The organism is Kitasatospora sp. NPDC088346, assembly GCF_044740765.1.
Taxonomy (GTDB): Bacteria; Actinomycetota; Actinomycetes; order Streptomycetales; family Streptomycetaceae; genus Kitasatospora.
The window spans coordinates 1-42,246 of sequence record NZ_JBIURH010000055.1; the positions used below are offsets into that span (position 1 = coordinate 1).

Below are 42,246 nucleotides of genomic sequence, written 5' to 3' on the forward strand. Positions count from 1 at the left end.
CATCCGCATACCTCACACACCACCGGATACAACCACCGCAGCGAGCCCGTCAGGCAATTCGGGACAGTTCACCCTGACGAGCCGAAGTCAGTAACGCGCCCACCGGGCAGGAGACCAGGCTCACCCGGGACGCCGGTGAGGAGGCGCTCGGAGCGGCGCGTGAATAGGCCGGGCTGCACCGTCCAGGTCTCGCGGTCACCACGCAGCTGGTGGACGACCATGCGCGCGATGCCCTGCTCGCGGTGTCGGAGGTGGCGGGCCTGCCCGTACTCGGGGCGCGCGGCTCGGGCGGATTCTCGCGTCTGCTGGTCGGCTCGACGAACCTGTATGTCTCCTCTCACGCCCTGTGCCCAGTCGTCGTGGTTCACTCCGCCGACGTCCGGTCGACGGCTGGCGGCGTGCTGGTGGGAGTGGACGGGGAGAACGGCAGCGACGGCGCGTTGACCTTCGCCTTCGAGACCGCAAGCAGGAGGAAGCTGCCGCTGCAGGCCGTCCACGCCTGGAGCTATCCCCTGTCAGTGGGCCGGGTCACGCGTTCGCAGCCGTGTACGAGGAGGAGCACATTGCCACCGAGCGGGAACGGTTGCTGACCGAGGCACTTGCCGGCAAGCGCCACCAGTAACCCGATGTCGAGGCGACCGAAGTCGCGCTGCGCTCCGGCGCGGCACGGCTGCTGGTGACTCTCTCCGAAGCCCATCAGCTAGTGGTGGTCGGGCGCCACGGCGCGGTACGCGGGCCCATGCGGCGGCTCGGCTCGGTGAGCCAGGCCGTTGTGCAGCACGCGCACTGCCCGGTCGCGGTGGTACCGGTGGGATGAGTCGGCCGCCGGTCGGGACCGACGACGCGGGGCCTGGCGGCCGGGAAGGAGTGGAAAGCGAGCCGGGCGCCTTCAGCCGGTGCCGCAGCCACCCCCGCCGGGGGTCTCGATCACCAGCACGTCTCCTGCCTTGAGGTCGGCGCGGTCGCAGCCGTCCAGGCGCAGGATGCTGCCGTCTGTGCGCTCCACGCGGTTGACGCCCAGGGCGCCGGGCGATCCGCCTGCCAGGCCGTATGGGGCTACCCGCCGGTGTCCGGACAGGATGCTCACCGTCATCGGCTCGCGGAACCGGATCCGGCGGATCGCTCCGTCGCCTCCGTGCCACCGCCCCGACCCTCCGCTGCCGTGCCGGATGGCGAACTCCTCCAGCAGGACGGGCAGGCGCCATTCGAGCACCTCAGGGTCGGTCAGCCGGGAGTTGGTCATGTGCGTCTGCACCACCGAGGCGCCGTCGAAGCCGTCACCCGCTCCGGAGCCGGAGGCGACCGTCTCGTAGTACTGGTGGTGCTCGTTGCCGAAGCTGACGTTGTTCATCGTGCCGGACCCCTCGGCCTGGGATCCCAGCGCTGCGTAGAGCGCGCCGGTGATCGCCTGTGAGGTCTCGACGTTCCCGGCGACCACGGCGGCCGGGTAGCCGGGTGCGAGCATCGAGCCGGGCGGGATGACGATGTGCAGCGGGCGCAGGCAGCCGTCGTTGAGGGGGATGTCGTCGGCGACGAGGGTACGGAAGACGTAGAGCACGGCTGCGGTGACCACGGAGGACGGTGCGTTGAGATTGGTGCCGAGCTGCGGCGAGGTGCCGGTGAAGTCAACGGTGGCGCGCCGCCGTTCACGGTCGACGGAGATCCGTACCGCGATCACCGCCCCGGAATCCGTCTCGTAGCGGTAGGCGCCGTCGGCGAGGGAGTCGATGACGCGGCGGACCGCTTCCTCCGCGTTGTCCTGCACGTGCCGCATGTAGGCCTGCACGACGTCCAGGCCGAAGTGGTCGATCATCCTGGTGACCTCGTCGACTCCCTTCCGGTTGGCGGCGATCTGCGCCCTCAGGTCGGCGAGGTTGGTCGCCGGGTCCCTGGAGGGGTACGGCGCCTCGGTGAGCAGCCGTAGCGTCTCGGCCTCGCGTAGTGCGCCGTTCTCGACCAGCAGCCAGGTGTCGAAGAGGACGCCTTCCTCGTGGATCTCGCGGCTGTTGGCCGGCATCGAGCCCGGGGTGAGGCCGCCGATCTCGGCGTGGTGGCCGCGGGAGGCGACAAAGAAGAGGATCTGCCGGTCATCTGCGTCGAACACCGGTGTCACCACGGTGATGTCGGGCAGGTGGGTGCCTCCGTGGTAGGGGTCGTTGACCGCGTAGGCGTCGCCAGGATTCAGCGCTCCGGCGCGGCGGCGGATCACCTCCTTGACGGTGGCGCCCATGGACCCCAGGTGCACAGGGATGTGAGGGGCGTTGGCAATGAGGTTCCCGTCCGGGTCGAAGAGCGCGCACGAGAAGTCCAGCCGCTCCTTGATGTTGACCGACTGCGCCGTCGACTCCAGCCGTGCGCCCATCTGTTGGGCGATGGCCATGAAGAGATTGTTGAAGATCTCCAAGAGCACGGGGTCGACCTCGGTCCCGACGCCGGCCTCAGCGCGTGCGGTCACCCGCTCCGCCAGCAGGTGGCCGACGGGTGTCATCGTTGCCTGCCACCCCTCGTCCACCACCGTGGTCGCGCCGGCCTCGGCGATGATCGCGGGGCCGGTCACCGTGTCACCGGGCCGCATGGCCGCCCGCTCCAGCAGCGGGGCCTCGCGCCAGGTCCCGCGCGTATACAGCCGTACGGCCCCTGCTTCGCTGCTGAAGCCCGGTCCGCCGAGGTGGCCAAGGTCGGGTTGTTTGGTGAGCCCGGTCGCCTCGACGGAGAGGGCCTCGATGACGATCGGACGATCCATCAGGAACGAGTAGGTGGCGCGGTGGCTCGTCTCGAAGGCGGCTGTCATGGCATCCGGCTCCGCCAGTTCGACCGCGACGGTGGTGTCGGTACCGTCGTAGCGCAGCTGCGCGCGGCGGCTCACCCGGATCCGCTCGGGTGGCGTCCCTTCGTCGAGCAGCTCCGCGCGCGCCGTCGATTCGAGGTCGTCCGCGACGGCCTGGACCCGCGGCATTGAGGCCGGTTCGAGCGGGCTCTCCACGGACTTCTCGCGCATGACCGTGGTGTCGGCGAGGCCGATGCCGAGTGCGGAGAGCACCCCGGCCATGGGGGGCACGAGTACGCTGCGGATGCCCAGCGAGTCGGCCACCGCGCAGGCGTGCTGGCCGCCCGCACCGCCGAACGTGGTCAGCACGTAGCGGGTGACATCACGGCCCTGCTGCACGGAGATCCGCTTGACTGCGTTGGCGATGTTCACCACCGCGATCTGGAGGTAGCCCTCGGCGACCTGCTCGGGCGAGCGCCGGTCACCGGTGCTCGCCCGGATCTCGGCGGCGAGCTCGGTGAACCGCCGGCGCACCAGGTCACCGTCTAGCGGCTGGTCGCCGGATGCTCCGAACACGTGCGGGAAGTGCGCGGGCTGGATGCGGCCGAGCATCACGTTGGCATCGGTGATGGTCAGCGGGCCACCGGCACGGTAGGATGCCGGGCCCGGGTCCGCGCCCGCCGAGTCGGGCCCGACCCGCAGCCGGCTGCCGTCGAAGTGCAGGACGGAACCGCCGCCGGCGGCCACGGTGTGGATGGCCAGCATCGGTGCGCGCAGCCGCACCCCGGCCACCTGGCTGGTGGACGACACCCGCTCGTACGCTCCGGCGAAGTGGGACACATCGGTGGAGGTGCCGCCCATATCGAAGCCGATCACCCGGTCGAAGCCGGCGAGTTGCGACATCCGCACCATGCCGACGATGCCGCCGGCCGGGCCCGAGAGGATCGCGTCCTTGCCGCGGAAGTGGCCCGCCTCCGCGAGGCCGCCGTTGGACTGCATGAACATCAAGCGCACGCCCCGCAGTTCCTCGGCGACCTGCGTGACGTAGCGGCGCAGCACCGGAGACAGGTAGGCGTCGACCACGGCTGTGTCGCCGCGCGGAACCAGCTTCATCAGCGGGCTAGCCTCGCTGGAGAGCGACACCTGCGGGAAGCCGAGCTGCTCGGCGAGGCGGCCGATGGCCTGTTCGTGCGCGGGGTGGAGGTAACTGTGCAGGCAGACCACCGCCACTGAGCGGATGCCGTCCTCGTGGACGCGCCGCAGGTCTTCGCGCAGCCGGTCGAGATCCGGTGCGCGCAGCACGGTGCCCTCGGCCGTGATCCGCTCGTCGACCTCGATGACCCGCTCGTAGAGTGGCTCGGGCAGGGTGATCCGGCGGCCGAAGATGCGTGGCCGGTTCTGGTAGCCGATGCGCAGCGCGTCGCCGAAGCCGCGGGTGATCACCAGGGCGGTTCGCTCGCCCGTGCGCTCCAGCAGGGCGTTGGTGGCCACCGTCGTGCCCATCCGTACCACGTCGATCCGGGCTTCGGCCAGTGGCCGGTCCGGGGGCAGGCCGAGCAGTGCGCGGATCCCTGCCACCGCGGGATCACGGGTGGGACCGCCGCTCCCGGCCGAGCCCGGGGGGCGCCTCGGGGTGTGCGACAGCAGCTTGTGCGTCATCAGCCGGCCGTCCGGGCTCAGCGCGACGACGTCGGTGAAGGTCCCGCCGCGGTCGACCCAGAACTGCCAGCCCTTGTGTTCCACGCCCGGCTCCCTCCGCCGCCCGGCGCGATGGCCGTTTCCGCAGCGTGTCGTGGTCGAGTATCCGACCGGGCGATCGAGCAAGGCAAACGCGACATACTGGAACGTGTCGGCTTCCTCCGGACGGAGGTGACGGGTCATGGTGGCCACCACGGTCGGCGTCTACCGGGAAACGGCGCCGGGTGAGCGGCGGGTCGCGCTCGTCCCCGATCTCGTCAGCACCGTCAGAGCCCTCGGCCTGGACGTCATGGTGGAGAGCGGAGCCGGCGCGGCGGCCTGGTTCGCCGACGACGACTACACCAGGGCCGGCGCCGACATCGTCCCGCGCGGCGAGCTGTTCCGCCGTGCGGATGTCCTCGTCGGGGTCCAGGCCCCCAACGTCGAGTTCCCCGACCCGTTCCGGAGCGGGCAGACGCTGGTGGCGCTCCTGCGGCCGACTCGGATCCCCTTCCTGATCCGCCGCTGGGCGGACGAGGGCGTCACCGCGATCAGCCTCGACCTGGTCCCGCACGCGCTGAGCGCCGCGTACCCGGTGGACGCCGGCTCGTCCCAGGCCAGGATCGCCGGTTACCGGTCAGTCCTTCTCGCGGCCGGCGTCCTGAGCCGCTGCCTGTCGCCGTGGGGCTCGGCTGCGGCGGTCTTCGCACCCGTACGGGTGCTGGTCGTGGGTGCCGGGGCCGCCGGGCTGCAGGCGATCGACACAGCCCGCCGCCTCGGCGCGGTCGTCCATGCTCACGACCTACGTCGCCGTTCACGGGAGGAGATCACCGCGCTGGGCGGCACCTTCCTCGACCTACCCGATCTCTGGCCGGCCGCCGACGACGCGGAATTCGTCCGGGCGCTCGACACCGGGCAGGCCGCGCTGCACCGGGGCCTGGCCGCGGTGCTCCCCCTCTTCGACATCGTCATCGCGGCGGTCGAGCCCCCCGGCCTGCCCGCGCCGACCCTGATCACCACCCGGGCGATCCGGGCCATGCGCCCCGGCTCGGTCGTCGTCGACGTGACGGCCGGACCGCTGGGCGGGAACGTCGAGTCGGCTGAGCCGGACACCACAACCCAGGTCGGTGACCAGGTCACGGTGATCGGCGCGGGCAACCTTGCGGCACAGGTTCCGACGACTGCGTCGACTGCCTATGCTCACAACGTCGCCGCGCTGCTCGAACGCCTGGCGCACGGGGGATCCCTGACGATTGAACCGGCTGACCCTCTGCAGGCCGCGATCGTGGTGACACACGACGGCAGCGTCCTGCACGCTCCCACCTGGCAGATGATCCTCGACACGATCGCCGTGGCCGGTCTGCCCTGAACGGACCATGCTCTCCGGCCCGGTCCGGCGACCATCCTGATCGTTCGGCCGACGCCTGGGACCGTCAGGCTACGGGCCCGACTGTCGTTCAGCCAGCCAGATTGGAGTCGGCGAAGAAGGCCGCGTGGCGGGCCATGGACACGGCGTGGCTCGCGCATCGCTCGTAGTAACAGCTCAGCAAGGTCGCATCGGCGATGTCGCCGAGCTCGGCCTGGTCGGCTTCGGAGAGCATCTGCCGATACAGTAGCTGCTGGCGCTGGGCGATCTCGTGCATGCCTCCGAGAAGGTCGGTGACGGTCTCGGATTCTGTGGACTCCAGCACGTCACCCGCCATGGCGACCATGGTCAGGGCGAGGTTGCCCATGCCTCGCAAGGGGAGCCGCAGCCGTGCCGGCAAGGGCTGCCCCGACTGCCGCGCCCAGGCGAGCGCGACCAGCTGTCGGGCGAGAGCCGCCAGGCATTCCACATCGGTGCCGACGTGGACGCCGACGACGATCGCGCGCAGGTCAGCCGTCGGCGAACCGTCCGGCAGCACGGCAGAAGCGTCGTCCTCGATTTCCTCGCGGAGCTCGTGCAGCGCCTTCTCGGCGGCCGTCGCGTTCTCAGTGGCCGTGTCGGCCGTGTCGAGCAAGGCAGCAGTGGCTTCGCCCAGCGCCTTGTGTGCGAGCCGGATCATCGCGGCCAGGTCTCCCAGCAGCCGACCCGACTGGCACTGGCCGGTCTCAGACATCAGCCACCACCTCCTGCTCCGGGACACCAGCCCCCTCACCGACCGCATCTGCGCGGTTGGATCTCTGCCGGCCGGTACGGAGGCGACCGCCTGAGCGTGCGCCGTGTCCCATGCCTCCCTTCAAGTCTCACACCGCTCCTGCGGACGGCAAGGTGCAAGGTGCCGATCGGTCCGGACCGGGAAGAGCCGACCAGGTAGAAGCGGGAAGGGAGGCCGCGTCGACTGCAATCGGTCGGTCCCGCGCCACGGACGGCTCTGCGGATCGGGCTTCCCATGCCTCATCTCCCCAGGACTGGGCCCCGCCGACGGTAGCGGCAGGGCCGACCGGCCCCGGGAACAGGGCGCGCGGCCCTGGCGCCGATGCGTTGCACGGGCCCAGGCTGGACCTGTCGGCAGTACCGACCGGCAGCCGCACCCGGCACCCACAGGAGGGCGCCATGAAGCAGCAGAAGATCCTCGTGGCCTACGGCAGCAAGCACGGCGCCACCACCGGCATTGCCCGGGAGATCGGTCGTACGTTGGAGCAGGACGGGTTCGACACGGACGTCGTCCCCGCCTCCGACGTCCAGGACGTGACGCAGTTCGACGCAGTCATCCTCGGCAGCTCGCTCTACGCAGGTCACTGGCAGCGCGATGCCTTGAGCTGCGCCGATCGCAATGCCGAGGCGCTGGCCCACCGCCCGGTCTGGCTGTTCAGCAGCGGCCCGGTGGACAGCTCAGCCGAGCAGCAAGAGATCCCGCCGGTGCCCGGCGCGGCAAAGGCGATGGAGTACCTGCAAGCCCGCGGGCATGTCACCTTCGGCGGCAGCCTCACCTCCGAAACCCCTGGCTGGATCGCCCGCACCCTGGTCAAGCACGGCAAGGGCGGCGACTTCCGAAACCCGGAGCACATCCGGACCTGGGCCCACGAGATCGGGAACCAGCTGCGCTCCCAGAACTCGGCGTGACACAGAGGAGGGAAGGAGCGCGTTCATGCCCGCCTCGGAGCCGGCGATCGAGATCACCTCGCTGACCATGCGCTACGGGCGGACGGGCAGCGTCGAGCAGCTCGACCTCACCGTGGCCGCCGGCGAGGTCCTCGGCTCCCTCGGGCCGAACGGTGCCGGCGAGACCACCACGCTGCGCTGCCTGATCGGCCTCCTGGGGCCCACCGAGGGGCAGGTCTGAGCACTGGGCCTGGACCCCGTCACGGACCACCGCCGACTCGCCCCCGCCCTCGGCTATCTGCCCGGCGAGCTGCGCCTCTACCCCGAACTGACCGGACACCAGCAGACCTCCAGTTGCTCGCCGATCTGCAGGGTGCTCCCATGCCCCGCCGGTCCTGGGCGTGGTCGTCTTCGAGGCCCTCGTCTTGGTCGACGGAGGCCGGCCGCGACTCCAGGTACTCGAGGTAGATGGCGGCCATCCCGGACCTCGCCGCCACCTGCTCACGGGTGAGGCCCAGCTGCTCACGGCGGTGTGCGACGCGGTGGCCGACGGGCCCCTTGTCCGGCTGACAGCCACGGCTTCCGCCTCCTCACGCTCATCGTTCGCTCGGCCGGGCACCTGGGACCAGGGCCATTCGGGACCGAAGACATCGCAAGGCGCCCCGACACAGGTGTCCCCGGCTCATCGGCGGGCCGACCGGCCCTGGCGTGGTGCCTTGGTGCGGGCGGACGCTGGAGTTGACCCGCCACCGGGTGACTGCCGTGCCCGGACCGAGGGAGCCGACAGATGTCCACCGCCCAGCGCTTGCCGTCCGCCGCCGAGGCCCTGCTGGCCGACGGCACCACCGCGATCATCCGGCCGCTCGGACCGGAGGACCATGCTGCCGCGCTCGACCTGCACGCTGTGCGCATGTCCGAGGCGAGCCGCCGGATGCGCTTCCTCGGCGTCAGCCGCCTGGCACCGCAGCTCGCTGCCGACCGGCTGTGCGGGCCGCCCCGGCCCGGCTTCCTCGCGCTGGGCGCCTGGGCCGGCGACGAGCTGGTCGGAGAGGCCGACTACGAGGCCGAGGCGGGCCGCACGCACACCGCGGAGCTGGCCCTGTCCGTGGCGGACGCCTGGCAGCACCGAGGCGTGGGGACCCTCCTGATCGAGCACCTGGTCCACGCGGCCCGCGAGCGCGGCATCCACGCCATCGAGGCCGACACCCTCGCCGGCAACAGGGCCGTCCACAAGGTCTTCTCCGACCTCGGGCTGCCCGTCCACCGCCACCTCTCGCAGGGCGAGATCCGGGTGCGCGTCCCGCTCGACGAGTCCGACGAGCACTATCGCGCCGCCGTGGACGAGCGTGGGCGCGCCGCCGACGTGGCCAGCCTCGCCGCGCTGCTACGGCCCGCATCGGTCGCGGTGGTCGGAGCCTCCCGGCGGCCCGGGTCGGTCGGCCACGCGGTCCTGCTCAAGATCCGCCAGGGCGGATTCACCGGCACGCTGTGGGCCGTCAACCCGCATGCCGAGACGGTCGCGGGCGAGCCGGCCCATCCGTCGGTCGCCGCCCTCCCGGAGGTGCCCGACCTCGCCGTGCTGGCCGTCCCGCCCGCCGCGGTGGCGGGCGTGGCACAGGAGTGCGGCCTGGCCGGTGTCCGGGCCCTGGTGGTCCTCACCTCCGGCCTGGACGCCGCCACCGCCCGGCAGCTGATGCGGGCCTGTCGGCGTCACAGTATGCGCCTGGTCGGACCGAACAGCCTCGGCATCGCGCAGACCGACCCGCAGGTCCGCCTGGACGCCGAGTTCGGCGGCATGTTCCCGCTGCCGGGCACCGCCGGGGTGGCCGCGCAGTCGGGCGGCGTAGGGATCGCCCTGGTGCAGCGGCTCGCCTGGCTGGGTATCGGCGTCTCCAGCTTCGTCTCGCTCGGGGACAAGTACGACGTCAGCGGCAACGACCTGCTCCAGTGGTGGGAGAGCGACGGTACGACCGACCTGGCCCTGCTCCACCTCGAATCGTTCGGCAGCCCCCGCGCCTTCGCCCGCACGGCCCGACGGGTCACGCGCAGACTCCCGGTGCTCACCGTGGACGCCGGGCGGTCCGCCGCCGGACGCCGCGGCGCCGCCTCGCACACGGCCGCCGCCGCCACCCCGACCGTCACCCGGGAGGCCCTCTTCCGCCAGGCCGGCATCACCGCCGCCCGCAGCATCGCCGAACTGGTCGAGACCGCAGCCCTCCTGCACAGCCAGCCACTGCCCGGCACCCGCGGCACCATCGCCGTGGTGTCCAACGCCGGCGGCATCGGCATCCTGGCCGCCGACGCCTGCGCCGAGGCGGGCCTGAGCCTGCCGACGCTGCCCGCCGACCTTGCGGCCGAGCTGCTCGGCCTGCTCCCCGCCGGCGCGAGCGCCACCAACCCCGTGGACACCACCGCGGCCGCCGACCCAGCCGAACTGCGCCGGTGCGTGGACGTACTGGTGCGCGGCCGTGCCGTGGACGCCCTGCTGGTCTGTCTGGTGCCGACCGCCCTTGCCGTGAACGCCGATCAGGACCCGGTCCGCGCGCTGCTGGACGCACCCGCCCGGAGGAAGATCCCGATGGCCGCCGTCCGGGTCAGCCAGGAGGTGCCGATCCGGTACCTCACGTGCGCGGACGGCGGGCAGCTCCCGGTCTACGCCGACTCCGGTGCCGCCGCCCGGGCCTTCGCCCACGCGCGTGACCGGGCGCGATGGCTGGCCGAACCGGCCGGCCCCGAGGCCAAGGCCAGCGGTACCGACCCCGAGGCGGCCCGGCGGCTCGCCGAAGGCCTCCTCGCGGCCCGGCCCGAAGGCGGCTGGCTCGACCCCGCCGCAACCGCCCAGCTCCTCGAGTACTACGGGCTCCCGCTCACCACGTCCCTCTGGGCCCCCGATGAACATGCCGCCGTCGTCGCCGCGCAGTCCCTGCGTCCGGCCGGCCACGACGGCAAGGTCGCGCTCAAGGCCTACTGGCCGGAGCAGGTCCACAAGAGTGCGGTCGGCGCGGTCCGTACCGGCCTGGAGCTGGACAGCGAAGTCCGCACGGCCTACCGCGAGTTCAGCGAGCGCTTCGGTGACCGGATCGCCGGAGTCGTCGTGCAGCCGATGGCCGGGCCCGGTCTCGAACTGCTCGCCGGCATCACGAAGGACCACGTCTTCGGCCCCCTGGTCGTCCTCGGCCTGGGAGGCACCGCCACCGACGTCCTCGACGACCGCTCCACCCGGCTCGCACCACTGACCGAACGCGACCTCACCACGATGGTCACCGAACTGCGCAGCGCCCCGGTGCTCCTGGGCCGCCCGGGCGCGCCACCGGTCGACCTGGCAGCCGTGCAGCGGGTGCTCGCCGCACTGTCCCGCCTGGCCACCGACCTCCCGCAAGTCGCCGAGGCCGACCTCAACCCCCTGATCGCCGGGCCCGACGGACTCGTCTGCGTCGATGCCCGAATCCGCCTGGAGCCTCTGCCCGACTTCGACCCGTACCTGCGCCGACTGCGCCGGCCGCCGGGCGAGGGCGCCCCGGAGGAACGATGAACCACAGCATGCTCGACGGCACGCCCAGCGAGTCCTTCGCCGACCCCGGCACCGCGCGGGCCATCGGCAGCGCCCCGGTCCGCGACCGGATGACCCGGCCCGCCATCACCGTCGTCCCGACCTCCGACTTCGCCACCATGGTCACAGCGATCACCGCGTCCCGGCGCGATGTGCTGCCCGTGGTCTCGCCCGAAGGAGCGCCGATCGGCGTGGTCTCGGCCTCGGACCTGCTCGCCGCCTACGCGGGCGACGAGACCGGGCGCGACCGACGGGCCGAGCTCACCGCAGGCGACCTGATGACCTCCCCGGCCGTCACCGTGGCGCAGGACCGGTCCGTCGGTGAAGCCGTCCGCCTCGCCCGCCAGGCGTGCGTGCACCACCTCCCGGTCGTGGACGGCGACGGCCGGCTGATCGGGATGCTCTCACCGCACGACCTGCTGGACTCGCTGCGGACGGACGACGAGGCGATTCGCACCGAGGCACTCGCCCTGGCCCTCACCCCCGGATCCGGAGTGGTGCCCGGATCGCTGCGTGTCCGGTGCGAGCGCGGCCACGTCGTCCTGGCGGGGCGCACCCGCTCGCGTGCCGACGCCGCCGCCCTGTGCCTGCGGGTCGCTGCCGTCGCCGGCCTCACCGACCACCTCGGATGGGACGTCGACGACGTCACGGCCGACACCACCTGAGCGGGCCCGCCCCGGCGGGCCCGCTCAGCGTACGAGCACGCGCTCACCGGGGCGGGGGACCACCGCGGTCCAGCCGAGCTCCCGGTCGATCCGGTCACGCAGCGCCCGCGAGCCCTCCGGTTCGCCGTGCACCAGGTAGGTGGCGCTCGGGGGCGGGGCGGCCCGCAGCCAGTCGATCACCTCGGAGGCGTCGGCGTGGGCCGAGAAGGCGGGCACGTTCACGATCTCGGCGCGGACCGGCACGTAGGTGCCGTACATCTTGAGCACCTTGGCGCCGTCGAGCAGGTTGCGGGCCCGGGTGCCGGCCGCCGCGTAGCCGACGATGACCACGGTGTTGCGGGGGTCGGGCAGCAGCCGGCGCAGGTGGTGGACGACCCGGCCGCCGGTGGCCATACCGGAGGCGGAGACCAGGACCGACGGCATGCTGGAACGCTCCAGGGCGAGCGATTCCTGCAGTGAGCGGATCAGTGAGAACGGTTCCGGATCGAGGGCGGCCTCACCGTCGTCTAATACGTCGGGGCGCAGTTCGGGGGACCGGGTGGCGAAGGCGTCGCGGTAGATCTGCAGGGCGGCGAGTGCCATCGGGCTGTCCACGTAGACCGGGGCTCCCGCCGGCAGGCGCCCGGAACGTCGCAGTTCGGCGAGCTGGTGCAGGACGACCTCGGTGCGGTCGACGGCGAACGACGGGATCACGACGGTGCCGCCCCGCGCCACGGTGCGCTCGATCGCACCGGCGAACCACTCGCGGGCGGCGGTCTCCTCGTGGTGGCGGTTGCCGTAAGTGGACTCCATCAGCAGCACGTCGGCGCCGCCGTACGGCTCCGGCGGGCGCAGCAGAGGATGCACGGGCCGGCCGAGATCGCCGCTGGCGGCCAGGGTGTGCCCGTCCTCCAGGGTCAGGTGGGCCCATGCGGAGCCGAGGATGTGCCCGGCGTGGTGCAGCCGCAGCACGGTGCCCCCGGTGACCTCGATGTCGGCGTCCAGCGGGACGGGGTCGAACATCTCCAGGGTGCGTTCGACGTCGTCCTCGTCGTACAGCGGCTCGGCCGGCCGGTGCTTCGACCAGCCGTGCTTGTTGGCGTGGTCGGCGTCCTCGCGGAGCAGGTGCGCGCTGTCGCGCAGGATGACCTCTGCCAGGCGGGCGGTGTTCGAGGTGGTCAGCACCGGACCGCGGAAGCCGCCGCGGACCAGACGCGGCAGATAGCCGCAGTGGTCCAGGTGCGCGTGGGTGAGGACCACCGCCTGGATGTCCGCCGGGTCGAGCGGCAGCGGGCGCCAGTTGCGGCGGCGAAGCTCGGCAAGGCCCTGGAACAGGCCGCAGTCGACCATGATCCGGGCGTGGTCGGTCTCCACCAGGAACTTGCTGCCCGTCACGGTGCCGACCCCGCCGAGGAAGGTCAGCAGGCCGGGGCGGGGCTCGGGGTGAGGGGTTCTGACGACTGCCGTCATGGCGACCTCCCTGTGGCGTGGCCCGGATTCCCATCGTGACACCGCGTCTGCCCGGTGTCCCGGGCCGCCCCGGCCGGGGTTGCTGGACCGAACGGCCCTGTGCCGGGTGGGTACCGGGGCGGAGAGTGGGGGTACGGCATGACCTGCGAAGGGGTGAGGACCATGCAGCACCGCAGCGTCCAGGACGTGATGACCCAGGAGGTCGTCACCGCCGGGCCCGGTACGGCGTTCAAGGAGATCGCCGCGCTCTTCCACCGCAACGACATCACCGCGATTCCGGTGGTCGACGAGCACCGGCGGCCGATCGGCATGGTCTCGGAGGCCGACCTGATCCGTAAGGAGGCCGTCCTGCCGGACCCCGAGGGGGCCGCTCCCGGCCGCTGGCTGGATGCGCACGACCGTGCCCGGGCGGAGGCGGAGACCGCCGGCGGGCTGATGACCAGCCCGGCCGTCACCGCCCGTCCGGGCTGGACGATCCCCGAGGCGGCCCGTGCGATGGACCGGCACAAGGTGAAGCGGCTGCCGGTGGTCGACGAGGTGGGCCGGTTGGTCGGCATCGTCAGCCGCCGCGACCTGCTCCAGGTCTTCCTGCGCCATGACGCCGCCATCCGGGAGGAGATCGGTCACGACGTGTTCGGCCAGACCCTCTGGCTGGCCCCCGGTGAGGTCCAGGTGACGGTGCAGGACGGGGTGGTGACGCTCGGCGGGCGGTTGCCGCGGCGGAGCCTGATCCCGATCGCGGAGCAATTGTGCCGGGCGGTCGACGGCGTGGTCGCCGTGCACCAGACGCTCGACTGGACCGAGGACGACACCGACGTCCCGGTGGAGCACCCCCACGCCTACCACGCGGGACGGTGACTTCGAGACGGACGAGGACCGTGAACCCGGAGCGACGACCGGCGCCGGAGAACGCCTGCACGAGGCGCGCGGGTCCGGTCACCGGGGATTGCCTTCCGCCGCCGCGACGTGGTGCTTGACGGCGGCGAAGCTGTCCGGTGTCACCGAGACGGAGTCGATACCGGCGTCGACCAGGAATCCCGTGAAGTCCGGGTCATTGCTGGGGCGTTGTCCGCAGAGGCCGACGGTGCGGCTGGCCGCGTGGGCAATCGCGATCAGGCTCTGGATGCTGCGGGTGACAGCCGGATTCCGCTCGTCGAAGAGGTGCGACAGCAGTTCGGAGTCGCGGTCGATGCCCAGGGTGAGCTGGGTGAGGTCGTTGCTGCCGATCGAGAAGCCGTCGAACCGCTCCGCGAACTGCTCGGCCAGCAGGATGTTGGCCGGGATCTCCGCCATCACGTTGACCCGCAGTCCGTTCCTGCCACGGGCCAACCCGTCATCGGCCATCACGGCGAGCACGCGGTCGGCCTCCTGCGGAGTCCGGCAGAACGGGATCATCACCACGACGTTGGTGAGCCCCATCCCGTCCCGGACCTTGCGCAGCGCCCGGCATTCGAGGGCGAATCCCTCCCGGTAGCGCTCGTCGTAGTAGCGGCTCGCACCACGCCACCCGATCATCGGGTTGGCCTCGACCGGCTCGAACGGCCCGCCCCCGATGAGACGGGCGTACTCGTTGGACTTGAAGTCGCTGGTCCGCACCACCACCGGGTCCGGCCAGCGGGCGGCGGCGATCCGGGCGACGCCTTGCGCCAGCCGGTCGACGAAGTACTCCGAACGGTCGCGGTACCCGCTGCTGAGTTCGTCGACCAGGCGGCGGTCCTCGGGGGAGAGTCGCTCGGGGTGCACCAGGGCCATCGGGTGCACCCGCACCTGGTGGGCGACCATGAACTCCATCCGGGCCAGTCCGACGCCGTCGGCCGGCAGGCGCCACCACCGGAACGCGGCGGCGGGATCGGCCAGGTTCAGCATCACCTTCGTCCGGGTCCGCGGCAGCGAGCCCAGATCGATTTCCGACTCCTCGTAGTCGACCCGCCCGGCGTAGACGTGTCCTTCGGCGCCCTCGGCGCAGGAGACCGTGACCTCCTGACGGCCCGCCAGGACGGTGGTGGCCCGGCCGGTGCCCACCAGCGCGGGCACGCCGAGTTCCCGGCTGACGATCGCCGCGTGCGAGGTGCGGCCGCCGTGGTCGGTCACGATGGCGGCCGCCCGCTTCATCAGAGGCTCCCAGTCCGGATCGGTGATCGCCGTGACCAGGACCGAGCCGGCGGGGAACCGAGCGAGGTCCACCGGACTGTCCAGGCCGCACACCGGACCCACGCCCACCGCCTCACCGACGGCGATCCCGTCGATCAGCCGCTTGCCGCCGCCCGTCAGCCGGAAGCGGCGCAACACGGCACCGTGCTGCCGGGACTGAACGGTCTCCGGCCTGGCCTGCACGATGAACAGCTGTCCGGTCCGGCCGTCCTTGGCCCACTCCAGGTCCATCCCGCACCCGTAGTGCCGCTCCACCGCCACCGCCCACCCGGCCAGCCTGCGGACCTCGGCGTCGTCGAGCACCCGGCCGGCCCGCTCCTCGGGTGACGTCTCCACGGTGCGGGTCAGACCCTCGTCGGCGTACACCGCCTTGCTGCGCTTGGCACCCAGGGCGGCCTGGAGGACCGGGTTCAGCGCGTCGTCCTCCAGGAACGGCTTGAACACCGTGTACTCGTCGGGCTCGACCTGCCCGCTGACCACCGTCTCCCCGAGCCCCCAGGCCGCGCTCACCACCACCACGTCCGGGAAGCCGGTCTCGGGATCCAGCGTGAACATCACCCCGGCCCCGCCCAGATCCGATCGGACCATCAGCTGGACCCCCACCGACAGGGCGACCGACAGGTGGTCGAAACCGAGACGCTCCCGGTAGTCGATCGCCCGGTCGGTGAACAGTGAGGCGAAGCAGCGCCGACAGGCGTCCAGCAGCGCGTCACGGCCCCGGACGTTCAGAAACGTCTCCTGCTGCCCGGCGAAGCTCGCCTCGGGAAGGTCCTCCGCAGTCGCACTGCTGCGCACCGCCACATCGGGCTCGGTCCGTCCCGCCCCGCGCGCCAGTTGTTCGTAGCAGGCGGTCAACTCCCGCTCCAACCCGGCCGGCAGACCGGTGGCCAGCACGGCAGCGCGCACCGTAGCTCCGACCTCGGCGAGGTCCGCACCCACGTGCAACCGTTCGAGGTGCGCACGGATCCGTCCGCCCAGGCCGCCGGTGTCCAGGAACTCCCGGTAGGCATCGGCGGTGGTGGCGAACCCGTCGGGCACCCGGACGCCCGCCGGCGCCAGATGCCCGATCAGCTCGCCCAGCGAGGAGTTCTTTCCCCCGACCACGCCGACGTCCTCGCGCCGGAGGTCGGCGAACCAGATCACACGGCGCATCGCTGCTCCCAGGGTTCGGAACGGAGACGGACAGCCGGACCGGAACACGACCTGACGCCGGTCCGTGACGGCATCGTCGAGACCTCGGAGCCCTGACACGGCGCATCGCCCGCCGGCTCCAGCACATCACCGGTGCGGCCCACCCACCAGGGCCGACCGGCCCACCTGCCCGGTACCGGCCAGCCCTGGCCCTGACCCGGTGCCGGAGGTTCTCCTGGAGACCGAGCCTGCCGCCCGAGTGCGCCGAGGCACTGCACGGTCCTCACGACCACCGGCACCCGCCCGAGATCCCGATCACCCTGGAGCACGAGCGATGCGAGTCGCCGACCTGATGATCACTCCACCGATTGCCGTGCGGCCGTCCGCGACCGTGCGGCAGGCAGCCCGCCGCATGGAGGAGGAGGCGGTCGGCTGCGTGCTCGTCGCCGATCACGCCACCCTCCAGGGCATCCTCACCGACCGTGACCTGGTCGTCCGGGCGCTGGCCCCGGGCGCCGACATGGAGACACCGGTGTCCGACTTCATGTCCGCCCCCGCCGTCACGGTGGCCGCGACCGACGACCTGGAGACCGCCTACCGGGCCTTCCGCCGGACCGGGGTGCGCCGACTTCCGGTGCTGGACGGGCCCCGGCTGGTGGGGCTCCTCGCCGTCGACGACCTCTTCCTGGACGTCCTGCAACGCCTCTCCGACCTACTGGGACCGGTCTCCTTCAGCGCTCTCCGGGAAGGAAGCGCCGGCCCCGGCCCCGCAGTACACCCCCCGATCCCCTCAGGAGCACGCCATGACACGCCAGTGGAGCACCGTCGGTGAGGTGATGACGCACGCCGTCGTCGCCGTGGGCCGCGACGCGACCTTCCGGGAAGTCCTGGACACGCTCCAGCAGTGGAAGGTCAGCGCGGTGCCCGTCCTCGCCGGTGACGGCCGGGTGATCGGCGTCGTCTCCGAGACCGATCTGCTGACGACCCGGGACCGGGAACCCGGACGCGTCGAGGCGTTCACCGCCGGCCAGATGATGTCGGAGCCGGCCGTCACCGTGCACACGCAGAGCCCGACGGCGGAGGCCGGCCGGGCTATGGCCCGCGGCCATCTCAAACGGCTCCCCGTAGTTGACGAGGAAGGCTTCCTGGTCGGCATCGTCAGCCGGGGTGACCTGCTCAAGATCCACCTTCGGACCGACGAGGATCTCGCCGGCCACGTGAGAGTCGAACTCCTCGCAGCGCTCCACCCCACGCAGGCGGCGGCAGTCGACGTCCGGGCGGAGGAGGGAAGGCTCATTCTGACCGGCACCCTGCCCGACCCGTCGACTCTGCCCGTCCTGGAACGTCTGGTCCGGTCCGTCCCCGGCGTGGTGGACGTCGATGTCAGGGCTGTCGCCCCTGCGTGACGTCCTGGGCGTCCGGCGTGATCCGCCCCTGCCGCGGTCACCGTGCCGGGCCGATGCGTGCGCGAAGGTTGTGGAACTGCTTGGTCTGCACGGCGAGATGGGCGGGTTCCCAGAACAGCAGGTCCAGCGGGCCGGTGAGCAGGCGCGGACGGCTTCGCCCCCGGGCGCGGACGACCAGGCAGGTGCTGCCGCCACCGACCGGTTCGAGGTGGAAGCTCCAGATCGAGGAGACGAACGCGCGGGGTGCCGGACCCCCGGCCGGATCGAACGGGAGGCCGGAGGCAGTCGCAGGTCGGCACGCAGTACCAGCGTCCGTTCCGGTACGAGCTCCGCGACCGTGAACCAGCTACGGCCGCCGGACGTCGAGCTCAGCCGCTGCCCCACGGCCAGGTGCTGCCGCCGTGGGACGATGCGGTCCGCACTGGGCCGTCCGCCGTTGTCCAGCCGGTTCCAGCTGTACCAGCCCGCGCGGTCGCAGCCCATCTGCGCCAACCACGGCCACACCTCAGCCCGTGGCGCGGGAAGGGTTGCGGCCATCGTCGACGTGCTGTTCGCGTCCGGGACCAGCTCGTCCCCGGGGTACGCGCGTTCGGCCTCGTCGTGCGTCACTCCCCAGGCCAGCAGGTGAGGCCGGAAGAGGAGGCCGTGGACGGCGAGGACGACCACCGATCCGAGGGCGACCCGTCCGACCGCGGTCCGGTGTCCGCTCACACTCCGAGCGTTGCGCCTCCGGCGCACAGCCGCCAGTGACACGGCTACCGGGCGTCGCCCGGTTGGGCGACCAGCTGACACTCAGCACGACCGGCCGCCTGGCTCGAAAGGGCGTTCGCCCTCTCCGCGGTGCGCCGTGCGTGCGTCGGTCGGCCAGGGTCCATCGGGCCACCTCGGCGATCACCCGGGTTGGTACGTTCCCGTCGGCTGCTGCGGCCGGGCCGCGCCCCGGGGACAATCGAGGCAGGTGTCCGCCGTCCGGTTCAGGAGACGATCGATGGACGAGACCGAGGCCGGCGCGTCCCGGCAGCCCCTGCGGGTGTTCCTGCTGGACGACCACGAGGTGGTCCGGTGCGGGGTGCGGGACCTGCTGGAGGCCGAACCCGACATCGAGGTCGTCGGTGAGGGCGGTACCTGCGCACAGGCGCTGGCCCGGGTGCCCGCCCTGCGGCCCCGGGTCGCCGTGCTGGACGTAGGGCTGCCCGACGGCAACGGGGTGACCGTCTGCCGCGAGCTGCGCGACCGGGTGCCCGCGCTGGTGTGCCTGAGCTGACCTCGTTCGACGACGACGAAGCACTGCTGGACGCGATCATGGCCGGTCCCAAGGCGGGCTCTCCCGGCGGGGTGCACCGTGGGGAGTGAGGCAACAGCCTCGCCCGCACGATTGGGAGCCCGCGATGAGGTACTGGAACGACCACGACATGGGAGGCTGGGGCTTCGGCCTCATGATCATCAGTGTCCTGCTGCTCCTGGGGCTGCTGGTCGTCGTCGCCATCGCCGTCACCCGTCACCCGTCACCCGTCACCCGTCACCCGTCACCCGTCACCCGTCACCTCGGTCACCTGCCCCGGCAAGGCCCGCCCAACCCCCAGGCGGCTCCGCCGCCGTCGCCGGAACGGCTGCTCGCGGAACGCTTCGCCCGGGGCGAGATCGACGCCGACGAGTACCGCCACCGCCTGGACACCCTGAGATCCGGCTCCGCCGGGCCGGTATCCGGCTGATCTCCGCCGCGGCCCTCCAGGGTGCCACCCGCTTCATCGAGCACCCTGAGGCGTCGGAGCGGGTACTGGGGGCCATCGACGACCTCGACGACCTTGACGAAACGGTGCGGACGATCCGCTCCAGCATCTTCGGACTGCGGGCCGGAGACCGTGGAGCGGCCGCTCAGGGGCTGCGCGAGGGTGGTCGCCACGGTCGTCCGAGCAGCCGCCGGACTCGGCTTCGCCCCGACCTGAGGATGGACGGCCTGCTGGACCTCCGAGTGCCCCCGCCGGTCGCCGACGCGCTCGTCGCCGTCCTGGGGTGCGGGCGCGGAGCCTCGACGGGAGCTTCCGGGCCGGTGGGGGACCCGGCGGTGGGACCCGGCTGGTGTGGCGGGTCCCGCTTCCCGCCCCGGAACGGCGGTCGTGAGCCGGTCGGATCCGCACGTGGACCCCTCCGACACGAACTGGCGCGGAGTCAGCCCGTGACCAGGACGGCGACCCCGGTGGCCCGGTCGGCCGCCAGGTCCGCCAGTGCTTGGTCGGCCCGGTCCACGGCGTACCGACGGACATGGACGACCGGACGGTGGAGCGCCGCCTCGGTCAGGTAGGCGCGGCCGTCCGCTCGGGGGTTGGCGGTCACGCTGCGAAGGTTCTCGCTCCTGGAAGAGGTGCCGCTGATAGTCGAACACGGGGATGTCGGATCGTGCGGGTAGGGCCGCCATCGGACGTCGACCTCGCCCGCTCCTTCCCCGTGTTCCCTCAGGGGCCGGAGCTCCCTCGGGGTGGTCGTCGCGGCCGGGGGCACCCACTTCATCGTCCACCACTCCCGGCACCACCGGATCAGGGCCGGAAGGCCCACGATCGGGCCTGGAGGACCCACGCTTCGGTCCGGCGCCGCGAGGCAGGATGAGATCGTCCGGGCAGGGCAGGTCCGCCCGGCTGCCTGCACACAAGGGAGGTCAGAACCGAAATGAAAGCAGCAGTGGGGGACCGGCTGATCATCGAGAGCCCGGTCCTGGGAACTCCCAGCCGGGACGGTGAGGTCATCGCCCTGCACCACGCGGACGGCACCCCGCCCTACGACGTCCGCTGGGCGGACACTGGGCGGGTCACCGTGGTCTTCCCTGGGCCGGGCGCCCATCTCCACCACTTCGGGCACACCCGGCATCCCCGGCCGGGATCCACCACCGCAACCGGTCAGGCCGAGCGGGCGGCCGACAGCTGACGGTGCCGGTTGCCGGTGCGAGATCGCCGTCCGCGGATCGACAGTAGGGCAGCGCTCCCGGTTCCGAGGGGCGTTCCGACTTGCTGGCGCCTCGCCTGCACGGAGCGAAGGAGCATGTCATGGCACATCCAGTGATCGTCGGGGTCGACTATCCCGAGAGCGCGGGCGCGGCCGTCGACTGGGCCGCGGACGAAGCCCGGTCCCGGGGGATGCGCCTGCACCTCGTCCACGCGTGGCTGTGGGAGCCGGATCAGGCCCCGGAGTCGCTGGACGCCGAGGCGGCCCGGCGTACGGGCGAGGACGCACTGCGGGTGGTTGCCGAGCGGGCTGTGGCCCGGCACCCGGACATCGACGTCAGCAGCGGATTCGTGGACACGAGCCCGCGCGAGGCGCTCGTCGCGCTCAGCGCCGAGGCCGGCGTGCTGGTGCTGGGCTCACGGGGGCCGACGGCTTCCAAGGGCTGCTCGTCGGGTCCACCAGTCTGCACGTCGCTGCGCACGCCGCCTGCCCTGCCGTCGTCGTCCGGCCACCCGGTGCCGAGGCGACAGAGGGCATCGCGGTCGGGGTGGAGGGACGCGAAACGCCCGATGATCTCCTCGAGTTCGCGTTCGACAGTGCCCGCAGGCACGGCCTGCCGCTGCGGGCGATCCATGCCTGGAGCTACCCGCTGATCCTCGGCCCGGGTCACGCGCTCCCGCCCGTGTACGAGTCCGGCCACGTGGTAGCCGAGGAGCAGCGGCTCCTCGCCGAGGTCATGGCCGGTTGGCAGGAGAAGTATCCCGATGTGCCGGTTGTGGAGGATGCCGTACGGGCCGGGCCCGCCCGACACCTGGTGGCCCTGTCGAAGACGCACCGGCTGGTCGTGGTGGGCCGCCACGGCACCCCGGAGGGTCCGTTCGGCCGCCTCGGTTCGGTCAGCCAGGCCGTCGTCCACCACGCCCACTGTCCGGTTGCCGTCGTACCCCCGCCGGGTCCCCGGCCCCAGAACGTGCACTTTGGACCCGCGGACGGCACGTGTGCGTCGAACCCGGGGTGGGCCCGGCCCTGGTGGCCCCGGTCCCCGGACCGACCGGCCCTACGGCGTGGTGCCGGAGGTCGCGCACCATCGGAGGTGAGAGCCACCTTCGATGACGCGGAGAGTGATCGGGCATGAAGGCACTCACTTATCACGGCCCCGGCCGTCGCACCTGGGACGCGGTACCCGACCCGGCCGTCGTCGACCCGGAGGACGCCGTGGTACGAGTGGACGCGGTGACCATCTGTGGCACCGATCTGCACATCCTCAAGGGTGACGTCCCCGAGGTCACCGACGGGCGCGTCCTCGGCCACGAGGCCGTCGGTACCGTCGCCGAGACCGGACCGGGCGTCAGGACGGTTGCGCCCGGTGACCGCGTCCTGGTCTCCTGCATCGCCGCCTGCGGACGCTGCGCATACTGCCGGACGGGGACCTACGGCCAGTGCACCGGTGGCGGTGGCTGGATCCTCGGCCACCTCGTCGACGGCACCCAGGCCGAGTACGTCCGCACCCCCTTCGCGGACAACTCCCTCCACAAGCTGCCCGCCGGGGTCACGGACGAGACGGCACTCCTGCTCGCCGACATCCTGCCCACCTCCTACGAGGTCGGCGTCCGCAAGGGCGAGGTCGGCCCCGGAGACACCGTCGTGGTCGTCGGCGCGGGTCCGATAGGGCTGGCCGCGATCACGACCGCCAGGCTCCTCAGCCCCGCCCGAATCATTGCCGTGGACCTCTCCACCGGCAGACTCGAGGCCGCGGAACGAGCCGGCGCGGACGACACACTCAGGGTCGCGGACGACACCGACACGGCGATCCGCGCTCTGAGCCCGGACGCCCTCGGCGCCGACGTGGCCGTCGAAGCCGTCGGCGTCCCCGAGTCCTTCGAGCTCTGCACCCGTGTCGTCCGCCCAGGCGGACGGGTCGCCAACGTCGGCGTCCACGGCAGACCCGCCACACTCCACCTCGAAACCCTGTGGATCAAGAACATCACCATCACTACGGGCCTGGTCGACACCAGCAGCACGCCGCTGCTCCTGCGCATGGTCGCCGACGGGCAGCTTGACGTCTCCGCCCTGGTGACCCACAGGTTCGGCCTGGACGAGATGCAGGACGCCTACGACGTGTTCGCCGACGCGGGCGGGAACAACGCCCTCAAGGTGGCCCTGTTCAGGACCTGACCGGCGGTGGACGGCCTGCCGCATCCGGTAGCGGTTCCGGTGCACCCGCCGGACCGGAACGGAGCCGCCTTCGTCAGCCGCAGCGGCGGGCGCCACGTATGGGGGCGAGTAGGGCCGGTCGGCGCACCTTGCAGCCCGACGGACCCCCGCGCCGGGCGCCAGGTACACGGCACGCTGGCCGGTAGGTGGCGAGCTTCGGCCCGTTGAACTCACCGAAGGAGACCGGCTTGATGTGCACGAAGTCCTATGGCGACCCGTCCTGTGACCCCGTCGAGGCCTGCCGCTGCGGCCCCGCCCGTCGGAGGTAGCCCGATGGCTCGCGATGACACCCCGCTGCACGGCGATTCCGCTGACGAGCGTACCGGGGACCGCCCCGGTACCGAGGAATGCAGGCGGGAGGAGAGCCTGGACCTGCTCCGGCAGACGGCGATCGGGCGTCTCATCCACACCTATGACGCGATGCCGGCTGTGACTCCCTCCTGCTTCACCCTGGACGGCCGTGGCGAGGTGGTCGTTCCCTTGCCGGCGAGCTGGCGGGAGGACCTGATGGACGGGGAGGTGGTCGGCTTCCAGACGGACCGCTTCGACCAGCGGACGCTCCGAGGATGGACCGTACTCATCGTCGGTAGGTCCCACCAGGTGACCGACCCCGCCGCGGTCGAGGACCTGCACCACCGGGGCCCCCGTCAGTGGGGGCACCAGCCGGCCAGGGGCTATCTGACCGTCCACCCGGAGTTCGTCATCGGCCGGCGGTTCGGATCATGATCCGACCAGCACACCTCGGGCTTCCGCCCGCCCCGGCCGCCGAGCAGCGGAAGCCCGTCATCCCCGGAACGTCGCCGGAGAGGAGACAGCCATGGCACCCGGAGCGCCCAGGACCACGGGCGACGCCCTCAGGAGCCCTCTGCGACGGCACATCCGGAGAGCGGCAGGCCGGGAGACGAATCCTCTGAGCCGCCGCAGTGACGTTCAACGCAGCCGTATCGCCATCGCCCTGACGCTCGCCCTGGCCGTCTCCCTCGCCCTCGCGATGCTGACGGCCCTCGACGTCCTACGGATCGACCAGCGACAGGCACGGTACGAGGGACAGCACCGGCACCGGACCATGGCGACCACCGTCGCAGCACCAGTGCCGGACGTGCCCGGCACGCGCACCGGGACGGGGGGCTTCCACGCGCAGGCGGTGTGGCAATTCCCGCTGGCCACGTACGGCAGCGGTCCGGTCGAGGTCGCTCCGACCGCCGGCGCGGGAACCGAGGTCGCCGTCTGGGTCGACGACCACGGACGGGCTGTATCAGCACCGCTGCCGGGAACGGAGGCCGTCACAAGGGCCGTCCTGGCCGGGGCCGGAGCCATGGTCGCGCTGTCCGGCGTGGCGCTCACGGGCTACCTGCTCGGGCGCCGTGTGATCGACCGGACGGTGTCGGCGGCCTGGGAGACGGAGTGGGAGGGTGTGGAGCCCCGGTGGTCCGGCCGTCCGCGGCACCACCCGGAGGTCGGCGACCAGTGATTGACCGGCGACCAGTGATCGACCGCGCCGCACGGTCCGTGGCCTGGAGAAACCGGCAACGCCGTCCCGCGCCACCGGTGGCATGCTCGATCGCAGGAGGAAGACCGTCATGAACGAGAGAAGTGCCCAGCGCGAGACATCGGGCGGAAGCCCCATCGATCCCGCGGACATCGCCCGGCGCATCGCGCTGCGCGCCCGGCAGCTCGGCCTCACCCGTGAGGAGCTGGTGACCCGGGCCGGAATGTCCCTCCGGTATCTCCAGCACTTGGAGGAGCTGGGCGAGGGTTTCGACCAGGGCTCCGTTCTGCGGCTGGCCGCAGCGCTGCAGATGCCCTACGGCGAGCTCCTGGAGGGGCGGACCGATCTCCCGCCGGGGCAGCCCCCACCTGGACCGCACCCCACACTGATGAAGCTCACCCTGGAGGAGTGCTGGGACCGGCTGTCCGACCACGGCATCGGGCGCGTGGCCATGTCATCGCAGTCCGGCCCCGCCATCCTCCCCGTCAACTACCTCGTCGATGCGCACTCGATCGTCTACCGGACCTCCCGAACGGGGGCCGCCGCGGCTGTCGAGGGAACGGAGGTCGCCTTCGAGGTGGACCACGTGGACGAAGCCGACAGTGAAGGCTGGAGCGTGCTCGTGGTCGGCACGGTCGAACGGATCGACGACAACTCCGCGACGCGGCTCGCGGCTCAGCCCGGAGCGGAGCCCTGGGCAGCCGGCATTCGCGATCTCTGGGTACGGATCGTGCCGACCCGGGTGACCGGTCGGCTGATCAGTACATCGTGACCGGGCCTCGTCACCCAGAGGGAACCGACAGGGCGCCTCGACGGAACGTCAGCCTGATCCGAGCGTGGACAGGGCGGCCCGACCGAGACGGATCTCGGCGCGGAGAAGGCCAGGCGTGCCGCGTTCCTCGGGCGGTGCCGTCTCAGGCCGTGCCGGCCGGCGACTCCAGAGGGAGGGCCACGGTGAAAGCGGTATGACCGGGGCGGCTGGAGAGCGTCACCGTGCCGCTGTGAGCGGCCACGACGGCATGCACGATCGCGAGCCCCAGCCCGGTGCTCCCGTGCGTTCTCGATCGGGCCCGGTCGCCCCGCACGAAGCGTTCGAAGATCCGGGGCGCGATCTCGGCGTCGATCCCGGGGCCGGTGTCGGTGACGGTGAGCAGCGCCTGGCCGCCGCCGCGTCCGAGCGCCAGCGTCACCTCGGTGCCGTCAGGGGTGTGGGTGCGGGCGTTGGCGAGCAAATTGGCCACCACCTGCCGGAGCCGGTCACCGTCCCCCGGTACCACGACCGGCTCTTCGGACAGTTCGAGCCGCCAGTGGTGGCGCGGTCCGGCGGCGCGGGCGTCATCAGCGCCGTCCAGAGCCAATCGGGTCAGGTCGACGCTGCCGAGGGCGAGTGGCCGCCCAGCGTCGAGCCGGGCCAGCAGGAGCAGGTCCTCGACAATGGCACCCATCCGCCGGGACTCGGAGTCGATGCGGGCGAGCGAGTGGCGTACGGGCTCGGCGATCGGGCCGGGGTGCCGCAGGGCCAGTTCTGCGTGGCCCCGGACGGTGGCCACCGGGGTGCGCAGTTCGTGGCTGGCGTCCGCGGCGAACGCCCGCAGCCGCTCCTCGACAGCCTGGCGCTGGGCGAGGGCGTCCTCGACGTGGCCGAGCATCCGATTGACGGCCGCGCCGACCCTGCCGACCTCGGTCCGGATGTCGTCCTCCCGCACGCGGATGGTGAGTTCGACCTCCCCGCTGGCCAGCGGCAGGCATCCGACGCGTTCGGCCGCTGCCACGACGCGGTCGAGCGGGCGCAGCGAGAGACGGATCCAGAACGCGCCGACCGCCGTGGCAGTTGCCAGCGCGATGGCGAACACCACCATCTCCACGGTGACGAGTTGATGGGTCGTCGCCTCCAGCGGGCGCAGCGGCAGCCCGGTGACCAGGACATCGCCGTCCTGGCCGGTGAAGGCGCGCACCCGGTAGCCCCCGAGCCCGGACAGGCGGATGCTTCGTGCCGCGCCGCCGACCGGCAGCGCGGCCAGTGCCCGCTGGTCGGCGGCGGTCAGCTGTACCTGGTCGTCGGTGTCGGCCGGGGTGTCTCCGGCGGCGACCCCGGCATCGTCGGCGTCGCCGTCGACCACACCGGCGTTGGTCACCCTGCCGTTGAGCAGCCGGGCGCCGAGGGTACCGGGTGCCTGCGCGCGGGTGTCGCTTCGGCTGCCTGTTGTTCCCGGGACCCGGGTGTCCCGGTGTTCCAGACTGGCTGCATAGCGGCCGGAGGTGTCGGAGAGTTGCTGGTCGAGGCGGTCGACCAGGAAGTGACGGAGCGCCTCGGTGGTGGCGAGGGCGACCCCGCCGCAGGTCAGCAGGAGCAGGGCGAGCAGGCCGGTGACCAGACGGGCCCGCAGGGTGCGCGGCACGGGCAGGCGCGCGGTGGCGCGGCGCGCCGCCGGGCCGATCACTGCGGCACCTTGATCAGGTAGCCGGCCCCGCGAACGGTGTGGATCATCGCTGGCCGACCGGCGTCGATCTTCTTGCGGAGATAACTGATGTAGAGCTCGACCACATGGGCCTGGCCGCCGAAGTCGTACGACCAGACCGCATCCAGGATCTGCGCCTTGCTCAGCACCTGGCGTGGGTGGCTCATCAGGAGGCGGAGCAGTGCGAACTCGGTGGGGCTCAGGTCGACGGTGTCACCGGCGCGGGTGACTTCCCGGGCCTGCTCGTCCAGCACCAGGTCCCCCAGGACCAAGGCGTGCGCCGGGGGCACGAGGCGCTCCGGTCCCGACGGGGTGGCCCGCCGCAGCAGACCGCGAAGGCGTACCACCACTTCGGCGAGGCTGAACGGCTTGGTGACGTAGTCGTCCCCGCCGGCCGCCAGCGCGGCGATCCGGTCCTCCACGGCGTCCTTGGCGGTGAGGAACAGCACGCGTATCTCCGGACCGGTGGCGTGGATCCGTTCCAGGACCTGCATGCCATCGAGGCTGGGAAGCATCATGTCCAGCACCACGGCATGCGGGTGCCACTCGGCGGCGATCGCCACGGCACTCGGGCCGTCCTCCGCACCGCGCGTCTGCCAGCCCTCGTACCTGAGCGCGCCGCAGACCACCTCGACCAGGTCAGGTTCGTCGTCCACGACCAGGATCCGCCAGGGTGACGGCCGGGCGGGGGAGGGGGCGTCCATGCGGGTCCAAGGGGCTCGGGGTGGTGGCTGGATCCATTGTCACCCTCCAGATGAGAAGGCTATGAGATCCACTTCTGCCGTTCGTCGCGGCCGAACGTCATTGACCTGCGAGAACGCGCTGACCGATCGGGATCGGAGACATCGCGTTCAGAGGGAACTGAGAGCTTACGGTGCCAGGGTTTCGGGCAGCGACAGCAGCAGTGAGTGGAGAGGAGGCCGGGATGGACGCACCGACACGCACACGCGGTATCCGACCGGCGGGTACGGCCGGCCCCGGCCGGGGCGGGCGTACCCTTCCACCCGGAACAGTGGCGCGCGTTGCGCAGGTACTGATCGCGGTGGGAGCCGCCGGAGTTCTGGCCATCTGGTGGCAGGGCACGGCCGGAGTGAGCAGCGCCGAGGACTGGATCACCGGTGCAGGCCGGATCACCGGTCTGCTGGCCGGGTACACCGCGCCGGTGCTGCTGCTCCTGATGGCCCGGATCCCCCTGCTGGAGCGTGAGGTCGGCGCGGACCGCCTGGCGCGCTGGCACGCGGGCGGAGGACGCTGGCTGGTCGGCCTGGTCGCCGCGCACGTCCTGACCATCACCTGGGGCTACGCGCTGACCGACGGGCGCGGGTTGGTCGGCGAGGGGGTGCGGCTGGTGTTCCACTACCCCGAGATGATCAAAGCGGCGCTGGCCACTCTGATCATGTTCGGGACGGGTGCGGTGAGCGCGCGCGTGGCACGCCGCCGGATGAGCTACGAGCTCTGGAATTATCTGCATCTGGCGACGTACCTGGCCGTCGCGCTCGGCTTCGGCCATCAGCTGGCCGACGGCGCGGACCTCGGCGGCGGTCCCGAACGCGCCGTCTGGTACGCGCTGTATCTCGGCACCGCCGCCCTGCTCGGTTGGTACCGTCTCGCCGTACCCTCTTGGCGCGACCGCCGCCACCGGATGCGAGTGGCCGAAGTCCGGGCGGAGGGCCCGGGCGTGGTCTCGCTGTTCGTCACCGGCGAGCGCCTGGACCGACTCGGATCCGAGGCAGGTCAGTTCTTCCGTCTCCAATTCCAGACACCCGGACTGCGCTGGACCGCCAACCCGTACTCAATCTCCGCCCCGCCCCATCCGCACTTCCTTCGCTTCACCGTGAAGGACCTCGGCGGCCACAGCGCCGCCGTCGCCCGACTCGAGCCCGGTACACGCCTACGAGCCGAGGGCCCGTACGGGGCGTTCACCGCCGGGCGCCGCAGGGAGCACAAGGTGCTGCTGCTCGGCGCCGGAGTCGGGATCACCCCGCTTCGCGCGCTGTTCGAGACCCTGCCGGGCGACCTGACCCTCGTCCAGCGCGCCCGCCGGCCGCAGGACATCCTCTTCCGGGGCGAACTGGCGACCGTCGCGACCGCCCGTGGCGCCCAGGTGCACGAGCTACTAGGCACCCGTGCCCAGATCGGCGATCTCGGTGCCGCGCTCCGGGGGCTCGTCCCGGACCTCGCCGCGCACGAGGTGTACCTGTGCGGACCGCCGGCCTTCGCAGGCGAGGCCGTACGAGGCCTGCGGGCCGCCGGGGTCCGGCGCTCGCGCATCCACTGCGAATCCTTCGAGCTCTGACTCGTCGACCGTCCCCGACCACCCGACAGTTGAGGAGAACTCCCTTGCGCAGAGCCGTCATCACCAGTACCGCCACCGTGGCAGGGGTGATCCTGCTGCTCTCGCTCAAACCGCACGACGTGGCCACGGGCGGTGGCGTCATTACCTCCGGTGAATCCGAGGCGCCGGCCCCGACGGCCACCTCCACGGCCGCAGTCGCCGTCCCGGCCCCGTCGGCGACGTCCGCCGGCGGGCCCTCCCGATCGGTGACCGGTGACGCGGCCAACACCCGTTACGGGGCCGTCCAGGTCAGAGTCACCCTGGACGGCGGGAGGATCGCAAAGATCGAGGTGATCCGCTACCCCAGTCACGACCGCCGTGACCAGGAGATCAACAGCTTTGCCCTGCCACAGCTCAACCAGGAGGCGATCGCCGCCCAGAGTGCGCACATCGATGCCGTGTCCGGGGCAACGTACACCAGTGACGGCTACACCCGCTCACTGCAGAGCGCCCTCGACCAGGCGGGGCTGTAGCGGTGGCCGCCGGCCCTCCGGCCCAGCAGGCCGCCCTGCGGCACGCCGAACATGTCATGGGTACGGTGTTCTCCTTCACCGTCCGCGATTCCACCGCCGCGACGGACCGCGCACTGCGCCGGATCGTCCAACGGCTGCACCGGATCGACGAGGTGTTCTCCACCTACCGGCCCACGTCCGACATCAGCAGGCTCGGACGCGGCGAACTGACGCTCGCCCAATGTGATCCGGACGTCGCCGAGGTGCTGGAACGCTGCCGTGAGGTTGCCGTCGAAACCGACGGCTGGTTCACCGACCACCCCGGAGGCCGGCTCGACCCGAGCGGCTGGGTGAAGGGCTGGGCCGTGGAGGAGGCATCCCGGTACCTGCGGGCTGCCGGGTCCACCCGGCACAGTGTGGGTGGCGGCGGTGACGTCCAGACCTGCGGCGGCCCGTGGCGGATCGGTATCGCCGACCCGGTGCGCCCGGGCGGCCTCGCCGTCGTCGTCAGCGGTCATGACCTCGCCGTCGCCACCTCCGGTGTCGCGGAACGCGGAGCCCACATCTGGGACCCGCACACCGATCGCCCGGCCGGCGGCATGCTCTCCGTCACCCTGATCGGTCGGTGGCTGGCCCGCACGGACGCCTGGGCCACCGCGGCCTTCGCGATGGGTTCCGCACGCGCGCTCGACCGGGTCGAGCGGCTCCCCGCGACCGAAGCTTTTGCCGTCCTGGAGGACGGCACCCGGTGTTGGACCTCAGGCTTTCCACAGCGCCTCGCCCCTGCGCCGCCGCCGGCCATCGGACCGGCACAATGGGGTCCTCCGGGCATCGGCCGGCTGTCCGCCCGGAAGAACTGAACCGGTGCTGGCAGCGGCCAACAGCAGGCCGAGCCGGAAGGCGCGGGACCGGATCGAACGCCAGACCTGACCTCCTTGACCGTCCGCAGGATCTGCCGACCGATGACCCAGCAGCTCGCCCCGCTCCTGGTGAGGGACCCGCAGCGCCGCCGCGCGGCGGACCTGTCGAGCCGGCGGTGGGGCTGCGGAGGCAGCCAGGTCCTAGCGTCGGTGAGGGGTGCGTGTGTCAGGTGATGGTCCACAACTGCGCCGGGTTGCCCGCAATGGCGGCGGTGACCACGACCGTCGCGCTGCGGTCGCCCCAGGGGGACAGCATCACCGGCTGCGCGTACCGGCCCTCGCCGACCAGCGGCGGTGCTCCGGTCCGGTGCGGGCCCGTCCACAGGGTGCGCGGAGGTCTGATCCGGACGGTCACCGCCGCCGTTCGTCCCAGCGTGATCCGCAGGTCGGCCGGTCGGGCCGGACCGCACCGAGCCCGTGATCGGGACGTTGCCCAGGTTGTCGACGGCGAGGACCCGCCTGCGCAGATCATGAGTGCGGGCATGCCCCTGACGCGCCGGCGGAATGGGGCTAACATGAGGCTCCCTCATGTACTTCGCTCGCCGATCCGCCGCCGCCTTGACCAAGGAGTCAGCTGTGCCGAACCGTCTCGACCTGCCCGGAGGCTTCCGTTGGGGTGTCTCGACCGCGGCCTACCAGATCGAGGGGGCGGTGGCGGAGGACGGGCGCGGCCCGTCGGTATGGGACGTCTTCGCGGCACGCCCCGGCGCGGTCCGAGACGGGCATACCAGTGCCGTCGCCTGCGACCACTACCACCGGTATCCCGAGGACGTTGCTCTGATGAAGGGGCTCGGGCTCGATGGCTACCGCTTCTCCATCGCATGGTCGCGTGTCCAGCCCAGCGGTGCGGGTCCGGTCAACCCGGCCGGCCTCGACTTCTACGACCGCCTCGTCGACCGCCTGCTGGGAGCCGGGATCACCCCGCTGCCCACCCTCTTCCACTGGGACCTCCCACAGGCGCGGGAGGACGGCGGCGGCTGGCTGAACCGCGACACCGCGTACCGCTTCGCCGAGTACACCACTGTCGTCGCCGACCGCCTCGGCGACCGCGTCCCTGCCTGGATCACCCTCAACGAGCCCTTCGTGCACATGGTCTACGGCTACGCACTCGGCATCCACGCACCCGGCCGCGCCCTGATGCTCGACGCCCTTCCCACGGCGCACCACCAACTCCTCGCCCACGGCCTCGCCGCCTCCGTGCTCGGCGAGCGCAACCTTGAGGTGATGATCGCCAACAACCTCACCCCGGTGCGCGCCGCGAGCTCCGACCAGGGCGACCTGGCGGCCGCTGCCGCGTACGACGCCCTGCACAACCGGCTGTTCACCGACCCGCTGCTGCTCGGGTGCTACCCCGACCTGTCCGCCTTCGGCGTCGGCCCGGACCTCGGCGGCAGCGTCCGCGACGGGGACCTGAAGCTGATCGCCGGCACGGCGCTCGACGGCCTCGGCGTCAACTACTACAACCCCACCCGGATCGCAGCCCCCACCGAACCCGGCCTCCCCTTCGCCGAGGCCCCGATCGAGGACGTCCCCCGCACCGCGTTCGGCTGGCCCGTCGTCCCCGAGGGCCTGCGCGAACTCCTCGTCGGCCTCCGCGACCGCTACGGCACCGCCCTCCCGCCCGTCACCATCACCGAGAACGGCTGCTCGGTGGCCGACGAGGTGGCTGCCGACGGCACCGTCGACGACCGGCCTCGCATCGACTACCTGGCCGGTCATCTCGACGCCCTCGCCGCCGCCATTGCCGAGGGTGTCGACGTCCGGGGCTACTTCACCTGGTCCCTCCTCGACAACTTCGAGTGGGCGGAGGGGTTCCACCAGCGCTTCGGCCTCGTGCACGTGGACTTCGAGACGCAGCGGCGCACGCCGAAGGCGTCGTACGCGTGGTACCGCGAGCTGATCGCCGCCCATCGGAAGCGGCTCACGGGTTAGGCGGGCTACCTGGACCTTGCAACTCCCACGCAGCGTGGTGTGTCCAGCTCGATCTCCCGGCAGTCCAGGCCCTTCACGGCGGTGGCCCAGATCTGGGCCGCGGTGCCCATCTCGCCAGGAGGGACAATGTCGACCACGGCCGCGCCTCGACAGCCCACCCTTCCTCGGCCCCCAGGCGGCCGGACACTGAAGGGCGCTGTCGGACCGGGGACTCCGGCGGCGCGGCCTCGGGCGCCGACGTGCAGGTGGGCGGCCCATGGCGACGGTGTGGCGCGGAAGGTGTGCCGTTCGGTGCGGACGGCGTGGTGCAGGGCGTGGGCCGCTCGGCGGGTGTCGGGGCCCGAGCCGATAGTCAGGGCATCGTAGAGGGTGTCGGCGATCCGGACGGCGCAGGAGCCGGCGATGGCCCACAGGGTGCCGATAACGTGGGGGAATCCGGCGAGCCGGTCGGCCTCCGCGCGCGCGTTGTCCAGGGGGCGTTGGCCGCCGGGTGTGGTGGGCATCGCCACGACCAAGGCTTTCCCGGCGGCGGGGCTGGCCGAATGGGGTCCCTGCGGGCGTGCCGGAGGGCGCCGATGGTCGGCGTGTGGGAGGACACCACTCGGTCCGGCACGGCCCGGGCGGCAGGATCGGACGGGTCGCCGTGGTAGCCGGCGGCGTGGAAGGGCAGCAGGCCCAGCACCCCACCGGGCACCCACCACCCCCCGGCCAGTCCGGACCAGGGGCGGGGGCACCGGTGTGGCCGAGCGCGTCGAGCACCGGGCGCGCGGCGAACTCCCAGAGCCACTCCAGCGGCAGGGACAGAAACTCCTGTGCGGCGATGCGTTCCGATCGGGTGCGGCCCCGCGCCGCGTCTCTCAGCGCCAGATGGAAGCCCATGGCCATGCCGCGCAGCACGGTGATGTCCAGTCGCGGCAGCGGGAGGCAGGAGATGCCGTCGGCGGTGAGCAGCAGGGCGTCGCTGCGGTACTGGCTCATGTCGAACACCACCCCACTGGCCCCTCGGCGGCCTGGGCCAGGAGATCCTCGGCGGCTGGTGGCTCGGCGAAGGTCGTGAACCGGTCCTGCTCGCGGATCTCCGTGAGCAGGGCGGCCCACGCGGTGGCGAGCCGCCGTCGTCGCGTAGGGCGATTTCGGCGGAGGCGCCGGTGACGGCCGTCTCCCCGCCGCCGGCGAGGTCGGTGGCCGGCTGGTCGAGCTGGTTGCACAGGTCGACGAATCGGGCGGCCGGCGCGGGGTGGCACCGGGTCAGCTCGGCGAGATCGCTGCGGGTCTCCAGGGACCGGCCCGGCAGTACCGCCCGGCCAGTCTCCAGAAGTCTCAGCGCCAAGGCGGGCCGCTCGTTCTCGGGGGTGGCCGGATCGTTGAGCGCGAGCGCTGCGGCGTCGGCCGTGAGGCCGGCGAAGCCGCCTCCCGCGAACTGCTGCTCGGTCCGCGCCAACTGACGCGGCGCTACCTGGGGCAGCAGTCGCACCGCCTGCTCCAACAGCGCCGCCGGGCGGTTCGGCTCGGTGTCCGCGGCGAGCTCGCCCGCCGAACGGGCAGCCCGGAGTCGGACCGAGGGGGCTGCCAGCTCGCTTCCCGGCACTTCCTCGAAGCAGCGACGGCCTCGGCCAGGTCGGCGGGCTCCTCGGCCACCACGTACCGGGCGCGAAGGTCGAACGCGAGGTTCGACAGCAATCGGACGCGGACGGGATGGGTGGCGCCGATGGTACGCACCGCCTCCCGGTCTGCCCTGATCGCCTCGTCCAGGTCACGCAACGACCCGGACCGCACGAACCGGCTGTACGGCGCGCTTCCGAGGATCGCCGCGTCGAGGTCCTCCTGCGCCCCGGACGGCAGCGCGGTGCCGCCGAGCGCAGCGGGTGGCCGTGTCAGCGGTAAGGCTCTACGCCGCCCGCCCGGAGAGCAGCTGTGGTTCGAGCTGCACGACGGCAGCAGCTTCGAGGGCGTCTCCCCAGAGACGGTGGAGGCCCACGCCCTGGCCGTTGTCCGCTCCATCGGGAACGACCTGGAGCAGCAGCTCGTCGACCGGTACCTCGACCTGCTTCGCGACCGGTATGCGACACCCGATCCGGTGGGCGGCTGCGCGGGAAGGAGTCGGACCGGCAGGATCGCCCGCACGAGGATTCTCGTCCTGGGTGGTGGTTGGTGCCTGGGCCCGGCGGTCATGGCCGGTGCACCGGCCCGCGGCTGGGAGGTGACGACGTTCACCCGCGGCCGGTCCGGCGGGCCGATGGCCGGCACGGAGGTCGTGCACGGTGACCGCGAACGGGCTGAGGATCTTGCCCGGCTCGCTGGGCAGGGCCCGTGTGACGCCGCGGTCGACACGTCCGCCTCCGCTCTCAGCCCGCGTGACGTGCTGGCCGGTGTCCGGGCTCTGGAACCGGTTGCCGGCCGGTGCGTGTACCCCGGCGTGTCTGCCATCGACGCGTCCTCGGCGTTCGCGGCCGACTTCCGGAGCCGGCCCGCTCGCCGAGACCGTTGCCGACACGTGGACGTGGCTGAGGCGCGGCAACGTTCCTGTACCGCATAGGCGTTGGGCCAAGCACGGGATCGATGCGGACAAGGAGCGAGGCATCCTCGAGGGCGTGGCCTAGTCTCGAACACGGAGAACGAGGAGGAGCGCATGACCGCTGGTGCCCTCGACGGCATCGTCGTCGCCGACTTCAGCCGGGTGCTGGCCGGCCCGTACGCCACCATGATGCTCGCGGACCTCGGCGCGGACGTGGTCAAGGTCGAACGGCCGGGGACCGGGGACGACACCCGTGCCTGGGGCCCGCCGTTCGACGCGGACGGGCAGGCGACGTACTTCAACGCCGTCAACCGCAACAAGCGTTCGGTGGTGCTCGACCTCCACGACAGCCGCGACCTGGGCCGCGCCCTCGACCTGGTGCGCGGCGCCGACATCGTGGTGGAGAACTTCCGCGCCGGGACCATGGACCGCCTCGGCCTCGGCTACCGGGACCTGCGGGCCGTGCGGCCCGGCCTGATCTACTGCTCGATCACCGGCTTCGGCTCCGGCGAGGGCGCCGCGCTGGCCGGCTACGACCTGCTGGTCCAGGCCGTCGGCGGGCTGATGAGCGTCACCGGGCCCGGCCCCGACGAGCCGACCAAGGCCGGGGTCGCACTGGTCGACGTCCTCACCGGGGTGCACGCGCTGGCCGGGATCCTGGCCGCGCTGCACCACCGCGACCGCACCGGGCAGGGGCAGCTGGTCGAGGTCAACCTGCTGTCCACGCTGCTGTCCTCGTTGGTGAACCAGGCCTCCGGGTACCTCGGTGCGGGCGCGGTCCCCGGCATCCTCGGCAACCGCCACCCGAGCATCGCCCCGTACGAGGTGTTCCCGACGGCGTCCCGCCCGCTGGTGCTGGCCGTCGGCAACGACCGGCAGTTCCGGGCGCTGGCGCAGGCGCTCGGCCGCGCCGCACTGGCCGACGACCCGCGCTTCGCGCACAACACCGACCGGGTCGCCCACCGGACGGCGCTGGCGGCCGAACTGGCGGAGCGGCTGGCGATGCGCGGCGCGGACGAGTGGTTCGCGCTGTTCCGCGCGGCCGGGGTGCCGGCCGGCCCGATCAACGACGTACGGGAGGCGTTCGGCCTCGCCACCGCCCTCGGGCTGGAGCCCACCGTCGCGGTCCCGGGCAGCGCGGCACCCCAGGTGGCCAACCCGATCACGATGTCCGTCACCCCACCCCGCTACCACCGCGCCCCGCCGCGGCTCGGCGAGGGCTGAACCCGGGCGCAGGCCGGGTCCCGGGCTCAGGCCACGCCCGCCGCGTCCAGCAGGGCGTTCGCCGTGGCCACGGCCAGCCCGTCCAGCGGCCGCCCCTGGACGACCGCCCGACTGCCCGCGCCGTCGAAGACGATGGTCAGCTGGCGGGCCAGGGTCTCGGGCTCGACCGCGCCGCCCCGGGCGGCCTCGCGCTGGAAGAAGGCGGTCAGGGCGTCCTTGGAGCGACGGGCGACCACGCTGGCCGGGTGCCCCGGGTCCTTGAGCTCGACCGCCGTGGCGACGAAGGGGCAGCCCCGGTACTCCGGCGCGGCGGTCAGTGCCTCCAGACGCTCGAACACGTGCAGCACCCGGGCGCGCGGCGGCCCCGGGTCGTCCTCGCCGGGCAGGGTCAGCGCCAGGTAGGCGGGGCTGCGCCGCTCCAGGCTCGCCGCCAGGACCTCGTCCTTGCTGTCGAACAGCTGGTACATGGTGCGTTTGGACACCCCGGCCGCCCGGCACAGCGCGTCCACGCCGATGCCGACGCCGTCCCGGTAGAAGAGGCCGGCCGCGGCGTCCAGCAGGCGCTCGCGCGCGGACACCTTCAGGCCTTCGTCGGTGGTCATGCTCCCGAGGTTACGCGGACCCTTGCCGTTTGGAAACCGATCGGTATACCTTGGTGGAAACCGAGGAAACCGATCGGTTTCCAGATCTGAGGGAGAACGGTCATGACCACGATCGAAGGCGCGAACGTCCTGGTCACCGGCGGCAGCCGCGGCCTCGGCAAGGCCCTGGTGGAGGCCCTGTACGCCCGGGGCGCGAAGCAGGTCTACGCCACGGCCCGCGACCCGCGGGCCGTCACCCACCCCGACGCCGTACCGCTGGCGATGGAGATCACCGACCCGGCGTCGGTCGCCGCCGCGGCCGAGCGGGCCCAGGACGTCACCATCCTGGTCAACAACGCCGCGGGGCTGGTCGGCGCGTCCTTCCTGGACTCCCCGGTCGAGGACGTCCGCCGGGAGTTCGAGGCCAACTTCTACGGCCCGCTGCACACCACCCGCGCGTTCGTCCCGATCATCGAGCGCAACGGCGGCGGCCACCTGCTCACCGTCCACTCCGTGCTCTCCTGGGTGGCGCTGTCCGGCTCGTACAGCGCCTCCAAGGCGGCCCTGTGGTCGCAGACCAACTCCCTGCGGCTGGACCTCAAGGCCCGCGGCATCAACGTCACCGGCCTGCACGTCGGTTACGTCGACACCGACATGGCCGCCGGCGTCGACGCACCCAAGTCCTCCCCGCACGCCGTCGCCGAGCAGGCACTCGACGGCATCGAGGCCGACGCCTACGAGGTCATCGCCGACGAGCTCACCCGCCGGGTCAAGTCCGGCCTCTCGGCCGACCTCGGCGCCCTCTACCCCCAGCTCGCCGGCTAAGCGGTCTTGCGTAAGTCAGCCGCTGTTGTCCGAAGTTGGCCGTCTCGGTGGGTGAGGGCCCGGTCGACGGCGGCATGGAGTTCGGCGATCCAGGGGTAGGCACGGATGGGTATGCCCTCGTACGTCACCGATCGCCACACGCGCTCGATCCGGTTGGGCTCGGGACTGTGGGGGGCAGGTAGTAGAGGGTGATTCCGTGGACCTCCAACTGCGGCCTGGCTGCTTTCACCACCCGGCTGACGTGCGCGGACGCGTTGTCCAGTACGACGGTGCGGGGTCTGGGCGAACTGTCGGTCGGGCCGAATGCGAGGGTGTCCCTGCCACCGGGTGGCCCGGCGACGTGGGTGCAGAGGAAGTCCAGGAGCACATCGGCGGTGATCTTGCCTGTGGCGGTGGGGAAGGCCAACCGCGGGTCGGGGCCGTCGACGCCCAGGGCGCCGAGGGCGTTGACCCGCCGGCCGCAGGTGCTTTCCTGAAGGACGAGCGCGCGCGTGCCTCGGCGGGCCCAGGTGCCACTGCCTGGCACTCGTCGGCCCGCGGAGCCCTCGCGCCCAGTGGCGTAGCAGACGAGTCGCTGCTGCGGGTGCTTTCGCAGCTTTCCCTGGCGGCCGTCGGGAGCCCAGCCGGTGCCCCGCGCGCGCTCGGCGACGACCGCCGGCCGGTGGTGCCCCCACCGGCTGCCCCAGGCACGGGCGGTGCTTTGTCACAGGAGGAAGACGGCCACGGTGGTGGAGAGGAGGAGGACGGTGACGGTGGGCCAGTAGAGCAATCGGGCGGCCATGTTGCCGTTCCAGTCGAGGAAGCGGAAGCGGCGGGTGGAGGTGTACTCGACGACGTTGAACGCGACCAGGGCGATCACCAGATAGCGAGTGGTGCTCCGCCGGCTGTGGGACCAGGGCCCGCGCGGCCCGCCACTACGAGAGGACCAAGACGGCCGGGCGCTGACGCCTCGGCGAACGGAGACGGGCCCATCTGAGGCGCCGGGGCGGAAGGGCGGCCGGGCGGCGCTCTTCGGGAGGCGCCCCGGTCTGCGCTGTTCGCGGGGCCTGCCAAGGCCCAAGGCCGGGGCGGGGTGGGCGTGGCCGACCCTGGGGGAGGGGCCGGTGCGGCTGCGGGCGGCAGTCGGCCCGGGGCGCGCGGACTCCGCGGCGGGTCCGCGCCGACTGCCGTGTGCGGGTCAGAAGGCGACGATGCCTTCGCCGCCGGCGGCGCCGGGGACGGTCTGGGAGCCGAGTGCGGTGAGGGATCCGTCCCTGTTGACGGCGAACTCGTCGAGGATGCCGTTGATCCCGGTCTGGGCGTAGAGGTAGTGCCCGTTGGAGGAGACGGCGGCGTCGACGGTGCCGGGGTCGGTGGGTGTGTTGCCCAGGACGGTCAGCTGGCGACCGCGGTCGGCGGTGCGCAGGCCGGTGAGGGTGGAGCTGCCCGCGTTGGAGGCGTAGAGCAGGTCGCGCACGCCGACGATCCAGCAGGTGGCCGCCTGGCCGGTGGCCGCGAACGCCTCCTGTGTGGCGGTGCCGTCGCGGTGGATCGTGAAGGTGGCCACGGCGTTGGTGCCGGCCTCGGCCAGGAACAGACCGTGCCTGCCGTTGGGGACGAACGCGAACGGCACGGCGCCCGGCAGACTCGTGGCGACGGGGGTGGCGGCGGGAGCGCCGGAGCGGTTGAGGTTGAACACCAGCAGGCTGCTGCCGTTGGCCTTGGTGGTGACCACGAGCTGCGAGCCGTCGCCGGTGAAGCCCACCTGCCCCGGGGTGTTGGTGAACTGGGGCGTGGCGTTCGGGTCGAGCCCCAGCGGCCGCTGCCAGCCGGCCTCCTGGTGGAGGTGCCCGTTGCGGACGGTGTAGCCCTGGATCGAACCGCCGTTCAGGGCGTTGAGCACGAACACGGTGTCGTCGTGCACCGTGATGCTCACCGGGAAGCGGCCGCCCGAGGGGACGACCTGCCGCAGCGCGAGGCGGTCGCCGTCCACGGAGAACACGGAGACGGTGTCGCTTCCGGCGTTCACCGCGTACAGCAGCGCGTGGTCGGGGTCGTAGGTGAGGGACCCCTGGGAGGCGAGGTGGTCGGCGACCGACCCGCCCAGTACGCCGCCGAGCCCGTGCGTGTCGTAGGTGCCGACCGGGGTGAGCCGCCCGTCGTCGGCGCGCCGGTAGGCGACGATCTGGTTGCCCGACGGGTTGTCGGTCTGCACGAACACCGCGTGGCGCCCGCCACGTGGGTGGCCGTCACCGTCTCCACCGCCTGCGCCGCCGTACGCGGCTGCGGTCGACGGTGCGCCGGCGGCTGCCGCGGCGAGTGCGGTCGCGACGGCCACGGCGAGCCGAGTGATCTTCTGCATGAGGTTCTGCCTTCCGGAGGTCCGGGACCGATCCCACCCCGGCCTTGGGTGCCGTGGTCGGGAGTCGGAACGACGTGGGCGAGGGCCGTGGCGGGAACCCCGTCGACGGTGACCGGCGCGAGAGAGCTCGCCACATTCCCTTTCGACACGGTATGTGACGTTCTGTCGGAAACCGCTGAAGGCGGCGATCCCGGCCCCGCCGGGATGCGCACGGCTGGTGCCCGGACCGTACGCCCACGTCGGACGCGGCCGGTCGGGCGGCGCTTGGGCCGCTTGGCCCACCCGGTCGACGCCTGCGGCGTGGCGGCCGGCCCCCGCGCCCCCGAGGCACCCGGGCCTGGTGGAGTGTGCGGGACCCGTGCCCGCCCGACAGCCGGAGCGCACCCATGCCGGACACCACGACGTCCTACCGCGACCTGCGCGCCCTGATCTTCAACTGCACGCTCAAACGCTCACCCGAACGCAGCCACACCCAGGGTCTGATCGACGTGAGCCGCGGCATCCTGGAGCGCCAGGGGGTCACCGTCGACGTCATCCGCGCCGTCGACCACGACATCGCCACCGGCGTCTGGCCGGACATGACCGAACACGGCTGGGAGACCGACGAATGGCCCGCCCTGTACCCCCGGGTGATGGCCGCGGACATCCTGGTCATCGCCGGACCGATCTGGCTGGGCGACAACTCCTCCGTGACCAAGCGGGTCATCGAACGCCTCTATGCCTGCTCCTCGCTCCTCAACGACGCCGGCCAGTACGCCTACTACGGCCGGGCCGGCGGCTGCCTCGTCACCGGCAACGAGGACGGCGTCAAGCACTGCGCCATGAACGTGCTCTACAGCCTCCAGCATCTGGGCTACACGATCCCGCCGCAGGCCGACGCGGGATGGATCGGCGAGGCCGGCCCGGGCCCGTCCTACCTCGACCCCGGTTCCGGCGGGCCGGAGAACGAGTTCACCCGTCGCAACACCACCTTCATGACGTGGAACCTCCTTCACCTGGCCCGGATGCTCAAGGACGCCGGCGGCATCCCCGCCCACGGCAACCAGCGCTCCGAGTGGGACGCCGGCTGCCGCTTCGACTTCGAGAACCCCGAGCACCGCTGACCCTCCGCCCCCAACGCCACGAGGCGTGCGGGGCGGTCCGTGCTCAGACGCGTGAATGCGCTCGGCGCTGCCCCGGGCCGCTGAACCGCACCCGCCGGTCGCCGACGGAGGGCAAGGGTGCCGTGTGTTCGGGGAAGCGGCCTGTCATCGCGGACGCCTCGCCGGGTCGAACCTCGGCGTACCTGCGCGCCCACCACCCGCCGGACGTCTGGGTGCGGCCCGTTCCGGCAGCGGCAGCGCTGCTCGCGAGAGGGCCTGCAGATCCTTCGGGCCCGGCGATCCATTGTTCTTGAACGGTCGCTCATGTATATTTCTGCCATGCCCAGACCACGCGAGTTCGACCCCGACACCGTACTGAACCAGGCGATGCTCCGGTTCTGGGAGCGCGGCTACCGGGCCACGTCGATCGAGGACCTGGTGAAGGCCACCGGGGTCAAGCCCGGCAGCATCTACAGCGCGTTCCCCGGGGGCAAGCATGCGCTCTTCGTGAAGTCGCTGGAGCGCTACTCGAAGCTGGTCGTGCCTCAGAAGCTCGGCGAGTTGGAGGCGCCGGGCGCGTCGGTGGCGGAGGTTCGCGGCTACTTCGACGGGCTGGTGCGCGACCTGCTCAGCCCTGAAGGGCGTCAGGGCTGCCTCCTGGTCAACACGGCGATCGAGAACGCCGTCGAGGACGACGCGGCGGCGGCCGTCGTGCGCGGCCACCTGGCGCGCCTGGAGCGGTGCATGACCCACGCCCTGGAGAACGCCGCCCGCCGGGGCGAGGTCCGAGGCTCGCTCGACGCGGGCGGCAGTGCCAAGCTGCTGGTCGCGACCTGCCAGGGGCTCATGGTCGTCGGCAAGGCCCATCCCGACGAGGCGGTCCTGCGGGCCATCGTCGACAACGCCTTCGCCGCGCTCGCCTGACGGCGCAACACTTCGGGCCACCGTGCGCGGTGGCCCTTTCGTCGGCCCAATAGTTGAATGACTACTCAAGAACGAGGTTCGGACATGAAGGCCATTGTCATATCCGCCCACGGCGGCCCCGAGGTCCTCACGGTCACGGAGCTGCCCGACCCGGTCGCCGCCACCGGCGAGGTCCTCATCAGAGTCAAGGCATTC

39 protein-coding genes and 3 pseudogenes are annotated in these 42,246 nt (G+C 72.1%); 29 read left to right on the forward strand and 13 right to left on the reverse strand.

The window, feature by feature from the left end; translation table 11 throughout:
• Positions 1 to 209: 209 nt before the first annotated feature.
• Complete coding sequence (locus ACIOFR_RS36420) at positions 210 to 590, forward strand: universal stress protein (protein WP_401004206.1); 381 nt, start codon at positions 210 to 212, stop codon at positions 588 to 590.
• A 50-nt stretch (positions 591 to 640) separates the two neighbouring features.
• A pseudogene (locus tag ACIOFR_RS36425) lies at positions 641 to 817 on the forward strand (universal stress protein); the annotation flags it as partial.
• Between the two features lie 72 nt (positions 818 to 889).
• Here the strand turns inward: ACIOFR_RS36425 and ACIOFR_RS36430 are convergent.
• A complete protein-coding gene (locus ACIOFR_RS36430) occupies positions 890 to 4,510 on the reverse strand; it encodes a hydantoinase B/oxoprolinase family protein (RefSeq protein WP_401004208.1) in 3,621 nt (1,206 codons plus the stop codon).
• Positions 4,511 to 4,646: 136 nt separating this feature from the next.
• On the opposite strand from ACIOFR_RS36430, the gene ACIOFR_RS36435 reads away from it, so the two are divergent.
• Positions 4,647 to 5,813 carry an NAD(P) transhydrogenase subunit alpha gene (locus tag ACIOFR_RS36435; RefSeq protein WP_401004210.1) on the forward strand — a complete coding sequence of 389 codons (1,167 nt, stop codon included), beginning with the start codon at positions 4,647 to 4,649 and terminating at the stop codon, positions 5,811 to 5,813.
• An 88-nt stretch (positions 5,814 to 5,901) separates the two neighbouring features.
• Here the strand turns inward: ACIOFR_RS36435 and ACIOFR_RS36440 are convergent, their stop codons facing one another.
• On the reverse strand, positions 5,902 to 6,543 hold the full coding sequence (locus ACIOFR_RS36440; RefSeq protein WP_401004212.1) for a PhoU domain-containing protein: 642 nt from the start codon (positions 6,541 to 6,543) through the stop codon (positions 5,902 to 5,904).
• Between the two features lie 437 nt (positions 6,544 to 6,980).
• Here ACIOFR_RS36440 and ACIOFR_RS36445 point away from each other — a divergent pair, with 437 nt between their 5' ends.
• The 4 genes from ACIOFR_RS36445 to ACIOFR_RS36460 all read left to right on the forward strand — a co-directional run bounded on the left by ACIOFR_RS36445 (position 6,981) and on the right by ACIOFR_RS36460 (position 11,684).
• Positions 6,981 to 7,490, forward strand: coding sequence for a flavodoxin domain-containing protein (locus ACIOFR_RS36445; protein WP_401004213.1), 510 nt, complete (start codon positions 6,981 to 6,983; stop codon positions 7,488 to 7,490).
• 25 nt (positions 7,491 to 7,515) lie between these two features.
• Positions 7,516 to 7,710: an ATP-binding cassette domain-containing protein gene (locus ACIOFR_RS36450; protein ID WP_401004215.1), complete on the forward strand. Its 195-nt coding sequence runs from the start codon at positions 7,516 to 7,518 to the stop codon at positions 7,708 to 7,710.
• Between the two features lie 546 nt (positions 7,711 to 8,256).
• A complete protein-coding gene (locus tag ACIOFR_RS36455; RefSeq protein WP_401004217.1) occupies positions 8,257 to 11,001 on the forward strand; it encodes a GNAT family N-acetyltransferase in 2,745 nt (914 codons plus the stop codon).
• Positions 10,998 to 11,684: an HPP family protein gene (locus tag ACIOFR_RS36460; RefSeq protein ID WP_401004219.1), complete on the forward strand. Its 687-nt coding sequence runs from the start codon at positions 10,998 to 11,000 to the stop codon at positions 11,682 to 11,684. Before ACIOFR_RS36455 ends, ACIOFR_RS36460 begins: the two co-directional genes overlap by 4 nt.
• Positions 11,685 to 11,708: 24 nt before the next feature.
• Here the strand turns inward: ACIOFR_RS36460 and ACIOFR_RS36465 are convergent, their stop codons facing one another.
• Positions 11,709 to 13,133: an MBL fold metallo-hydrolase RNA specificity domain-containing protein gene (locus ACIOFR_RS36465; protein WP_401004221.1), complete on the reverse strand. Its 1,425-nt coding sequence runs from the start codon at positions 13,131 to 13,133 to the stop codon at positions 11,709 to 11,711.
• Positions 13,134 to 13,295: 162 nt separating this feature from the next.
• Here ACIOFR_RS36465 and ACIOFR_RS36470 point away from each other — a divergent pair, with 162 nt between their 5' ends.
• Positions 13,296 to 13,991, forward strand: coding sequence for a CBS domain-containing protein (locus ACIOFR_RS36470; protein ID WP_401004223.1), 696 nt, complete (start codon positions 13,296 to 13,298; stop codon positions 13,989 to 13,991).
• A 78-nt stretch (positions 13,992 to 14,069) separates the two neighbouring features.
• On the opposite strand, the gene ppsA is transcribed toward ACIOFR_RS36470, so the two are convergent.
• Complete coding sequence (ppsA, locus tag ACIOFR_RS36475) at positions 14,070 to 16,436, reverse strand: phosphoenolpyruvate synthase (protein WP_401004225.1); 2,367 nt, start codon at positions 16,434 to 16,436, stop codon at positions 14,070 to 14,072.
• A 313-nt stretch (positions 16,437 to 16,749) separates the two neighbouring features.
• Here ppsA and ACIOFR_RS36480 point away from each other — a divergent pair, with 313 nt between their 5' ends.
• The 4 genes and pseudogenes from ACIOFR_RS36480 to ACIOFR_RS36495 all read left to right on the forward strand — a co-directional run bounded on the left by ACIOFR_RS36480 (position 16,750) and on the right by ACIOFR_RS36495 (position 19,533).
• Positions 16,750 to 17,247 (forward strand): cyclic nucleotide-binding/CBS domain-containing protein, encoded by a 498-nt coding sequence (locus ACIOFR_RS36480; RefSeq protein ID WP_401004227.1) that lies wholly within the window; start codon positions 16,750 to 16,752, stop codon positions 17,245 to 17,247.
• Positions 17,219 to 17,821, forward strand: coding sequence for a CBS domain-containing protein (locus ACIOFR_RS36485; protein WP_401004229.1), 603 nt, complete (start codon positions 17,219 to 17,221; stop codon positions 17,819 to 17,821). The genes ACIOFR_RS36480 and ACIOFR_RS36485 overlap by 29 nt, the downstream gene beginning before the upstream one ends.
• Positions 17,822 to 18,809: 988 nt before the next feature.
• Positions 18,810 to 19,132: pseudogene (locus ACIOFR_RS36490) on the forward strand (response regulator transcription factor); the annotation flags it as partial.
• Positions 19,133 to 19,209: 77 nt separating this feature from the next.
• Positions 19,210 to 19,533: an SHOCT domain-containing protein gene (locus ACIOFR_RS36495; protein ID WP_401004230.1), complete on the forward strand. Its 324-nt coding sequence runs from the start codon at positions 19,210 to 19,212 to the stop codon at positions 19,531 to 19,533.
• Positions 19,534 to 19,990: 457 nt separating this feature from the next.
• Here the strand turns inward: ACIOFR_RS36495 and ACIOFR_RS36500 are convergent, their stop codons facing one another.
• A complete protein-coding gene (locus ACIOFR_RS36500; RefSeq protein WP_401004232.1) occupies positions 19,991 to 20,155 on the reverse strand; it encodes a hypothetical protein in 165 nt (54 codons plus the stop codon).
• 330 nt (positions 20,156 to 20,485) lie between these two features.
• Between ACIOFR_RS36500 and ACIOFR_RS36505 the strand changes: the two genes are divergently transcribed.
• From ACIOFR_RS36505 to ACIOFR_RS36535, 7 genes are all read left to right on the forward strand, one after another.
• Positions 20,486 to 20,740: a DUF1918 domain-containing protein gene (locus ACIOFR_RS36505; RefSeq protein WP_401004234.1), complete on the forward strand. Its 255-nt coding sequence runs from the start codon at positions 20,486 to 20,488 to the stop codon at positions 20,738 to 20,740.
• A 119-nt stretch (positions 20,741 to 20,859) separates the two neighbouring features.
• Entirely contained in the window at positions 20,860 to 21,411 is a 552-nt protein-coding gene (locus tag ACIOFR_RS36510) for a universal stress protein (protein ID WP_401004236.1), read from the forward strand.
• Complete coding sequence (locus ACIOFR_RS36515; protein ID WP_401004238.1) at positions 21,306 to 21,893, forward strand: universal stress protein; 588 nt, start codon at positions 21,306 to 21,308, stop codon at positions 21,891 to 21,893. Before ACIOFR_RS36510 ends, ACIOFR_RS36515 begins: the two co-directional genes overlap by 106 nt.
• On the forward strand, positions 21,890 to 22,933 hold the full coding sequence (locus ACIOFR_RS36520; RefSeq protein WP_401004240.1) for a zinc-dependent alcohol dehydrogenase family protein: 1,044 nt from the start codon (positions 21,890 to 21,892) through the stop codon (positions 22,931 to 22,933). Before ACIOFR_RS36515 ends, ACIOFR_RS36520 begins: the two co-directional genes overlap by 4 nt.
• Before the next feature lie 312 nt (positions 22,934 to 23,245).
• Complete coding sequence (locus ACIOFR_RS36525; RefSeq protein ID WP_401004242.1) at positions 23,246 to 23,698, forward strand: pyridoxamine 5'-phosphate oxidase family protein; 453 nt, start codon at positions 23,246 to 23,248, stop codon at positions 23,696 to 23,698.
• 91 nt (positions 23,699 to 23,789) lie between these two features.
• Positions 23,790 to 24,443: a hypothetical protein gene (locus ACIOFR_RS36530; RefSeq protein WP_401004244.1), complete on the forward strand. Its 654-nt coding sequence runs from the start codon at positions 23,790 to 23,792 to the stop codon at positions 24,441 to 24,443.
• A 109-nt stretch (positions 24,444 to 24,552) separates the two neighbouring features.
• The gene (locus ACIOFR_RS36535) at positions 24,553 to 25,233 is read left to right on the forward strand and encodes a helix-turn-helix domain-containing protein (RefSeq protein ID WP_401004246.1); all 681 of its coding nucleotides are present in this window, start codon (positions 24,553 to 24,555) and stop codon (positions 25,231 to 25,233) included.
• A gap of 142 nt (positions 25,234 to 25,375) precedes the next feature.
• Here ACIOFR_RS36535 and ACIOFR_RS36540 read toward each other — a convergent pair whose 3' ends face one another.
• Both ACIOFR_RS36540 and ACIOFR_RS36545 read right to left on the reverse strand, forming a co-directional pair.
• A complete protein-coding gene (locus ACIOFR_RS36540) occupies positions 25,376 to 26,902 on the reverse strand; it encodes a sensor histidine kinase (RefSeq protein ID WP_401004248.1) in 1,527 nt (508 codons plus the stop codon).
• A complete protein-coding gene (locus ACIOFR_RS36545; protein ID WP_401004250.1) occupies positions 26,899 to 27,624 on the reverse strand; it encodes a response regulator transcription factor in 726 nt (241 codons plus the stop codon). The genes ACIOFR_RS36540 and ACIOFR_RS36545 overlap by 4 nt, the downstream gene beginning before the upstream one ends.
• Positions 27,625 to 27,932: 308 nt before the next feature.
• Between ACIOFR_RS36545 and ACIOFR_RS36550 the strand changes: the two genes are divergently transcribed.
• From ACIOFR_RS36550 to ACIOFR_RS36560, 3 genes are read left to right on the forward strand one after another with little or no spacing between them, the layout of a single operon-like run.
• Positions 27,933 to 29,216: a ferric reductase-like transmembrane domain-containing protein gene (locus tag ACIOFR_RS36550; protein WP_401004252.1), complete on the forward strand. Its 1,284-nt coding sequence runs from the start codon at positions 27,933 to 27,935 to the stop codon at positions 29,214 to 29,216.
• Positions 29,217 to 29,260: 44 nt separating this feature from the next.
• A complete protein-coding gene (locus ACIOFR_RS36555; protein ID WP_401004254.1) occupies positions 29,261 to 29,728 on the forward strand; it encodes an FMN-binding protein in 468 nt (155 codons plus the stop codon).
• A 56-nt stretch (positions 29,729 to 29,784) separates the two neighbouring features.
• Positions 29,785 to 30,567 carry an FAD:protein FMN transferase gene (locus ACIOFR_RS36560; RefSeq protein WP_401004279.1) on the forward strand — a complete coding sequence of 261 codons (783 nt, stop codon included), beginning with the start codon at positions 29,785 to 29,787 and terminating at the stop codon, positions 30,565 to 30,567.
• Between the two features lie 226 nt (positions 30,568 to 30,793).
• Here the strand turns inward: ACIOFR_RS36560 and ACIOFR_RS36565 are convergent, their stop codons facing one another.
• Complete coding sequence (locus tag ACIOFR_RS36565) at positions 30,794 to 30,982, reverse strand: hypothetical protein (protein WP_401004256.1); 189 nt, start codon at positions 30,980 to 30,982, stop codon at positions 30,794 to 30,796.
• A gap of 221 nt (positions 30,983 to 31,203) precedes the next feature.
• Here ACIOFR_RS36565 and ACIOFR_RS36570 point away from each other — a divergent pair, with 221 nt between their 5' ends.
• Entirely contained in the window at positions 31,204 to 32,559 is a 1,356-nt protein-coding gene (locus ACIOFR_RS36570; RefSeq protein ID WP_401004258.1) for a GH1 family beta-glucosidase, read from the forward strand.
• Between the two features lie 5 nt (positions 32,560 to 32,564).
• Here the strand turns inward: ACIOFR_RS36570 and ACIOFR_RS36575 are convergent, their stop codons facing one another.
• On the reverse strand, positions 32,565 to 33,062 hold the full coding sequence (locus tag ACIOFR_RS36575; RefSeq protein ID WP_401004260.1) for a CHAT domain-containing protein: 498 nt from the start codon (positions 33,060 to 33,062) through the stop codon (positions 32,565 to 32,567).
• A gap of 1,205 nt (positions 33,063 to 34,267) precedes the next feature.
• Between ACIOFR_RS36575 and ACIOFR_RS36580 the strand changes: the two genes are divergently transcribed.
• Both ACIOFR_RS36580 and ACIOFR_RS36585 read left to right on the forward strand, forming a co-directional pair.
• A complete protein-coding gene (locus tag ACIOFR_RS36580; protein ID WP_401004262.1) occupies positions 34,268 to 35,095 on the forward strand; it encodes a hypothetical protein in 828 nt (275 codons plus the stop codon).
• A 93-nt stretch (positions 35,096 to 35,188) separates the two neighbouring features.
• Positions 35,189 to 36,298: a CaiB/BaiF CoA transferase family protein gene (locus tag ACIOFR_RS36585; RefSeq protein WP_401004263.1), complete on the forward strand. Its 1,110-nt coding sequence runs from the start codon at positions 35,189 to 35,191 to the stop codon at positions 36,296 to 36,298.
• Positions 36,299 to 36,324: 26 nt separating this feature from the next.
• On the opposite strand, the gene ACIOFR_RS36590 is transcribed toward ACIOFR_RS36585, so the two are convergent.
• Positions 36,325 to 36,900, reverse strand: a complete 576-nt coding sequence (locus tag ACIOFR_RS36590; RefSeq protein WP_401004265.1) for a TetR/AcrR family transcriptional regulator — start codon at positions 36,898 to 36,900, stop codon at positions 36,325 to 36,327.
• Between the two features lie 102 nt (positions 36,901 to 37,002).
• Between ACIOFR_RS36590 and ACIOFR_RS36595 the strand changes: the two genes are divergently transcribed.
• A complete protein-coding gene (locus tag ACIOFR_RS36595; RefSeq protein ID WP_401004267.1) occupies positions 37,003 to 37,704 on the forward strand; it encodes an SDR family oxidoreductase in 702 nt (233 codons plus the stop codon).
• Positions 37,705 to 37,828: 124 nt separating this feature from the next.
• Here ACIOFR_RS36595 and ACIOFR_RS36600 read toward each other — a convergent pair whose 3' ends face one another.
• Entirely contained in the window at positions 37,829 to 38,230 is a 402-nt protein-coding gene (locus tag ACIOFR_RS36600; RefSeq protein ID WP_401004269.1) for a transposase, read from the reverse strand.
• Positions 38,231 to 38,407: 177 nt separating this feature from the next.
• The gene (locus ACIOFR_RS36605; RefSeq protein ID WP_401004271.1) at positions 38,408 to 38,563 is read right to left on the reverse strand and encodes a hypothetical protein; all 156 of its coding nucleotides are present in this window, start codon (positions 38,561 to 38,563) and stop codon (positions 38,408 to 38,410) included.
• A gap of 26 nt (positions 38,564 to 38,589) precedes the next feature.
• Between ACIOFR_RS36605 and ACIOFR_RS36610 the strand changes: the two are divergent.
• Positions 38,590 to 38,649: pseudogene (locus ACIOFR_RS36610) on the forward strand (hypothetical protein); the annotation flags it as partial.
• 232 nt (positions 38,650 to 38,881) lie between these two features.
• On the opposite strand, the gene ACIOFR_RS36615 reads toward ACIOFR_RS36610, so the two are convergent.
• Entirely contained in the window at positions 38,882 to 40,045 is a 1,164-nt protein-coding gene (locus tag ACIOFR_RS36615; protein ID WP_401004273.1) for a lactonase family protein, read from the reverse strand.
• A gap of 386 nt (positions 40,046 to 40,431) precedes the next feature.
• Here ACIOFR_RS36615 and ACIOFR_RS36620 point away from each other — a divergent pair, with 386 nt between their 5' ends.
• Complete coding sequence (locus tag ACIOFR_RS36620; RefSeq protein ID WP_401004275.1) at positions 40,432 to 41,148, forward strand: flavodoxin family protein; 717 nt, start codon at positions 40,432 to 40,434, stop codon at positions 41,146 to 41,148.
• Positions 41,149 to 41,466: 318 nt separating this feature from the next.
• Positions 41,467 to 42,051, forward strand: a complete 585-nt coding sequence (locus ACIOFR_RS36625; RefSeq protein WP_401004277.1) for a TetR/AcrR family transcriptional regulator — start codon at positions 41,467 to 41,469, stop codon at positions 42,049 to 42,051.
• The last annotated feature ends 195 nt before the right edge of the window (positions 42,052 to 42,246 follow it).

What these genes read in the sequence shown, in the direction of transcription:
- ACIOFR_RS36435 (WP_401004210.1), top strand. Translation starts at nt 4,647, where the DNA reads ATGGTGGCCACCACGGTCGGCGTCTACCGGGAAACGGCGCCGGGTGAG.
- ACIOFR_RS36440 (WP_401004212.1), bottom strand. Translation starts at nt 6,543, where the DNA reads ATGTCTGAGACCGGCCAGTGCCAGTCGGGTCGGCTGCTGGGAGACCTG.
- ACIOFR_RS36445 (WP_401004213.1), top strand. Translation starts at nt 6,981, where the DNA reads ATGAAGCAGCAGAAGATCCTCGTGGCCTACGGCAGCAAGCACGGCGCC.
- ACIOFR_RS36450 (WP_401004215.1), top strand. Translation starts at nt 7,516, where the DNA reads ATGCCCGCCTCGGAGCCGGCGATCGAGATCACCTCGCTGACCATGCGC.
- ACIOFR_RS36455 (WP_401004217.1), top strand. Translation starts at nt 8,257, where the DNA reads ATGTCCACCGCCCAGCGCTTGCCGTCCGCCGCCGAGGCCCTGCTGGCC.
- ACIOFR_RS36460 (WP_401004219.1), top strand. Translation starts at nt 10,998, where the DNA reads ATGAACCACAGCATGCTCGACGGCACGCCCAGCGAGTCCTTCGCCGAC.
- ACIOFR_RS36465 (WP_401004221.1), bottom strand. Translation starts at nt 13,133, where the DNA reads ATGACGGCAGTCGTCAGAACCCCTCACCCCGAGCCCCGCCCCGGCCTG.
- ACIOFR_RS36470 (WP_401004223.1), top strand. Translation starts at nt 13,296, where the DNA reads ATGCAGCACCGCAGCGTCCAGGACGTGATGACCCAGGAGGTCGTCACC.
- ppsA (WP_401004225.1), bottom strand. Translation starts at nt 16,436, where the DNA reads ATGCGCCGTGTGATCTGGTTCGCCGACCTCCGGCGCGAGGACGTCGGC.
- ACIOFR_RS36480 (WP_401004227.1), top strand. Translation starts at nt 16,750, where the DNA reads ATGCGAGTCGCCGACCTGATGATCACTCCACCGATTGCCGTGCGGCCG.
- ACIOFR_RS36485 (WP_401004229.1), top strand. Translation starts at nt 17,219, where the DNA reads ATGACACGCCAGTGGAGCACCGTCGGTGAGGTGATGACGCACGCCGTC.
- ACIOFR_RS36495 (WP_401004230.1), top strand. Translation starts at nt 19,210, where the DNA reads ATGAGGTACTGGAACGACCACGACATGGGAGGCTGGGGCTTCGGCCTC.
- ACIOFR_RS36505 (WP_401004234.1), top strand. Translation starts at nt 20,486, where the DNA reads ATGAAAGCAGCAGTGGGGGACCGGCTGATCATCGAGAGCCCGGTCCTG.
- ACIOFR_RS36510 (WP_401004236.1), top strand. Translation starts at nt 20,860, where the DNA reads ATGGCACATCCAGTGATCGTCGGGGTCGACTATCCCGAGAGCGCGGGC.
- ACIOFR_RS36520 (WP_401004240.1), top strand. Translation starts at nt 21,890, where the DNA reads ATGAAGGCACTCACTTATCACGGCCCCGGCCGTCGCACCTGGGACGCG.
- ACIOFR_RS36525 (WP_401004242.1), top strand. Translation starts at nt 23,246, where the DNA reads ATGGCTCGCGATGACACCCCGCTGCACGGCGATTCCGCTGACGAGCGT.
- ACIOFR_RS36530 (WP_401004244.1), top strand. Translation starts at nt 23,790, where the DNA reads ATGGCACCCGGAGCGCCCAGGACCACGGGCGACGCCCTCAGGAGCCCT.
- ACIOFR_RS36535 (WP_401004246.1), top strand. Translation starts at nt 24,553, where the DNA reads ATGAACGAGAGAAGTGCCCAGCGCGAGACATCGGGCGGAAGCCCCATC.
- ACIOFR_RS36545 (WP_401004250.1), bottom strand. Translation starts at nt 27,624, where the DNA reads ATGGACGCCCCCTCCCCCGCCCGGCCGTCACCCTGGCGGATCCTGGTC.
- ACIOFR_RS36560 (WP_401004279.1), top strand. Translation starts at nt 29,785, where the DNA reads ATGGGTACGGTGTTCTCCTTCACCGTCCGCGATTCCACCGCCGCGACG.
- ACIOFR_RS36575 (WP_401004260.1), bottom strand. Translation starts at nt 33,062, where the DNA reads ATGCCCACCACACCCGGCGGCCAACGCCCCCTGGACAACGCGCGCGCG.
- ACIOFR_RS36580 (WP_401004262.1), top strand. Translation starts at nt 34,268, where the DNA reads ATGGTACGCACCGCCTCCCGGTCTGCCCTGATCGCCTCGTCCAGGTCA.
- ACIOFR_RS36585 (WP_401004263.1), top strand. Translation starts at nt 35,189, where the DNA reads ATGACCGCTGGTGCCCTCGACGGCATCGTCGTCGCCGACTTCAGCCGG.
- ACIOFR_RS36590 (WP_401004265.1), bottom strand. Translation starts at nt 36,900, where the DNA reads ATGACCACCGACGAAGGCCTGAAGGTGTCCGCGCGCGAGCGCCTGCTG.
- ACIOFR_RS36595 (WP_401004267.1), top strand. Translation starts at nt 37,003, where the DNA reads ATGACCACGATCGAAGGCGCGAACGTCCTGGTCACCGGCGGCAGCCGC.
- ACIOFR_RS36615 (WP_401004273.1), bottom strand. Translation starts at nt 40,045, where the DNA reads ATGCAGAAGATCACTCGGCTCGCCGTGGCCGTCGCGACCGCACTCGCC.
- ACIOFR_RS36620 (WP_401004275.1), top strand. Translation starts at nt 40,432, where the DNA reads ATGCCGGACACCACGACGTCCTACCGCGACCTGCGCGCCCTGATCTTC.
- ACIOFR_RS36625 (WP_401004277.1), top strand. Translation starts at nt 41,467, where the DNA reads ATGCCCAGACCACGCGAGTTCGACCCCGACACCGTACTGAACCAGGCG.